The sequence below is a fragment of the Mesorhizobium sp. Cs1321R2N1 genome (assembly GCF_037179725.1).
Taxonomy (GTDB): Bacteria; Pseudomonadota; Alphaproteobacteria; order Rhizobiales; family Rhizobiaceae; genus Mesorhizobium; species Mesorhizobium salmacidum.
In genome coordinates, this window is the sequence record NZ_JAPYKP010000029.1 from 1 (window position 1) to 56,279 (window position 56,279).

General features: G+C 63.3%; 48 protein-coding genes, 1 tRNA gene and 3 pseudogenes. 25 read left to right on the forward strand and 27 right to left on the reverse strand.

Going from position 1 to position 56,279, the window contains the following annotated elements; genetic code table 11:
- Positions 1 to 193: 193 nt before the first annotated feature.
- The gene (locus O7A61_RS10605) at positions 194 to 661 is read right to left on the reverse strand and encodes an Hsp20 family protein (protein WP_027142918.1); all 468 of its coding nucleotides are present in this window, start codon (positions 659 to 661) and stop codon (positions 194 to 196) included.
- Positions 662 to 1,137: 476 nt separating this feature from the next.
- Here O7A61_RS10605 and O7A61_RS10610 point away from each other — a divergent pair, with 476 nt between their 5' ends.
- A complete protein-coding gene (locus tag O7A61_RS10610; RefSeq protein WP_337129745.1) occupies positions 1,138 to 2,115 on the forward strand; it encodes an alpha/beta hydrolase in 978 nt (325 codons plus the stop codon).
- A 94-nt stretch (positions 2,116 to 2,209) separates the two neighbouring features.
- On the opposite strand, the gene hisN is transcribed toward O7A61_RS10610, so the two are convergent.
- Together hisN and O7A61_RS10620 are read right to left on the reverse strand one after the other, a co-directional pair.
- Positions 2,210 to 2,983 carry a histidinol-phosphatase gene (gene hisN / locus O7A61_RS10615; RefSeq protein ID WP_337129746.1) on the reverse strand — a complete coding sequence of 258 codons (774 nt, stop codon included), beginning with the start codon at positions 2,981 to 2,983 and terminating at the stop codon, positions 2,210 to 2,212.
- Between the two features lie 405 nt (positions 2,984 to 3,388).
- Positions 3,389 to 4,330 (reverse strand): N-formylglutamate amidohydrolase, encoded by a 942-nt coding sequence (locus O7A61_RS10620; protein WP_127869910.1) that lies wholly within the window; start codon positions 4,328 to 4,330, stop codon positions 3,389 to 3,391.
- A gap of 162 nt (positions 4,331 to 4,492) precedes the next feature.
- On the opposite strand from O7A61_RS10620, the gene cpdR reads away from it, so the two are divergent.
- Complete coding sequence (cpdR, locus tag O7A61_RS10625) at positions 4,493 to 4,855, forward strand: cell cycle two-component system response regulator CpdR (protein WP_006199474.1); 363 nt, start codon at positions 4,493 to 4,495, stop codon at positions 4,853 to 4,855.
- A 116-nt stretch (positions 4,856 to 4,971) separates the two neighbouring features.
- Positions 4,972 to 5,046 (forward strand) — tRNA-Val (locus O7A61_RS10630).
- A 90-nt stretch (positions 5,047 to 5,136) separates the two neighbouring features.
- Here the strand turns inward: O7A61_RS10630 and O7A61_RS10635 are convergent.
- On the reverse strand, positions 5,137 to 6,291 hold the full coding sequence (locus tag O7A61_RS10635) for a dihydrodipicolinate synthase family protein (protein ID WP_337129747.1): 1,155 nt from the start codon (positions 6,289 to 6,291) through the stop codon (positions 5,137 to 5,139).
- Between the two features lie 241 nt (positions 6,292 to 6,532).
- Here O7A61_RS10635 and O7A61_RS10640 point away from each other — a divergent pair, with 241 nt between their 5' ends.
- From O7A61_RS10640 to O7A61_RS10705, 14 genes and pseudogenes are all read left to right on the forward strand, one after another.
- Positions 6,533 to 7,585, forward strand: coding sequence for a LacI family DNA-binding transcriptional regulator (locus tag O7A61_RS10640; protein ID WP_140711914.1), 1,053 nt, complete (start codon positions 6,533 to 6,535; stop codon positions 7,583 to 7,585).
- On the forward strand, positions 7,582 to 8,598 hold the full coding sequence (locus O7A61_RS10645) for a Gfo/Idh/MocA family protein (RefSeq protein ID WP_337129748.1): 1,017 nt from the start codon (positions 7,582 to 7,584) through the stop codon (positions 8,596 to 8,598). The genes O7A61_RS10640 and O7A61_RS10645 overlap by 4 nt, the downstream gene beginning before the upstream one ends.
- On the forward strand, positions 8,595 to 10,196 hold the full coding sequence (locus tag O7A61_RS10650) for an acyl CoA:acetate/3-ketoacid CoA transferase (protein ID WP_337129749.1): 1,602 nt from the start codon (positions 8,595 to 8,597) through the stop codon (positions 10,194 to 10,196). The genes O7A61_RS10645 and O7A61_RS10650 overlap by 4 nt, the downstream gene beginning before the upstream one ends.
- Complete coding sequence (locus tag O7A61_RS10655; RefSeq protein WP_337129750.1) at positions 10,189 to 10,965, forward strand: enoyl-CoA hydratase/isomerase family protein; 777 nt, start codon at positions 10,189 to 10,191, stop codon at positions 10,963 to 10,965. The genes O7A61_RS10650 and O7A61_RS10655 overlap by 8 nt, the downstream gene beginning before the upstream one ends.
- 17 nt (positions 10,966 to 10,982) lie before the next feature.
- On the forward strand, positions 10,983 to 12,494 hold the full coding sequence (locus O7A61_RS10660) for an aldehyde dehydrogenase family protein (protein ID WP_337129751.1): 1,512 nt from the start codon (positions 10,983 to 10,985) through the stop codon (positions 12,492 to 12,494).
- Between the two features lie 58 nt (positions 12,495 to 12,552).
- Positions 12,553 to 13,805 (forward strand): annotated as a pseudogene (locus tag O7A61_RS10665) (ABC transporter substrate-binding protein).
- Positions 13,806 to 13,888: 83 nt separating this feature from the next.
- A complete protein-coding gene (locus O7A61_RS10670; protein WP_337129752.1) occupies positions 13,889 to 14,845 on the forward strand; it encodes a carbohydrate ABC transporter permease in 957 nt (318 codons plus the stop codon).
- The gene (locus O7A61_RS10675) at positions 14,842 to 15,786 is read left to right on the forward strand and encodes a carbohydrate ABC transporter permease (RefSeq protein WP_140504271.1); all 945 of its coding nucleotides are present in this window, start codon (positions 14,842 to 14,844) and stop codon (positions 15,784 to 15,786) included. The genes O7A61_RS10670 and O7A61_RS10675 overlap by 4 nt, the downstream gene beginning before the upstream one ends.
- 4 nt (positions 15,787 to 15,790) lie before the next feature.
- Complete coding sequence (locus tag O7A61_RS10680) at positions 15,791 to 16,906, forward strand: ABC transporter ATP-binding protein (RefSeq protein ID WP_140711924.1); 1,116 nt, start codon at positions 15,791 to 15,793, stop codon at positions 16,904 to 16,906.
- Between the two features lie 107 nt (positions 16,907 to 17,013).
- Positions 17,014 to 18,531: a GMC family oxidoreductase gene (locus O7A61_RS10685; RefSeq protein WP_337129753.1), complete on the forward strand. Its 1,518-nt coding sequence runs from the start codon at positions 17,014 to 17,016 to the stop codon at positions 18,529 to 18,531.
- A pseudogene (locus O7A61_RS10690) lies at positions 18,528 to 19,289 on the forward strand (3-ketoacyl-ACP reductase). Before O7A61_RS10685 ends, O7A61_RS10690 begins: the two are co-directional and overlap by 4 nt.
- 12 nt (positions 19,290 to 19,301) lie before the next feature.
- Positions 19,302 to 20,930 carry a GMC family oxidoreductase gene (locus tag O7A61_RS10695; RefSeq protein ID WP_337129754.1) on the forward strand — a complete coding sequence of 543 codons (1,629 nt, stop codon included), beginning with the start codon at positions 19,302 to 19,304 and terminating at the stop codon, positions 20,928 to 20,930.
- An 11-nt stretch (positions 20,931 to 20,941) separates the two neighbouring features.
- Positions 20,942 to 21,226 (forward strand): Dabb family protein, encoded by a 285-nt coding sequence (locus O7A61_RS10700; RefSeq protein WP_442921062.1) that lies wholly within the window; start codon positions 20,942 to 20,944, stop codon positions 21,224 to 21,226.
- 122 nt (positions 21,227 to 21,348) lie between these two features.
- Positions 21,349 to 22,566 (forward strand): MFS transporter, encoded by a 1,218-nt coding sequence (locus O7A61_RS10705; RefSeq protein WP_337129755.1) that lies wholly within the window; start codon positions 21,349 to 21,351, stop codon positions 22,564 to 22,566.
- Between the two features lie 4 nt (positions 22,567 to 22,570).
- Here the strand turns inward: O7A61_RS10705 and O7A61_RS10710 are convergent, their stop codons facing one another.
- The 12 genes from O7A61_RS10710 to O7A61_RS10765 form a co-directional block, all read right to left on the reverse strand.
- The gene (locus tag O7A61_RS10710) at positions 22,571 to 23,416 is read right to left on the reverse strand and encodes an EamA family transporter (RefSeq protein WP_337129756.1); all 846 of its coding nucleotides are present in this window, start codon (positions 23,414 to 23,416) and stop codon (positions 22,571 to 22,573) included.
- A 7-nt stretch (positions 23,417 to 23,423) separates the two neighbouring features.
- Complete coding sequence (locus O7A61_RS10715) at positions 23,424 to 24,332, reverse strand: endonuclease/exonuclease/phosphatase family protein (protein WP_337129757.1); 909 nt, start codon at positions 24,330 to 24,332, stop codon at positions 23,424 to 23,426.
- Positions 24,333 to 24,448: 116 nt separating this feature from the next.
- Entirely contained in the window at positions 24,449 to 26,002 is a 1,554-nt protein-coding gene (locus tag O7A61_RS10720; protein ID WP_337129758.1) for a cation:proton antiporter, read from the reverse strand.
- A 158-nt stretch (positions 26,003 to 26,160) separates the two neighbouring features.
- Positions 26,161 to 27,225: an ABC transporter ATP-binding protein gene (locus tag O7A61_RS10725; protein WP_337105529.1), complete on the reverse strand. Its 1,065-nt coding sequence runs from the start codon at positions 27,223 to 27,225 to the stop codon at positions 26,161 to 26,163.
- A 15-nt stretch (positions 27,226 to 27,240) separates the two neighbouring features.
- Positions 27,241 to 28,032: an ABC transporter permease gene (locus O7A61_RS10730; RefSeq protein ID WP_337129759.1), complete on the reverse strand. Its 792-nt coding sequence runs from the start codon at positions 28,030 to 28,032 to the stop codon at positions 27,241 to 27,243.
- A complete protein-coding gene (locus tag O7A61_RS10735) occupies positions 28,029 to 28,943 on the reverse strand; it encodes an ABC transporter permease (protein WP_337105527.1) in 915 nt (304 codons plus the stop codon). Before O7A61_RS10735 ends, O7A61_RS10730 begins: the two co-directional genes overlap by 4 nt.
- A 62-nt stretch (positions 28,944 to 29,005) precedes the next feature.
- Complete coding sequence (locus O7A61_RS10740) at positions 29,006 to 30,112, reverse strand: ABC transporter substrate-binding protein (protein WP_027142957.1); 1,107 nt, start codon at positions 30,110 to 30,112, stop codon at positions 29,006 to 29,008.
- A 242-nt stretch (positions 30,113 to 30,354) separates the two neighbouring features.
- Complete coding sequence (locus O7A61_RS10745) at positions 30,355 to 31,527, reverse strand: iron-containing alcohol dehydrogenase (protein ID WP_337129760.1); 1,173 nt, start codon at positions 31,525 to 31,527, stop codon at positions 30,355 to 30,357.
- Positions 31,528 to 31,544: 17 nt separating this feature from the next.
- Complete coding sequence (locus O7A61_RS10750; protein WP_337129761.1) at positions 31,545 to 32,933, reverse strand: aldehyde dehydrogenase family protein; 1,389 nt, start codon at positions 32,931 to 32,933, stop codon at positions 31,545 to 31,547.
- 83 nt (positions 32,934 to 33,016) lie between these two features.
- Positions 33,017 to 34,387 (reverse strand): glutamine synthetase family protein, encoded by a 1,371-nt coding sequence (locus O7A61_RS10755; protein WP_140504303.1) that lies wholly within the window; start codon positions 34,385 to 34,387, stop codon positions 33,017 to 33,019.
- 87 nt (positions 34,388 to 34,474) lie between these two features.
- A complete protein-coding gene (locus O7A61_RS10760; protein WP_337129762.1) occupies positions 34,475 to 36,031 on the reverse strand; it encodes an amino acid permease in 1,557 nt (518 codons plus the stop codon).
- A 21-nt stretch (positions 36,032 to 36,052) separates the two neighbouring features.
- Positions 36,053 to 36,871: an N-formylglutamate amidohydrolase gene (locus O7A61_RS10765; RefSeq protein WP_337129763.1), complete on the reverse strand. Its 819-nt coding sequence runs from the start codon at positions 36,869 to 36,871 to the stop codon at positions 36,053 to 36,055.
- Between the two features lie 141 nt (positions 36,872 to 37,012).
- Between O7A61_RS10765 and O7A61_RS10770 the strand changes: the two genes are divergently transcribed.
- From O7A61_RS10770 to O7A61_RS10780, 3 genes are all read left to right on the forward strand, one after another.
- Positions 37,013 to 37,840 carry a MurR/RpiR family transcriptional regulator gene (locus O7A61_RS10770; protein WP_140770768.1) on the forward strand — a complete coding sequence of 276 codons (828 nt, stop codon included), beginning with the start codon at positions 37,013 to 37,015 and terminating at the stop codon, positions 37,838 to 37,840.
- 199 nt (positions 37,841 to 38,039) lie between these two features.
- The gene (locus tag O7A61_RS10775) at positions 38,040 to 39,194 is read left to right on the forward strand and encodes an efflux RND transporter periplasmic adaptor subunit (RefSeq protein ID WP_337129764.1); all 1,155 of its coding nucleotides are present in this window, start codon (positions 38,040 to 38,042) and stop codon (positions 39,192 to 39,194) included.
- Entirely contained in the window at positions 39,191 to 42,322 is a 3,132-nt protein-coding gene (locus O7A61_RS10780; RefSeq protein WP_337129765.1) for an efflux RND transporter permease subunit, read from the forward strand. The genes O7A61_RS10775 and O7A61_RS10780 overlap by 4 nt, the downstream gene beginning before the upstream one ends.
- A gap of 6 nt (positions 42,323 to 42,328) precedes the next feature.
- Here O7A61_RS10780 and O7A61_RS10785 read toward each other — a convergent pair whose 3' ends face one another.
- The 6 genes from O7A61_RS10785 to O7A61_RS10810 all read right to left on the reverse strand — a co-directional run bounded on the left by O7A61_RS10785 (position 42,329) and on the right by O7A61_RS10810 (position 48,214).
- On the reverse strand, positions 42,329 to 42,739 hold the full coding sequence (locus O7A61_RS10785; protein ID WP_337129766.1) for a GtrA family protein: 411 nt from the start codon (positions 42,737 to 42,739) through the stop codon (positions 42,329 to 42,331).
- Positions 42,736 to 43,554, reverse strand: a complete 819-nt coding sequence (locus tag O7A61_RS10790; RefSeq protein WP_337129767.1) for a ChbG/HpnK family deacetylase — start codon at positions 43,552 to 43,554, stop codon at positions 42,736 to 42,738. The genes O7A61_RS10785 and O7A61_RS10790 overlap by 4 nt, the downstream gene beginning before the upstream one ends.
- Positions 43,551 to 44,534 carry a glycosyltransferase family 2 protein gene (locus O7A61_RS10795; protein ID WP_337129768.1) on the reverse strand — a complete coding sequence of 328 codons (984 nt, stop codon included), beginning with the start codon at positions 44,532 to 44,534 and terminating at the stop codon, positions 43,551 to 43,553. Before O7A61_RS10795 ends, O7A61_RS10790 begins: the two co-directional genes overlap by 4 nt.
- Positions 44,527 to 45,693 (reverse strand): glycosyltransferase family 87 protein, encoded by a 1,167-nt coding sequence (locus O7A61_RS10800; RefSeq protein ID WP_337129769.1) that lies wholly within the window; start codon positions 45,691 to 45,693, stop codon positions 44,527 to 44,529. Before O7A61_RS10800 ends, O7A61_RS10795 begins: the two co-directional genes overlap by 8 nt.
- 184 nt (positions 45,694 to 45,877) lie before the next feature.
- Positions 45,878 to 46,915: a zinc-binding dehydrogenase gene (locus tag O7A61_RS10805; RefSeq protein WP_337129770.1), complete on the reverse strand. Its 1,038-nt coding sequence runs from the start codon at positions 46,913 to 46,915 to the stop codon at positions 45,878 to 45,880.
- Positions 46,916 to 46,972: 57 nt separating this feature from the next.
- Positions 46,973 to 48,214, reverse strand: coding sequence for an acyl-CoA dehydrogenase family protein (locus tag O7A61_RS10810; protein WP_337129771.1), 1,242 nt, complete (start codon positions 48,212 to 48,214; stop codon positions 46,973 to 46,975).
- A gap of 116 nt (positions 48,215 to 48,330) precedes the next feature.
- Here O7A61_RS10810 and O7A61_RS10815 point away from each other — a divergent pair.
- From O7A61_RS10815 to O7A61_RS10835, 5 genes and pseudogenes are all read left to right on the forward strand, one after another.
- Positions 48,331 to 49,145 (forward strand): annotated as a pseudogene (locus tag O7A61_RS10815) (SDR family oxidoreductase).
- A gap of 40 nt (positions 49,146 to 49,185) precedes the next feature.
- Complete coding sequence (locus O7A61_RS10820) at positions 49,186 to 49,671, forward strand: MaoC family dehydratase (protein ID WP_280940097.1); 486 nt, start codon at positions 49,186 to 49,188, stop codon at positions 49,669 to 49,671.
- Positions 49,668 to 50,702: a phosphotransferase gene (locus O7A61_RS10825; protein ID WP_337129772.1), complete on the forward strand. Its 1,035-nt coding sequence runs from the start codon at positions 49,668 to 49,670 to the stop codon at positions 50,700 to 50,702. Before O7A61_RS10820 ends, O7A61_RS10825 begins: the two co-directional genes overlap by 4 nt.
- A 117-nt stretch (positions 50,703 to 50,819) precedes the next feature.
- Positions 50,820 to 51,464 (forward strand): TetR/AcrR family transcriptional regulator, encoded by a 645-nt coding sequence (locus tag O7A61_RS10830; protein ID WP_027142975.1) that lies wholly within the window; start codon positions 50,820 to 50,822, stop codon positions 51,462 to 51,464.
- Positions 51,465 to 51,653: 189 nt separating this feature from the next.
- A complete protein-coding gene (locus tag O7A61_RS10835; protein WP_337129773.1) occupies positions 51,654 to 51,905 on the forward strand; it encodes a DUF680 domain-containing protein in 252 nt (83 codons plus the stop codon).
- Between the two features lie 44 nt (positions 51,906 to 51,949).
- Here O7A61_RS10835 and O7A61_RS10840 read toward each other — a convergent pair whose 3' ends face one another.
- The 5 genes from O7A61_RS10840 to O7A61_RS10860 form a co-directional block, all read right to left on the reverse strand.
- A complete protein-coding gene (locus tag O7A61_RS10840; protein ID WP_337129774.1) occupies positions 51,950 to 52,999 on the reverse strand; it encodes a Gfo/Idh/MocA family protein in 1,050 nt (349 codons plus the stop codon).
- A complete protein-coding gene (locus O7A61_RS10845; RefSeq protein WP_027142978.1) occupies positions 52,999 to 53,784 on the reverse strand; it encodes a ThuA domain-containing protein in 786 nt (261 codons plus the stop codon). The genes O7A61_RS10840 and O7A61_RS10845 overlap by 1 nt, the downstream gene beginning before the upstream one ends.
- Positions 53,785 to 53,860: 76 nt before the next feature.
- Positions 53,861 to 54,085 carry a hypothetical protein gene (locus O7A61_RS10850; RefSeq protein WP_337129775.1) on the reverse strand — a complete coding sequence of 75 codons (225 nt, stop codon included), beginning with the start codon at positions 54,083 to 54,085 and terminating at the stop codon, positions 53,861 to 53,863.
- A 59-nt stretch (positions 54,086 to 54,144) separates the two neighbouring features.
- Positions 54,145 to 54,726 carry a sarcosine oxidase subunit gamma gene (locus tag O7A61_RS10855; protein WP_337129776.1) on the reverse strand — a complete coding sequence of 194 codons (582 nt, stop codon included), beginning with the start codon at positions 54,724 to 54,726 and terminating at the stop codon, positions 54,145 to 54,147.
- The coding region (locus O7A61_RS10860; RefSeq protein ID WP_337129777.1) for a glycine cleavage T C-terminal barrel domain-containing protein at positions 54,719 to 56,279 on the reverse strand (1,561 nt) is incomplete at its 5' end. The genes O7A61_RS10855 and O7A61_RS10860, both read right to left, overlap by 8 nt.

Genomic DNA, 56,279 nt, shown 5'->3' on the forward strand with positions numbered 1-56,279 from the left:
CGATCTTGCGCAACAGATGATCAGCCGGAACAAGCTGATCCAACGTCACCATCTCGAGCGCGGTCTGTTCAGGGGCGGGTCGCTTCAACATGACCCAGTGAATCAAAAACCCCAGGCAAAAGCCAGGAGTTTGTCAGCAGTCTGAGCGGCGCCTTTCGGCGCCACTTTCCGTCTCGGGAGGGAGACTAGACCCTTAGGCTGCCGTCTTGGCCTCGATCTGCTTGGCCTTGGCCGGAGCCGAGGTGATCGCGATCTTGCGCGGCTTCAGCTCTTCGGGAATGTTGCGCTTGAGGTCGACGAAGAGCAGACCGTTCTTCAGCGCGGCGCCGACGACTTCAACATGATCGGCAAGCTGGAAGCGGCGCTCGAAAGCCCTGGAGGCAATGCCGCGATAGAGCAGCTCGGAGCCTTCGCCGGTGCCCTCGTCCTTGCGCTCCCCCTTCACGGTCAGCACGTTGCGGTGGGCCTCGATGGAGATCTCGTCATCCGAGAAGCCGGCAACCGCCATCGAGATGCGGTAGGAATCCTCGCCGGTGCGCTCGATGTTGTAGGGCGGATAGGTCTGCGCGCCATCGGGCTGCGCGAGCGAATCGAGCATGGTGAAGAGACGGTCGAAGCCGACGGTCGAACGATAAAGCGGGGAAAAATCAACGTGACGCATGAGGTGTTCTCCTGTTGAGCAACATGGTTTGCGTATGGCCGATGCGAAACCCGTAAGCGGCATTTCAGCTGACCAGCGGCCCCGACATTTGCGGCCGCAACCCACATCTGGGGAGCGTTCGAAAGCATTTCAAGTTTCGTTTGACGGCAAAAAGAGTGGCCGCCGGCCTTTGATGAACGGCAGATGAACCGGCGCTTCGGCGCCCGTTCAGACAGCCGCCGCTAAAGTGGCTTTCAAGATCAAGGATTGGCGGCGCCGGATTTGCAGAGGTGCCGCATCGAGGCCGAACCGGGTGTTAACGTCCCTTCCTCCCGGATCGACAGGGGCCGGAAGCGCGCTCAAAGCCGCTTCCGGCCTTCCCCGCTGCAGCCTCCGTAACCCGGATTTGCTTTGCTTTTGATGTGTGGGCGTCTATCACCTTGACGAGGCTGGCCGTGAAGGGCTGGCGCGCCAAGACGCCGAGCACAAAGCGCCGAATGACGGATCTTTTCCACGACACACCCCTTTTTCACGAAGTTGAAGGCAATCCGCGACCGGAAAACGTCACGGGCGGCTTTTTCACCACGCGCGACGGCAAGAAGATCCGCTATGGCCTGTTCGCGGCGGTGGCGCGTCCAATGCGGGGCACCGTGGTGCTGCTCGGCGGCCGCAACGAGTGCATCGAGAAATATTTCGAGACCATCCGCGACCTTGCCGCGCGGGGCTTCGGTGTTGCCACCCTCGACTGGCGCGGTCAGGGCGATTCCGACCGGCTGATCCGCGATCGCCAGCGCGGCTATGTCAGGTCGTTCCGCGACTATACGGCCGATCTGGAGCAGTTCTTCGAGGAGATCGTGCTGCCGGACTGCCGTGGACCCTATTACATCCTCGCCCATTCCGCCGGGGCGGTAATCACGCTGCTTGCCGCGCCGTCGATGGTGAACCGCGTGCGGCGCATGGTGCTGATCGCGCCATTCCTGACGTTGCCCGACCTGCCGGTCTCGATAGGGACGGTGCGCCGGGTCTGTTCGATTTTCTGCGCCCTGGGGCTCGGCAGGCTCTATGCCGCCTGGGGTCCACGCCCGAGACAGACGCTGCCTTTCGAGGTCAACAAGGTGACATCGGATCCGCAACGCTATCGCCGCAACACGCGCATCTATGAAGAATATCCGCAACTGGCACTTGGCGGCCCGACTGTCCGCTGGCTGCAGGCGGCGGCGAAGGCGTCGGAAGCCATATGCGACCCCGACTTCATGGCCCGCATTCAGGTGCCTCTGCTGATCATCGCCGCCGGCGCCGACCAGGTCGTCTCGACCAAGGCGGTGGAAGCATATGCGAGAAATCTGAGACTCGGTTCGCTGTTGATGATCGACGGCGCCAAACACGAAATCCTGCAGGAAGCCGACCTCTACCGCGAACAATTCCTCGCCGCCTTCGACGCCTTCGTCCCCGGCTCGGACGATCCGACGGCCTGACCTCTCCCGGACGCAGGCGGCATTCCAGCAGGTCTACGGGCGCACCCCTGCGGAATTCCAGCGCTCGATAAGGCCGCGCCGACCAGGGGCGATATCAGCCGCGCAGGGCGGCCATGGCGGCGGCATGAAGCTCCGGTGTCGCCGCCGCCAGAACATCGCCGCCATTCTCCGCCGGCCCGCCGTCGAAAGTGGTGACGACACCGCCGGCTTTCTCGATGATCGGGATCAGCGCCACGATGTCATAGGGCTTCAATCCAGGATCGGCGACGATGTCGACGCTTCCCGAGGCGATCATGGCGAAGGCATAGCAATCGGCGCCATAACGGGCGAGCTGGATTTGCCGCTCGAACGCGTCGTAGCGATTGCGCGCCTCGCCCTTGAACAGCGCCGGCGTTGTGGTGAACAACGTCGCCTCGGCCAGCTTCGTCGTCTTGCGGGTCGACAGTTTTCGCGGACCTCCCGGTCCCTCATAGTGCGAGCCGGAGCCATTGGCGTAGAACAGCTCGCCGGTGAAGGGCTGCGCCATCATGCCGGCGACCGCGTCACCATCGACCGTCAGCCCGACCAATGTCCCCCACACCGGCAGGCCGGAGATGAAGGCGCGCGTGCCGTCGATCGGGTCGATCACCCAGACATGCCGGCTGGAAATGTTCTCGCTGCCATGCTCTTCGCCCAGGATACCGTGGTCGGGATACTCGGCCGATATCAGCGCCCGGATGGCGCGCTCGGCCTCGCGGTCGGCCTCGGTGACCGGGTCGAAACTGCCCTTCTCCTTGTTGGCGACCGCACCTTGGGCGCGAAAGCGCGGCAAGGTCTCGGCGGCCGCCGCTTGCGCGATGCGGCGCATGAAATCGATGCTGACGTCCAACTGATTCTCCCGCATTACGGCATGCCCGGACTGTCGTTTGCCGCCACTTTCGTGCCAAAACAAGGGTGTTCGAGGATTATTCGCCAGCGACATCTGTTGCCCAAATGTCACGTTCCCGCCAACGAAACGCAATTTCCACATCACTCTGAATTAAAAAAGCCTAAACGTCGCTTGACATTTGTGCGCTGCACAATACCCTCAATCTCGGACAGGGTTTCCTGTCCATGCCCTCCTTGGGCGTTTCCTCCCTAGACTTCGACCGTATCGTGCAAACGATGCGGTCTTTTTTTCACCGCCGCTCCCGGAGCGTGCCGCCCAAAAACTGCAAGGGTCCAAATACTGCAAAGGGTCCAAATACTGCAAAGTGTATTGGGGCAGTGGCACGCATGAGACAAGGCGTGATCTTCACTCCGCGGCCAGCGGCAGGTCGATGAAATGATGGTCTGGCATCGCCATCAGGTCGGCTGAAAATCGCGTCAGATCGTCGGCCAGCGCGTCGAAGCCGGCGGCTTTCTCGAATGTCCGCTCATTCATGTAGAGCCCGCGATTGACCTCGATCTGCAGCGCATGCAGATGACGCGCCGGGCGGCCATAGTGTTCCGTGATGAAACCGCCGGCGTAAGGCTTGTTGTGAGCGACGGTATAGCCCATCGCGGTCAGCAGGCCGATCGCGGTTTCGGTCAGGGCCGCGGTGGCCGAAATGCCGAAACGGTCGCCGATGATGAAATCCGGCCGCAGCCCGTTGTCGCCGACGCGGATGCTCGCCGGCATCGAGTGGCAGTCGATCAGCACGGCAAAGCCGAAACGGGCGTGGGTCCTGGTCAAAAGGCGCTTCAGCGTTTCGTGATAGGGCTTGTAGACGGCCTCGATGCGGGCAACCGCCTCGGCGAGCGGCAAGCGGCCCGCATAGATGTCGAGCCCCTCGCCCACCAGCTTCGGCACCGTGCCGAGCCCGCCGGCCACGCGCGCGGAGCGGATGTTGCAGAAGGACGGCACCGGCTCGGCGAACATGCGCGGGTCGAGTTCCCAGGGTTCACGGTTGACGTCGAGATAGGCACGCGGGAAATTCGCCGCCAGCATCGGCGCGCCCAGCGCCACGGCGCCGCCGAACAGCTCGTCGACATAGCAATCCTCCGAGCGGCGGATGGCGTTGCGATCGAGCCTTGCCATGGCAAGGAAGCGTTCGGGATAGTAACGGCCGCTATGCGGTGAATTGAAGAGAAAGGGGACGCGCTGCTCGGCGCCCGAACGGATTTCGAAGGGTGGAAAGACCGAAAAATCCTCGGCTGCCGTCTTCAATTTGAACGAACCCGAAAACACCAGTGCATCATGGCATGAAACTGCCACCTTGCTGGCCGCATGTCCAGCATTTCGGCGGTCGTGCCGCTGGGCAAATGTGGGTCAAGCGCGTCCGCGTTCACTTGATGTTTACTCTCGCCTCCTCATATACAGGATGGTTAACGGGCCTGCCCCACGGCAGTCTCGGGCGGGTGATTCGGACGGGATATCATGGCACGCATTCTTCTGGCGGAAGACGACGACGATATGCGTCGGTTCCTCGTCAAGGCGCTGGAGCGCGCCGGCTATCAGGTCAGCGATTTCGACAACGGCGCCAGCGCCTATGAGCGGCTGCGCGAGGAACCGTTCTCGCTGCTTCTGACCGACATTGTCATGCCGGAGATGGACGGCATCGAGCTGGCGCGTCGCGCCACCGAGATCGATCCCGACCTCAAGGTCATGTTCATCACCGGTTTTGCCGCCGTCGCGCTGAACCCGGATTCCAAGGCCCCGAAAGACGCCAAGGTGCTGTCCAAGCCCTTCCACCTGCGCGATCTCGTCAACGAGGTCGAGAAGATGCTGCAGGCGGCCTGAACCGCCTCCCGCAAGCCGCCGGGCGTCAATCCACAGCCGCGGCGAGACGAGATGTATTTCCTCTTTTCCTGCTATTGACGCGCCGGACCAAAAATGGTGTATGCGCGGCTTCGGATGGGCGTGTAGCTCAGCGGGAGAGCACTGCATTGACATTGCAGGGGTCACAGGTTCAATCCCTGTCACGCCCACCATCCAACCCGGACAATCGGACCTTGCATCGCGGAGCGCCCGTCTTGGCGCCGACTGGGATGGACGACGGCTGATCCGATCGCGAAACTCGTTTAGACGCCCGCGACGGCGCAGAGGCTCTTCATCCTGGCAATCGCCATCTCCGGATCGGCCAGCAGGCCAGCCTGGTCGGCAAGGCGGAAGACATCGGCATAATGGCGGATGCCGCGCGCCGACTGCATGCCGCCGACCATCGCGAAATGATCCTGGTGGCCGTTCAGCCAGGCCATGAAGACGATGCCGGCTTTATAATATTCGGTCGGCGCCTCGAAGATTTTTCGTGACAGCGGCACGGTCGGCGCCATCAGCGCGTCGTAGCAGGCACGATCGCCGTCAGCCAGCTTCGCCAGCGCGGCATTGGCAACCGGCGCGATCGCGTCGAAAATGCCGAGCAATGCGTGCGAGTGCCGCTTGCCGTCTCCGGCGATCAGTTCGGGATAATTGAAGTCGTCGCCGGTGAACATCAACACGCCGTCCGGCAGCCGGTTCCTGAGCGCCACCTCCTTGCCGGCGTCGAGCAGCGATATCTTGATACCCTCGACCTTGCCGGCATGGCGCTCGATGATGGCGACCACCGTATCGAGCGCGGTTCCGAAATCGCCGCTGCCCCAATAGCCCCTCAAGGCCGGATCGAACATGTCGCCCAGCCAGTGCAGGATGACCTTGCCGGAGGCTTGGCCCAATATGCGGTCGTAAACCAGGGCGTAATCGTCGGGCCCCTTCGCCACGGCCGCCAGGGCGCGGCTGGCCATCATGATCGCCTTGCCGCCCTGGCCTTCGATGAAAGCGAACTGCTCCTCATAGGCGGCGATCACATCGTCCAGTGTCCTGGCCGACGCCGGCGCCAGATGGTCGGTTCCGGCACCCGACGCGAGATCGGCGCCAGCGACGGTTCGCGCCTCCGCGATTGAACGGCGGATCAATTCCTGCGCATTTATCCAATCGAAGCCCATGCCGCGCTGCGACGTGTCCATCGCCTCGGCGATGCGGAAGCCGAGGCGCCACAGATGATGGCGAAACGCCATCGTCCTGTCCCAGTCGACCACGGGCCGCGACCACGGATCGGTCATCTTGAGGGGATCGGCAACGACATGCGCGGCGGCATAGGCGATGCGCGGGAACCGCGCGCCGATCACCGGCTGGACCGGCTGTCCGACAAGCGCGTAACGTGTGCTGCGGCCACTCTCGCCCGGCAAGGCAATATCCATCGATCTCTCCCTTTTCGGCGCCTATTAAATGGAACGTTCCAATAAATCAAGAACCTCTAAGATTCGAAATGGCCGGCCGGCCAATGCTGCGTCGCAACAAAAAAGGGCCTTGGATGGCATATTGCTGACCACATTTGATCGCTTCCTTCTGATTGAGAAAAAATCCCGATTGACTTGCCCACGAAGCAGAGATTAGAACGTTCCAATAAAAGTCGATTTAGAAAACCGGGAGGATATCAGGATGGCCAGTCGGGCCAAGGCGACGATCTTCGACATTGCCCGCGAGGCGGGCGTGTCCAAATCGACCGTGTCGCTCGTGCTCCAGGGCAGCGGCCTGATCCGCCCCGAAACCGCGGTCAAGGTGCGCAAGGCGATCGAGGATGTCGGCTATGTCTACAACCGCGGCGCCGCCAATCTGCGCAAGGCCCACTCCAACGTCATCGGCATGGTCATCAACGATCTCACCAATCCGTTCTTCGCGGAACTGGCAGTGGGCATGGAGCGTGTTTTCCAATCGGCCGGCATCGTGCCCTTCATCGCCAACACGGCCGAAAATCCGGTGCGCCAGGAAGAAGTGCTGAAGTCTCTGATGGAACAAGGCGTCGCCGGGCTCATCGTTTCCCCGGCGCGCGGCACCACGCCAGGGGCGTTCCGGCGGCTGGAAATAGCCGGTCTCCCGATTGCCTTCGCCATGCGCCGGCTGCCTGAAAGCCGCATTCCGGTGATTGCTCCCGACAATCATCGGGGCGCCTATCTCGCCACCGCTCATCTCGTCGGCAAGGGACATCGACGCCTGGCCTTCTTCGGCGGCTCGTCTGATCTGGTGGTCTACCATGAGCGGCTGGGCGGCTTTCGCGAGGCCTGCGAGACGCTCGGCATCGACGCTCGCGACGCGCTCATCATCGAGGGCGAGACCAACCGCAAGGGCGGCATGGCCTGCCTGGAAACGTCACTCGCAATGGCGGAGCCGCCAACCGCGGCGCTCTGCTTCAACGATGCCGTTGCCTTCGGCGTCATGCTGGCGCTGCGCAAGCGCGGACTTGAGCCGGGCCCGGATTTCGCCGTCGTCGGCTTCGACGATGTGGTCGAGGCCGAACATTATATGCCGCCGCTGACCAGCGTCGCGGTGGACTCCGCCGGTCTCGGCGAACGCGCGGCCCACGTCATGATCAAGATGATCCAGTCGCGCACCACGCGCGCCGAGGACCATATCGGCGCCGTCAATCTCGTGGTCAGGGAAAGCTGCGGCCCAGATCGCCGCACGCAAAAAAGGCCTACGGGAGCCGCGACATGAGCGTCAAATGGGGGCTGATCGGCGCCAGCACGATCGCCCGGCAATTCATGATCGACGCCATTCGCGCGCAAGCCGATGGCGCGATAGCAGCGGTAATGAGTTCCAACCCCGAACGCGCTGCGGCCTACGCAAGGGAAAATGGTATTCCAGCCGCCGTATCAAATCTCGATGCCTTGCTCGGATCCGACATCGACGCAGTCTACATCTCGACCACCAACGAATTGCACCTCGAACAGGCGCTGGCCGCGATCAAGGCGGGAAAGCATGTGCTGTGTGAAAAGCCGCTGGCGCTGACCAGCGACGACGCGCGCACAATGGTCGTCGCGGCCAAGGCCGCGGGCATCGTGCTCGGAACCAATCATCATCTGCGCAACGCCGGCGCGCACCGTGCCATGCGCGAGGCGATTGCCGCCGGTCGCATAGGCCAGCCGATCGCCGCGCGGGTCTTCCACGCCGTCTACCTGCCCGAAAACCTGCAGGGTTGGCGCATCGCCAGGCCCGAGGCGGGCGGCGGCGTGGTGCTCGACATCACCGTGCACGATGCCGACACGCTGCGCTTCGTGCTTGGCGACGATCCGGTCGAGGTTTCCGCCTTCACGCAATCTGCCGGTATGGCCGCCGGCGGGCTGGAAGACGGCGCCATGTGCATCTGGCGCTTCGAGTCGGGCCTCATCGCGCAATCGCATGAAGGCTTCACCACCAGATTTGCCGACACCGGCTTCGAGGTGCACGGCTCCCAAGGCTCGCTGATCGCCCGCAACGTGATGACGCAGAAACCGGTCGGCTCTGTCCTTCTGCGCACCGCCAGCGGCGAAGAAGAATTGAGCTGCGACCGCGAGAATCTCTATGTCAGGTCGGTGCGCCGGTTCCATGCCGCGATCCGTGGCGAGGGCCAGCCTTCCGCCACCGGCGAGGACGGCATCTGGTCGCTCGCCGCGGCCGAGGCGGCATTGCAATCGGCCAATTCCGGCAGAGCCGTCAAGATCGACCCGAAACTCGGGAGCATGAATTGAGCAAGGTCGTTTCGTCGGCGCAGGCAGCCAGCCTGATCAAGGATGGTATGGTCGTCTCGGTGTCCTCGTCGAGCGGCCTCGGCTGCCCGGACGCCGTGCTCGCCGCCATCGGTGAACGCTTTGACAGCGAGGGCCATCCGAAGGACATCACCACGCTGCACCCGATCGCCGCCGGCGACATGTATGGCATCAAGGGCATCGATCATCTGGCCAAGCCGGGCCTGTTGAAGCGTACGCTGTGCGGCTCCTATCCGTCGGGTCCCTCCTCCGCCGAGCCGCCGCGGATCTGGAAGATGATCGGCGACAATTCAGTCGCCGCCTATAACGTGCCGTCCGGCATCCTGTTCGACATGCACCGCGAGGCCGCGGCCAAGCGGCCGGGCGTGCTGACCAAGGTCGGCCTCGACACTTTCGCTGACCCGCGCCACCAGGGCTGCGCGATGAACGCCGCCGCCGGCGAGCCGATCGTGTCGGTGCAGCAATTCGACGGCGAGGAATGGCTCTATTTCCGCGCCATCGTGCCCCAGGTCTCGATCATCCGCGCCACCACCGCGGACGAGCGCGGCAACTTGACCTATGAGCATGAGGGCGCCTATCTCGGCGGCCTGGAACAGGCGCTCGCCGCCCGCAACAATGGCGGCATCGTCATCGCGCAGGTCAAGCGTGTCGTCGAGAACGGCACGCTGAAACCGCATGATGTGCGCGTGCCGGGCGTGCTGGTCGATCATATCGTCGTCGCGCCCGACCAGTTGCAGACGACGCTGACGCCTTACGATCCGGCAATTTCGGGTGAAATCTTCCGGCCGCTGTCGAGCTTCCGCACGCCGGAAATGAACGTTCAGAAGGTGATCGCGCGCCGCGTCGCCATGGAGCTTCGCGACGGTATGGCCGTCAATATCGGCTTCGGCATCTCGGCCAACGTGCCGCGCATCCTTCTGGAAGAAGGCCGGCACGGCAAGGTCACCTGGCTGATCGAACAGGGCGCTGTCGGCGGCGTGCCGCTGCTCGACTTCAAGTTCGGCTGCGCCTCCAATGCCGAGGCGATCATGCCCTCGCCGCACCAGTTCATCTATTTCCAGGCCGGCGGCTTCGACGCTTCGCTGCTCTCCTTCCTGCAGATCGACCGCCACGGCTCGGTCAACGTATCGAAGCTTTCGGCACGGCCGCATGTCACGGCCGGCGCCGGCGGTTTTGTCGACATCACGTCGCGGGCGAAGAAGATCGTCTTTTCCGGCTTCTTCAATGCCGGAGCCAAGCTGTCGCTCGCCGATGGCGGCATCCGCATCGACGCGGAAGGCAAGGTCAAGAAAGTCGTCGAGGCGGTCGAGCACATCTCCTTCTCCGGCAAGCGCGCCGTCGCGCAGGGACAGGATATCACCTATGTGACCGAGCGTTGCGTGATGAAGCTGACGACAGACGGGCTGATGGTGACGGAACTGGCGCCGGGCATCGACCTCGAGCGCGATGTGCTTGGTCAAGCCGAGATCCCGCTCAATGTAGCCAACGACCTCAAGGTGACGCCGGCCGCGCTCTACCAGGATCGGCCGATCGGCCTTTCGCTCAATGGCAGCACCTCGCTCGGAGGCGCGCATGGCTGAGCGCCTCGTCACCTTCGAGCAGGATGGTGCGATCGGCACCGTCACCTTGCGCCGGCCCGAAAAATTTAACGCGCTCGACATCCCGATGCTGCGCGCGCTGGAAGCGGCGCTCGACGAGGCGGAAAGCGCCGAAGGTGTGCGCGTGGTGCTCATATGCGGCGAAGGCAAGGGTTTTTGCGCCGGCGGCGATGTCGAGGCCTGGGGCGGCATGAGCGCCGCCGATTTCCAGGTGCAATGGGTGCGCTACGGCCACCGTGTCTTCGACCGGCTGGCGAGGCTGCGGCAGCCGACCATCGCAGTTCTGTCCGGCCATGCGCTCGGCGGTGGGCTCGAATTGGCTGTCGCTTGCGATTTTCGCGTCGCGGAAACGCAGGTGAAACTCGGCTTTCCCGAAACCTCGATCGGCGTCGTCCCCGGCTGGTCCGGCACGCAGCGCGCGGTGCGCCGCCTTGGCGCCCAGACGGTTCGTCGCATGGCTGTCGGTGGCGAGGTTTTTCTGGCGGCGGAAGCGCTTGCGTTGGGTATCGTCGACCGCGTCGTCGAAACCGGCAAAGCGTCGGGTGAAGCCAAGACATGGGCTGAAAAAATCGCCGAACGCGGGCCGCTGGCAACCGAAGCCGCCAAGCTGATGATCGCGGTGGCGGAAGGCGAAGAAAGCGCTGCCGCGACCGAAGCCTTGGCCAGCGGCTTCATAGCGCTCACCGGCGATCTCAAGGCCGGCGTCGGCTCCTTCAAGACCAAGCAAAAGCCCGTGTTTTCGCGTTCCTAGGACAGAGTGGAAATCACATGAATGCACCTCTCAAGATTTCCATGCCTGCCGAGGCCTCCGCGGCTCCCAAGACATACAGGCTTCTGATCGACGGCAAGCATGTCGATGCCCGCGACGGCCGCATGCTGGAACGCAAGAGCCCCGGTCACGGCTTCACCGTTTCACGCTATGCCGAGGCAGGTGCCGCCGAAGTGGAAGCCGCGATGCAGGCCGCGCACAGGGCGTTCGAGACCGGTCCCTGGCCGCGCATGAAAGCGGCCGAGCGCGCCGCGATCCTGCTCAAGGCCGCCGACCTGATCGAGGCGCGGCTGGAAGACATCGCCCGGCTCGATGCGCTGGAATCCGGCAAGCCGATCGCCCAGGCGCGCGGCGAGATCGGCGGCGCCGTCGACATCTGGCGCTATGCCGCCTCGCTGGCCCGCACGTTGCACGGTGAAAGCTACGCCAATCTCGGCGACGCCATGCTGGGCATCGTGCTGCGCGAGCCGATCGGTGTCGTCTCGATCATCACGCCGTGGAATTTTCCGTTCCTCATCGTCAGCCAGAAACTGCCTTTCGCGCTCGCCGCCGGCTGCACGGCGGTGGTCAAGCCGAGCGAGATGACCTCGGCCTCGACCTTCGTGCTTGGCGACATCCTGCTCGAAGCCGGCGTGCCCGCCGGCGTCGTCAATGTCCTCGCCGGTCTCGGCGCCGATGTTGGCGCGCCGATGGTCAGCCATCCCCTGGTCGAGATGGTTTCGTTCACCGGTTCCACCCGCGTCGGCAAGATGACCATGGCGGCGGCCTCGAACTCCCTGAAGAAGGTGTCGATGGAGCTCGGCGGCAAGAACGGCCAGATCGTCTTTCCCGATGCCGATCTCGTGGCGGCCGCCGACGCAGCGGTGTTCGGCGGCTTCTTCAATGCCGGCGAATGCTGCAATGCCGGCAGCCGGCTGATCGTGCACGAGGCGATCGCCGATGATTTCCTGGCCGCGGTGAAGGCGTTGACCGCCAGGGTGACGGTGGGCGATCCGCTCGATGACAGGACCAAGGTCGGAGCGATGATTTCGTCCGACCATCTGGCCAAGGTGACGGATTACGTGGCGGCGGCCGCGAGTGACGGCGGCAGCATCTACAGCGGCGGCGGGCAACTCCCCTCCAATGCCGGCCAATATCTCGACCCGACGATCTTACGCGACGTCACCGAAAACATGGCCGTCGCCCGCGAGGAAGTGTTCGGGCCGGTGCTATCGGTGCTGACTTTTGAATCGATTGAAAGGGCGTTGCACATCGCCAACAACACGCCCTATGGTCTGTCGGCGGGTGTGTGGAGCGCCAGCATCGACACCTGCATGTCGGTGGCGCGGGGCGTGCGTTCGGGGACGGTCTGGGTGAACACGTTCATGGAAGGTTATCCAGAACTGCCGTTCGGCGGCTACAAGCAGTCGGGCCTGGGCCGCGAACTCGGGAAGCGCGCAGTCGAGGACTATACCGAGGAAAAGACAATCCAGTTTCATCGCGGCCAGCGCACCGGTTGGTGGGTCGGCTGAGTTGGGAAGAACCCGGTGGGCTGCCACCGGTCGTGTAATGCAACAAGGGAGGAAGTACATGTTGCGCAAACTGCTTATCGGAACGGCGCTCGCTTCGGGCCTGGCTTTCGCGGCCCATGCCGAGGATGTCAAGGAAGTGCAGATGCTGCATTGGTGGACGTCGGGCGGCGAAGCGGCTGCTCTCAACGTGCTCAAGGGCGATCTGGCCAAGGAAGGCTATGCCTGGAAGGACGTTCCCGTGGCTGGCGGCGGCGGCGATGCCGCCATGACCGCGCTGAAAGCGATGGTCGCGGCCGGCAACTATCCGACCGCCTCGCAGATGCTCGGCTACACCGTGCTCGATTATGCCGCTGCCGGCGTCATGGGCGACCTCACCGAGACGGCGAAGAAGGAAGGCTGGGACAAGTCGGTTCCGGCCGCCCTGCAGAAATTCGCCGTCTATGACGGCAAGTGGGTCGCGGCTCCGGTCAACGTCCACTCGGTCAACTGGCTGTGGATCAACAAGGCGGTGATGGACAAGATCGGCGGCACCGAGCCGAAGACCTTCGACGACTTCGTGGCATTGCTCGACAAGGCCAAGGCGGCCGGCGTCACCCCGCTCGCGCTTGGTGGTCAGAACTGGCAGGAAGCCACCATGTTCGATTCCGTCGTGCTGTCGACCGGCGGGCCGGAGTTCTACAAGAAGGCGATGAACGACCTCGACGACGCTTCGCTCAAGTCCGACACGATGAAGAAGTCGTTCGACAATCTCGCCAAGCTCGTCACCTATGTCGACCCGAACTTCTCAGGCCGCGACTGGAACCTCGCCACCGCCATGGTCATCAAGGGCGATGCGCTGGTGCAGGTCATGGGCGACTGGGCCAAGGGCGAATTCCACGCCGCCAACAAGACCCCGGGCACCGACTTCCTCTGCTATCGCTTCCCGGGCACCGACGGCTCGGTGATCTACAACTCCGACATGTTCGGCATGTTCAACGTCCCGGACGACCGCAAGGCCGCCCAGGTTGCACTCGCCACCGCCACTTTGTCGAAGAGCTTCCAGTCGGCCTTCAACGTCGTCAAGGGTTCGGTTCCGGCCCGCACCGACGTGCCTGACACCGACTTCGACGCTTGCGGCAAGAAGGTATTGCCGACCTGAAGAAGGCCAATGAAGGCGGCACGCTGTTCGGCTCGCTCGCCCAGGGCTATGGCGCGCCCCCGGCTGTCGCCAATGCCTACAAGGACGTCATCTCCAAATTCGTCCATGGTCAGATCAAGACCTCGGACGAGGCCGTGACCGAACTGGTCAAGGCAATCGACGACGCCAAGTAAGCGTTACGCACGAAAACGCCTTCCCCGCTCCGGCGGGGAAGGTCCCGTGAGGCCGGTCGGCCGGACGCCGATGGGAGGAACCCATGAGCACAGTTGCGACAAGCCAGATCAAGCTGACGCCGGAGCATGCCCGCCCGCGCACCTCTGTGCGGTCGCGCCTGCAGGACGCCTTGCCGAAAATCGTGCTGGCGCCGAGCTTCGCCATTACTATCGTTTTCGTCTACGGCTTCATCCTGTGGACGATCTACCTATCCTTCACCAACTCCAAGACCTTCCCGTCCTACTCCATAACGGGCGGGCGCGCCTATCAGCGACTCTGGGGCTGGACCTTCGACACCGATCCGCCATCGAGCTGGTACACGTCGATCACCAATATGGGCATTTTCGGCTTTCTCTACATCTTGATCTGCCTGGCGCTCGGCCTGTTCCTGGCCATCCTGCTCGACCAGAAGATCCGCGGTGAAGGCGTGCTGCGTCCGATCTATCTCTACCCGATGGCGCTCTCCTTCATCGTCACCGGCGTTGCCTGGAAATGGTTCCTCGACCCTGGCCTCGGTCTCGAGCAGACGCTGCATCAATGGGGCTGGACGAGCTTCCATTTCGACTGGATCAAGAACAAGGATTTCGTTATCTACACCGTGGTCATCGCCGGCGTCTGGCAGGCCTCCGGCTTCATCATGGCGATGTTCCTGGCCGGTCTGCGCGGCATTGACGGCGAGATCATGAAAGCGGCGCAGATCGACGGCGCCACCACCTTCCAGCTCTATCGCCGCATCGTCATTCCGCTCTTGCGGCCGATCTTCCTGTCAGCCTTCATCGTGCTCGCGCACCTTGCCATCAAATCTTACGATCTGGTTGTGGCGCTGACCAGCGGTGGCCCCGGCGGCTCGGCCTGGCTGCCGTCCAACTTCATGTATGAATACACCTTCAAGCGCAACGAAATGGCCGTCGGTTCGGCAAGTGCCGTGATCATGCTGATGACCATCGTCGCCATCATCGTGCCCTATCTCTATTCGGAACTCAGGGAGAAGTCGCGATGAGCGCGGTGACCACTCCCACCCGCCAGGCCAGCGGCGGCATGAACGTCAAGATCGTCAACCGCATCGTCATCTACGGGCTTCTGGCGCTGTTCGCGCTGTTCTACCTGATGCCGCTGTTCGTCATGCTGGTGACCTCGTTCAAGACCATGGACGAGATCCAGAATGGCAACATGCTGGCGCTGCCCAAGGCGCCGACCTTCGAGCCCTGGCTGAAGGCCTGGGGCGAGACCTGCGTTGGCCTCACCTGCGCCGGCATCAAGGGCTATTTCTGGAACTCCATCAAGATGGTGGTTCCCGCCGTGCTGATCTCGACCATGCTCGGCGCGCTCAATGGCTACGTGCTGACCAAATGGCGTTTCCGCGGCGCGACACTGGTGTTCGGGCTGATGCTGTTTGCCTGCTTCATCCCGTTCCAGTCGGTGCTCTTGCCGATGGCGACGATCCTGGGCAGCCTCGGACGGTTCGGCGTGACGCTGCAGAACACTGTCGGAACCAGCTTCGGCCTCGGCAACCCGACGGTCAACCTGGTGTTCGTCCACGTCGTCTACGGCATCGGCTTCACCACGCTGTTCTTCCGTAACTACTATGAGGCGTTCCCGACCGAACTGGTGAAGGCCGCGCAGGTGGACGGCGCTTCCTTCTTCCAGATCTTCCGGCGCATCATGCTGCCGAACTCGATGCCGATCTTCGTCGTCACCGTCATCTACCAGTTCACCAACATCTGGAACGACTTCCTGTTCGCCTCCGCCTATGCCGGCACAGGTGACGCGATGCCGATGACGGTGGCGCTCAACAATGTCGTCAACACCTCGACCGGCGTCGTCGAATACAACGTCAACATGGCCGCTGCGATGATCGCCGCGCTGCCCACCCTTCTCGTCTATGTGCTCGCCGGCCGCTATTTCGTGCGTGGCCTGATGGCCGGCGCGGTCAAAGGATAACGCAATGGCTTTTCTGGAAATTGATGGTCTGAGGAAGCGTTTCGGCCAGGTCGAGATCCTGAAAGGGATTAACCTCGAGCTTGAAAAGGGCGGCTTCCTGGTGCTGGTCGGTCCGTCCGGCTGCGGCAAGTCCACGCTGCTCAACACCATTGCCGGACTGGAGACGATCACCTCTGGCGATATCCGCGTCGACGGCCGCACCATCACCGATCTTCACCCGTCCAAGCGCGACATCGCCATGGTGTTCCAGAGCTATGCGCTCTACCCGAACATGACGGTGGCCGGGAACATCTCCTTCGGCATGGAGATGCGCGGCGTACCAGCCGAGGAACGCCAGAAAGCGATCGACAAGGTGGCCAAGGTCCTGCAGATCGGCCATCTGCTGCAGCGCAAGCCGAGCCAGCTCTCCGGCGGCCAGCGCCAGCGCGTCGCCATGGGCCGGGCATTGGTGCGCGACCCCAAGCTGTTCCTGTTCGACGAGCCGCTGTCCAACCTCGACGCCAAGCTGCGTGTCGACATGCGCATCGAGATCAAGCGCCTGCATGCCACCACGGGCACAACCATCGTCTACGTCACCCACGACCAGATCGAGGCGATGACGCTGGCGACCAAGATCGCGGTCATGCGTGACGGCGAGGTGCAGCAATTCGGCACGCCGGCGGAAATCTACAATAACCCGAGCAATGTCTTCGTCGCCGACTTCATGGGGTCGCCGGCAATGAACTTGATCCCGGCGACCATCGGCGGCAATGGCGGCGATCTGGCCGTCGTGCTTGATCGCGAGGCACGCCAGCCGATCACCTTGCCGATGGCCAACGCGCCGGCCGGACTGTCGGCGTTCAAGGGCAAGCCGATCATCTTCGGCGTCCGCCCGGAGGCGCTCACCGATCCGGAAGGCGCGGAACGCAACGCCTCGCAAATCGCCACCGCCGATTGTCATATCGAGGTTGTGGAACCGGCCGGTTCCGACACTTTCGCCGTCACCAATCTCGGCGGCAAGGGCGTGGTGGCGCGGCTGCGCGCCGATGCCAACATCCAGCCGGGCACCAACACGCCGCTGGCCTTCAACCTGACCAAGGCGGTGTTCTTCGACCCGGCGACCGAGAGCCGTATTCGCTGATGCGTGTCGCCCAAAAGTGGATCCGGTTTTGGGGCAACGACATGCATCAAAACAAAAGACCTGAAGCGGGTCGCATGTGTCAATTCAAACGCGGCGCGCTTTAGGCGATGGCAAACCCCGATATCGTCATCATCGGTTCCGGCATCGGCGGCGCCACGATCGCCTCCGGTCTGGCCGGCAGCGGCGCCTCTATCCTGATGCTGGAGCGTGGCGAACCGCTGCCGGCAACGCCGCACGCGCGCGACACACGCGCCATCTTCGTTGACGGCCATTACCGGCCGAAGGAGATGTGGCGCGAGGCCGGCGGCGCCGCCTTCAACCCCGGCAACTATTATTATGTCGGCGGCAATTCGAAATTCTTCGGCGCGGTGCTGATCCGCTACCGCAAGGAAGACTTTTCCCCCATGGAACACTTTGGCGGCGTCTCGCCGGCATGGCCGTTCTCCTATGAAGAGTTCGAGCCTTGGTATTCCAGGGCAGAGCAGCTTTTCCGCGTGCGCGGCGCGCTGGGCGAGGACCCAACCGAGCCATTTCATTCGGTTCCCTATGCCTTCAAGCCGGTGCCCGACGAGGCGCCGATCGCGCGCGCCCGTGCCGAACTCAAGGGGCTGGGGCTGCATCCGGCCTCCCTGCCGCTCGGCGTCGACATCGACACCTGGCTGAAGGAGGGCAGGACCGGCTGGGACGCTTTTCCCAATACCGGCCAGGGCAAGGTCGACGCGCAGACCGGACCGCTGACGGCGGCCCTGACCGACCAGAACATCAAGCTCGAGACCCGCGCCTATGTCGAATATCTCGAAACAGCCCCGGACGGCAAAACCATCTCGGCCGTTCACTACCGCCAGAACGGCGAGCCGAGGAAAGTCGCGCCGAAGCTGGTGATCCTGTCGGCCGGCGCGGTCAATTCAGCGGTCATCCTGCTGCGCTCGCCCTCACCCGGTAATGGCAAGGGGGGCGGCAACGGCCTGGCCAACCGCTCCGACCAGGTCGGCCGCAACTTCATGAATCACAATTCGAGCGCCATGCTGGCGATCGATCCGCGCCGCAGGAACGATGCCGTCTACCAGAAGACGCTGATGCTGAACGACTATTATCTCACGGGCGGCAAGGGCGGAAAACCGCTCGGCAATGTCCAGCTTCTCGGCAAGATCGACGGCAACATGCTCAAGGCCAATGTGAAACGGGTGCCGAAATTCGCGCTCGACTTCATGGCCGGCCATGCCATCGACTGGTATCTGATGTGCGAGGACCTGCCCGATCCGGAAAGCCGCATCATGGTCGACGGCAAGGACATCGTCATGCAATGGCGACGCTCAAACATGCAGTCGCTCGACGGCCTGACCAAGGTGATGCGCGCGAATTTCCGCGCCTGCGGTTATCCCATCGTGCTGTCGCGCCCGTTCGACAAGCGCACGCCCTCTCATCAGTGCGGCACGGTCAAAATGGGCGATGATCCCGCCACGTCGCCGCTCGATCCGTTCTGTCGCGCCTTCGATCACCGGAACCTCTTCGTCGTCGACGCCAGTTTCCTGCCGAACTCGGCCGCCGTGAACCCGGCGCTGTCGATCGCCGCCCAGGCGCTGCGGGTAGCCGAACACATCCGCAAAACAGAGCTTGCCGCATGACCCGCCCGGCAGCCATCGTCACCGGCGGCGCGCGCGGCATCGGCCTTGCCTGCGCCGAAGCGCTGGCCGACGCCGGATTCGACATTCTCGTCGCTGACCTTGCCAAAACAGCCGCAGGCGAGCTCGCCGCTGACATCACAGCGCGCGGCGCGAAGTTTGCCTATGTCGGCTGCGACATCGCCGACCTTTCCACCCATGCTTTCCTCGTCGACGCCGCCATGCGCGCCTTCGGCCGCATCGATTGCCTGGTCAACAATGCCGGCGTCGGCGCCGTGGTGCGGGGCGACCTCCTCGACCTCAAACCCGATAATTTCGACCGCGCGCTCGGCGTCAACCTGCGTGGCACCGTCTTCCTCAGCCAGGCCGTCGCCAAGGCGATGCTGGCCAAGCCGGGCGATCATGCCAAGTCAATCATCACCATCACCTCGGTCAGCGCCGAGATGGCCTCTCCGGAACGCTCCGAATATTGCATGTCGAAGGCAGCGCTTTCCATGTAGGTGAAGAACCTGGCGCTCAGGCTCGCCCCGGAAAACATCGGCGTGTTCGAGCTGCGGCCGGGCATCATCCGCACCGACATGACGGCAGGCGTGAGTGCCAAATACGACGCGCTGATCGACGGCGGCCTGGTGCCGGCGAAACGCTGGGGCGAAGCCTCCGATATTGGTGCCATGGTGGCGGCGCTCGCTGCCGGCAGACTGGGTTTTTCGACAGGCTCGATCATCAATGTCGACGGCGCGCTCTCCGTGCCCCGGCTGTGAACGGATGAGACAATGACCGACTACATCATCGTGGGCGCCGGTCCGGCCGGCTGCGTGCTGGCCAACCGGCTAAGCGAGGATCCCTCCAATTCCGTGCTGCTGCTCGAAGCCGGCGGCAAGGACTGGCACCCCTATATCCACATGCCGGCGGGTTTCGCCAAGATGACCAAGGGCATCGCCTCCTGGGGCTGGTCGACCGTGCCGCAGAAACACATGAAGGACCGCGTCTTCTGGTACACGCAGGCCAAGGTGGTCGGCGGCGGTTCTTCCATCAACGCCCAGATTTACACGCGCGGCAATGCCCGCGACTACGACGCGTGGGAGAAGGAAGAAGGGCTGGTCGGCTGGGGCTACCGCGACGTACTGCCCTATTTTAAGCGCGCCGAGAACAATCAGCGTTACGCCAACGATTTTCACGGCGACCAGGGCCCGCTCGGCGTCTCCAACCCGATCTCGCCGCTGCCGATCTGCGAGGCCTATTTCCGCGCCGGCCAGGAGATGGGCATTCCTTTCAACCCGGATTTCAACGGCGCCAGCCAGGAAGGCGTCGGCTACTACCAGCTCACCCAGAAGGACGCCCGCCGGTCCTCCGCTTCGGTGGCCTATCTCAAGCCGATCCGCGACCGAAAGAATCTCATTGTCCGGACCGATGTGCTGGTCACCCGCATCGTCGTCGAGAACGGCCGTGCCATCGGCGTCGAGGTGGTCGACAAGCCGGGCGGCGAGACAACAATCCTGCATGCCAACCGCGAGGTGATCGTCTCGTCCGGCGCCGTCGGTTCGCCGAAGCTTCTGATGCAGTCGGGCATCGGCCCGGCCGACCACCTGAAATCGGTCGGCATCACGCCGGTACACGATCTGCCAGGCGTAGGCTCCAACATGCAGGATCATCTCGACCTGTTCGTCATCGCCGAATGCACAGGCGATCACACCTACGACAATTATGCCAAGCTGCACCGCACGGCCTGGGCCGGCCTGCAATATCTGCTGCTGAAGAAGGGACCGGTGGCTTCCAGCCTGTTCGAGACCGGCGGCTTCTGGTACGCGGATCCGACCGCCGCCTCGCCCGACATCCAGTTCCATCTGGGTCTCGGCTCCGGCATCGAGGCCGGCGTCGAGAAGCTGAAAAACCCGGGCGTCACCTTGAACTCGGCTTTCCTGCGGCCGCGCTCGCGCGGAACGGTGCGGCTGAAAAGCGCCGATCCAGCCGACCATCCGCTGATCGATCCGAACTATTGGTCCGATCCCTATGACCGCGCCATGTCGCTGAAGGGGCTGCGGCTGGCGCGAGAGATCATGCGGCAGAAGGCACTTGCCCCCTACGTGCTGCGCGAGGTGCTGCCCGGTCCGTCGCTCGCCAGCGATGACGAGTTGATCGACTATACCTGCCGCACGTCCAAGACCGACCACCATCCCGTCGGCACCTGCCGCATGGGCCATGACGAGATGGCGGTGGTGACGCCGGATCTCAAGCTGCGCGGTATAGAAGGCTTGCGCGTCTGCGACGCATCGGTGATGCCGCGTGTGCCTTCTTCCAACACCAACGCGCCGACCATCATGGTTGGCGAAAAGGGCGCTGATCTGATCCTTGGCCGCGAGCCGCTGGCGCCAGCGGTGTTTTCCGGCAATCGTGCTGCTTAGGGAGTGGTAAAATGATCAGGCACCGTGTTTTCGCAAGATTTCGTAGTGATGTGTCCCCGGCCGAGCGCACGGCTATCCACGCCGATCTCGAAGCGTTGCGGCAGGTGATCGAAGGCATGGAGACGGTTCAATTCAGCGCCAATGTCAGTCCGGAGCCCTTCGCGCGCGGTTTCAGCCATGGCTTCACCATCGATTTCCGCGATGCAGCGGCGCGCGACGCCTATCTCGTCCATGAGCGCATCAGCGTGCCGGCGCCCGGCTGGTCGCGGCCCTCGAAGGCGGCACCGACGGATTGATGGTCTTCGACCTCGATCTTACGAAAAAGTGAACCGCCGGCCTTTCGAAAGCCGCCCGATCGCTGTTCTCTTTTGCCGACAAGGCGACATATCGTTCCTTTGGGGGCACAAAGGAGGACGCCTTGAACCTCACCGCCGAGCAGAAGAAAACCGTTCTGGCGTCATTTCTGGGCTGGACGCTCGATGCTTTTGATTTCTTCCTTCTGACCTTTCTGCTCACCGATATTGCGGCTGAGTTCCAGACCGATGTCCCCGCGGTGTCAAAGGCTCTGTTCCTGACCTTGGCGACCCGCTTCATCGGCGCGTTCTTCTTTGGCATGCTTGCCGACAAATACGGTCGCAAGCCGATCTTGATGCTCAACATCGTCAGCTACTCGGTGATCGGGGCGCTGGCTGCTTTCTCTCCCAATCTCGGCATCTTCCTGGCGCTACGCGCCCTGTTCGGCATCGCCATGGGCGGCGAATGGGGCCTCGGCTCCTCGCTTGCCATGGAATCCATACCGCCGCGGGCACGCGGCATGGTCTCGGGTATCCTGCAATGCGGTTATCCCGCCGGTTACCTCCTGGCGGCGGTGGTCTATGGGCTGCTCTACGGACAGAAGGTCGGCGACTTCGTCCTCGGCTGGCGCTTCATGTTCCTGCTGAGCTTCATACCGGCGCTGATGGTGCTGTTCATCCGCTCGCACGTGCCGGAATCGCCCCCCTTCATCGAGGCACAAAAGCAGGTCAGACCGGGGTTGCTGGAAACGCTGCGGAACCACTGGCGCGTCGCGCTCTATGCCGTGGTGCTGATGATGTTCTTCAACTTCTTCAGCCATGGCACGCAGGACCTCTACCCGACCTTCCTGAAGAAACAGCATGGCTTTGATCCGCATACGGTGAGCTGGATCACCATCGTCGCCAATATCGGCGCCATTGTCGGCGGCCTGGCGTTTGGCTCGCTGTCGGAGAAGATCGGCCGCATCAACGCCATTACCATCGCATGCATCATCGCCCTGCCGGCGATCCCGCTATGGGCCTACAGCTCCACGCCCTTCATGCTGGCCATTGGCGCCTTCATCATGCAGGTCGCGGTCCAGGGTGCCTGGGGTGTCATCCCGGTTCACCTCAATGAGCTTTCGCCCGGCGCGGTGCGCGCCACCTTGCCCGGCTTCATATACCAGGCCGGCAATCTCGCTGCCTCCTACGGCGGTCCGTATCAAGCGGGGATCGCAGAGGCACCCGGCGGCAGTTATGGCTATGCGCTGGCGCTGTTTGCCGGCGTGGTCGCCGTCTGCATCATCGTGGTCATCCGCTTCAGTCCGGAGCGGCGCGGTCAGGTTATGACGGTGCTGGGTTGAAACGTCAGCCCATCCTCAGCGCGATGACGCCTGCGACGATGCTGAGCGCGGCGGCACCGCGCCAGCCCGTCATCTTCTCGCCGAGCGCGTAGACCGAAATCATCATGGCGAACAGGATCGAGGTTTCGCGCAGTGACGCCACCGAGGCGATCGGCGCCTTGGTCATCGCCCACATCACGATCCAGTAGGCGGCACCGGAAAGTACGCCGGTGAACAGCCCGGTCTTCCAGTCGCGCGCCAACACCGGAAGCGCCTTGGGTCCTCGGAAAACCAGGCAGAGCACCAGCGCCCCAAGCGCATCGCAGATGAACAACCAGGCGGCATAGCTTTGCGCGGTTGCGGCCAGCCGCGCGCCGCTGCCGTCTGACAGCGTGTAGCTGGCAATGAAGATCGACGTGCCCAGCGCAAATGCGACCGCGCGCAGGTTCAGCTTCTCCAGATGCGCCCCGCCACGAAACGACATCACCAGCGTTCCGGCCGACAACAGCAGGATGCCCACGATGGCAAGCGGTGCCGGCACCTCGGCGACAACGAACATCCCGCCAATCGCGGCCAGCAGAGGTGCCGTGCCACGCGCCAGCGGATAGGTCTGGGCAAAATCGCCGGCCTGGTAGGCGCCGATCAGGAAGGTGCGGTAGCCCATGTGGAAGATCACCGAAGCGGCGATATAGGACCAGACTTCCACCTTGGGCACCTCGACGAAAGGTAGCACCACGAGGCCAGCGACCCCCATGCCGAACGTCATCAAAGTAATCGACAGGAAGCGGTCGAGATGCACCTTGACCAGCGCGTTCCAGATCGCGTGCATGGCGGCCGCGGCAAGCACCGCGAAGAAGACGAAAAGCGTCATATGGAGCTCATCGACCTCCAGCGCCGAAGGGCGTTTCGAGATCGATGTCGACCTGGACAGGGAAGTGATCGGAAGCAACCTCGCCTATATCGGCGCTGACCGAGCGCACACGCCCGGCCAACATGCCGCCGACAAAGCAATGGTCAAGACGGCGCTTTGCCAGTCTGCCGTCGATGATCTTCTCATGCGTATGGAAATCACCAGCCGGTTCAACCGCCACGGCGGCGGCATCGACGAAGCCGTCGAGATAGGCTGCTCCACGATGATATGGCGTGCTGCCGACGATGCGACGGTATTCGACGCTGTCCGGCTCCATGTTGAAATCGCCCAGCCAGATCGCCGCCGGCGGATTTTCCGGCTCGACTTCCCCATGTGTCCAGTTGCGCGAAGGTTCGTCGTCCACGCCGCTCCACGGTCCGCCTTCCCGCGGCGCCCGGCGATGCTGCGCCCCGAGATAGTCGATCTGGTCCAGCCGCTCTTCCGCGGCGATGTGCGCGAGGTGCAGCGAAAGCACCCTGACCGACCCGGCCGGCGTGCGGATCATGCATTCTAGCGCGGCGTTGCGGGTGTTGAGCGGACGCAGCGTACGGCGCATCGGCAGCGCGTGCAGCCGCGACCAGACGATCGGCAGTTTTGACAGGACCATGGTGCCGAATTGCCGGCGGCGGTTGACCAGACGGCCGTCCCGCCATTCGCTGGCATCCATGTCGAAGGCCGGGCCATACACCCAGTGATAATCAGGCAGAAGCCGTGAAAGCAGCTCCGGCTGGTCGTCGAAATTGCTGCGCTGCCAGTGCCGCTCGACCTCCTGCAAGGCGATGATGTCGGCGCCGGCAATCATGCGCGCGGCGCGCGAAAGATCGTAGCGCCCGTCGCTGCCGAACCCGTACTGGATGTTGTAGCTGACCAGCTTCATTGCTTATCCGGCTCACTTCCCGGTGTTGGCAGTAACGGTTCGGTCGATCGCTTGCAATGTGCAGGAGGACGGACGGGGCTTGGGCCAGCAGGGCGGCGGTCGAGATGCGGCATCTGCTAGTCCGTGGTCAGCGGCTGGAACCGGCCTGCCGGCGACGCCGCCAGTTCCGCCCAGTCGATCTCTTCCTCCAGCCGGTGATAGGCTTCATCGCCGATCGTGCCGTTGCTGCGCAGTTCCTCCAGCGTGTCGCGCTGGCGGTTGATGGCGTAGAGCCGCAGCCGGTCGTATTCAGTCGCCGCCTGCGCATCCTCCGGATTTTCCGCGATCTGCCGCTGAGCCTCGTACTGCTCGCGCACGACGGCCGCCGCTGCCGACGTCTTGCGGCTCAACACGTCAAGCGCTGCCTGCATGACGGCAACACGCGCCTGAGCCACTTCGCGATCGACACTCGTATCCCGTTCGAAGTTGAGTATCCGCAGCAAGGGCTTCAAGGTCATGCCTTGCAACACCAGCGTGCCCAGAACCACCGCGAAGGCGGCTAGTACGATCGGATCGCGGCCGGGGAAGCCGGCCGGCAGGGCAATGGCCACCACCAGCGTCACCAACCCCCGCATGCCGCACCAGCCGACCAGCACGGCGCCGCGAAATGTCGGCGCTTCTCGCCTTCTGTCTTCGCCGCCGAAGCGGGCGAACCATCTGATGATCGCAACGTAACTCGCCACCCAGACGAGGCGTGCCAGAATGACCACAACCAGCACCGTCGCGGCAAAGACAAAGGCTCCGCCCTGCCCATCGCCGGAGAGCCGGCCGACGATAGAGCGTGCCTGCAGCCCCATCAGCACGAAAGCCAGCACGTTCAGCACGAACACCGCCGATTCCCAGACCGAATAGGTGCTGACGCGGCGTCTCGCCGACATGCGGCGCGGCGCGCTGCGCGCGATGGTGATGGCATAGACGACGATGGTGATGATGGCGGAAAGACCGAGCCTGTCGGCCAGGATCCACACTCCGAATGTCCCGGCGAACTGCACCACGGTGCTGCTTGCGGCGTCGTCGATCCGGCTAAGTGTCAGCAGCGAGACACGGCCAAGCACATAACCCGCAGCCAAACTGCCAATCGTCGACAGCAAGATCACCGGAATGGCGTTGCTCAGCAGGATCGAACCGAGCGCGGCCGAAACCGCCAACCGGTAGATCAGCAGCGCGGTGGCATCGTTGAGCAGGCTCTCGCCCTGCAGGATGGCGGTGAGGCGGTACGGCACCTTGAACTGGCCGAGCACCGCGCTCGCCGCCACCGCATCCGGCGGCGCGACGATGGCGCCAAGCGCGACCGCCGCCGCGATCGGCAGCCCGGCCATTTTCCAGCCGACGAAGGCAACGACTAGGGTGGTGAAGACCACGGCGCCGAGCGCCAGCAGCACCAGAGACAGCCTGTAGCGCTTCAGGTCGCGCAGCGACGTGTCATAGGCGGCATCGAGCAGCACCGGCGCGATGAACAGGGCAAGCGCCAGTTCCGGATCGATCTCGATCACAGGCGCGCCAGGTACGAAGGCAATCGCGACGCCGGCCAGGGCAAGAAGGGACGGATAGGGAATCTCCAGCCGTCGCGACAGCGCCGTCAGCGCGACGGCGGTCAAAAGCAGGATAAGCGTCAGTTCGAAAAGGGCCATGCGCTATCGTAGCGGCCGAATGAAACGATTGGCAGTGCCAAAGTCGTGGCCGTGAAACAACGGGTGATACTTCTGGCACGGGTTGTGTCGCCGCGGACAGCACGGGAATTCGGATTGCTGGAGCACCCGTTCGGGAGCGCCAATCGACCGTGGATTACCTAATGCAACACCAGCATATCACTCGACGAGAACGAAATCTCCGCCTTTTCACCTACCGCGGGCGGCGGCGTCGCCGGGCTGTTGAATGTGTCGAGCGACACCGTGTTGCCCCCGATGCCGACGCGAACACGGATCACCGAGCCGAGGAAGTGTACTTCGGAAATCTCGCCCGAAAGACTGGAATCACGGCCGGGCTGGCGACCAAGCGAAATTGCCTCGGGCCGCAGCGCCAGCGACAGCATGTCGCCGGACTTCGAGCCGTTGAGCTTGCCCTTGAGCGAGACTTCCTGCGTGTTGACCTGCACCGTACCCGATGCGGCGTCGGTGACCTTGCCTTCGAGCACGTTCAGCGTACCAACGAAATTGGCGACGAATTTGGTCGCCGGCCGGTTGTAGATCTCGAACGGTGTGCCGACCTGCTCGGCCTTGCCGCCATACATGACGGCGATGCGGTCGGAGATGGACAGCGCCTCTTCCTGGTCATGCGTGACGAAGATAGTGGTGATGCCGAGCTTCTTCTGGATCGAGCGGATTTCCTCGCGCAGCGACACACGTACCTTGGCGTCGAGCGCCGACAGCGGCTCGTCGAGGAGCAACAGCTTCGGTTTCGGCGCGATCGCACGCGCCAGCGCAATGCGCTGCTGCTGGCCGCCGGAGAGCTGGTAAGGATAGCGGTCGGCCATCTGCGGCAGCTTGATCATGTCGAGCATCTCGGCGACGCGGGCATCGATATCCGCCCTGGGCATGCCGGCGACCCTCAGGCCGAAGCCGATGTTCTGCGCCACGGTCAGGTTCGGGAACAGCGCATAGGCCTGGAACACCATGCCGACATTGCGCTGGTTGGGCTTCAACCGGGTGATGTCCTTGCCGGCTACGACGATCTTGCCGGCTGATGGCTCCTCGAAGCCGGCGACCATGCGCAGCACAGTGGTTTTGCCACAGCCGGACGGCCCAAGAAACGAGACGAATTCACCCGGCTCGACGTCGAGATTGAAGTCCTCCACCACCGTGGTGGCGCCGAAAGATTTTCGGACGTGCTGGATGGAGAGGAATGGCTCGGCCATGGTTCTTTCTTTCAATCAATTCGGGCGGTTGGCGGACTTCGGCGCAAACCGCGACAGGACCTGGATCAGCGACATGCAACCCCAGGTGATTACGAAAGCAATAATGGACAGCGCTGCCGGTTCATAGGCTCGGTTGGCAACCAGGTTCTGCAAATAAGGACCGAAAGCGGGCCGATTGAGCAGACTTGCCATGGTGAACTCGCCGATGACGATCGCGAACGTCAGGAAGGCCCCGGAGAGCACGGCGATCAACACGTTGGGAAGGATCACGCGGGTGACGATCGTACCCCAGCCGGCGCCGAGGATCTGGGCAGCTTCCGTCAGCGTCCGAACGTCGATGGTACGAAGGCCGGTGTCGACTGCTCTGTACATATAGGGCAGCGCCAGCGCCGCGTAGCCGATGACCAGCAGAGCATTTGTGGCTGTATTGTTAGACAGGAACGGCAGGGGCGAATTCGAGCCGTACATCCTGATATAGCCGAAAACGATGACGATGGCCGGGATGACCAGCGGCAACAAGGTGATGAACTCGACCACCGGGCGAAGCTGGGGCAGACGCAGCCGGATCCAATAGGCGGTGGGCACAACGATCAGCACACCAAGAAGGATGGTGAAGACCGCCACGATCACCGAATACATGAAAGTTGTCTGGAACTGGTTATCGCCGAGCACGACCTTGTAGGCGTCGAAGGAATAGACGCCGCGACGCATGCGCAGCGAAAACTCGATCGTCGCGATGAGCGGTATGAAGAAATAGGCCGCGCCGAGGATGAAGACGACCCAGGCCCAGAATTTGCCAGCCTTCATTTGAGCCACCTCTCGGAACGGGACCGGAACCAGATGTAGAAGATGTTGGCCAGCCCGGTGATGAAGATCATGCCGAACGCAATCGCATAGCCGAGGTGGGCATTGTGCAGCACATCGCCGCGTATCTGCGCGTAGAGCAGGATGGGCACGATGTTGAGCGAAGAGCCCGTTAGCGCATAGGCGGTGGCGATGGCGCCGAAGGCGTTGGCGAAAAGCAAGATCACGGTGCCCAGGAAACTCGGCCATAGCACGGGTATCACAACCATCCGCCAGTACTGCGACTGTGTCGCGCCGAGCGTCGCTGCGGCCTCACCCCATTCCTTCTTCAGCCCGTCGATCGCCGGCACGATGATGACCACCATGAGCGGGATCTGGAAGTAGACATAGGTGAGCGTCAGCCCCCAGAACGACAGCAGGTTGAAACCATGCGCATAGAGGTTCAGCCCAACCAGTGTATTGAGCAGAACGGTAACGAGCCCAAGGCGGCCAAGCGTGGCGATGAAAGCAAACGCAAGCGGCACGCCGGCGAAATTGGAAGCCACCCCGGAAAAGGTCAGCGTTGCCGACCGTATCCAGTTCGGCAGACCGCCTCGTACGATGGCAATCGCAATGGCCAAGCCTGCAAAGGCGCCGATCAGCGACGAGGCCAGGCTTACCTTGATCGATATCCAATAGGCGGCAACGATGTTCGCCTGCGACAACGCGAAGATGTTATCCAGCGTGAATTCGCCTGCATCGTTCTGGAATGCGCCGAGCATCAGGTAGAGCGTCGGCAAAATCAGAAACATGATGGCGAAAATGAAGAACGGCGTCACCCCGAGCCACTGCGTAGGAAACCGCAAGGCGCGCGCTTCTCCTGGGGGCGCGGTCTTTCCCGCAATGGCCTGACTGGAAAGCGTAAGATCGGTCATGCGCCGGCTACCGTCTTCGAGGAAAGACCGGGCGGCCACGTGGCCGCCCGGTGGATTTCAAGTTACTTGACGTTGGCGCCGACGACAGCGTCCCAGTTCTTGGTGATGGCTTCCTTGGCCTTGCCCTGTTCGTCGAGCGTCGGGAACGCGGCGGCGGCATAGGATTCCGCCGGCGGCAGCTTGGCCAGCACGTCAGCCGGGACCTTGCCGTTCTTGGCAAGATCGTTGAAGCGGATCGGGTGGCAATAGCCCTTCAGCCAGCCGATCTGCCCCTCGTCCGAATAGAGGTATTCCATCCACAGCTTGGCTGCATTCGGATGCGGCGCGAAAGCGCTGATCGCCTGCACGTAGACACCGGCGACAACGCCGGTCTTCGGCACGATGACGTCGACGGGCGGGTTGCCCTTCAGCGTGTCGCGGCCCGAAAGCGCGTTGTAGTCCCAGGTGACGAGGATCGGCGTCTGGCCCTGGGCGAGCGTCGCCGTCTTGCCGATGACCGGCACGAAATTGCCGGCGGCGTTGAGCTTCTTGAAGAAGTCGAGGCCAGCGGTGCCGGCGGCTTCGCCAGCTGCCGCACCACCGGAAAGGCCGGCGGCGTAGACGGCCTGGATGGCCTGGTTCGAAGCGCGCGGATCACCGGCAAGCGCGACCGAGTTGGCGAATTCCGGCTTCAGCAGGTCGGCCCAGTCGGTTGGAGCTTCCTTGACCAGATCCTTGTTCACTTCGAAGGCGAGCACACCGTAATAATCGCCATACCAGGCGCCATCGGCATCCTTGGCGCTGTCCGGGATCGAGTCCCAGGTCGACACCTTGTAGGGCATCAACAGGCCGTCGGCCTTGGCGGTCGGGCCGAAGGACAGGCCGACGTCGATGACATCAGGAGCCTGCGGGCCCTTGTTGTCCTTGTTGGCCTTGATCGCCTCGACTTCATCGCCGGAACCGGCGTCGGGGTTGAGTTCGTTGACGGTGATTTCCGGATATTTCGCCTTGAAGCCGGCAATGACGTCGCCGTAGCCGCACCAGTCATGCGGCAAGGCGATCGTGGTGAGCTGGCCTTCGGCTTTGGCCGCCTTGATGAGATCGTCCATCGAAGCGGCGGACGAAATCACCGACGACACCATGAGGGTCGCGGCCGAAAGGGAAAGTACTTTCCCCGTGAATTTGAACATGTGTTCTCTCCATTGAACTGACGCCGTTGGACGTCTGCGATGCGGTATAGTTTCCGTGTGACAGCCAGATGAAAGCTTTGTGAAACCAGCGCCTCGCAGCGTGAAAAGTTAACTCTTTTTAACGGACTGTAGCAATTAGCCATCACTTAATTTTCCGGCTAATCATTAATCCGCCCTATATCGCCCCTTCCCCTTTCCTTTCCCCTCGTTTCCCGATCAACTTCCGCACCCCGGAACCGGCCTCAGACCGTCCCGGCGATCGCGTTTTCGAGCAGTGTCAGCGCCGCCTTCTTGGTCAGCTTGACCGGGTTGCCGCCGGCCGTTGGATCGACCACCGCCATGTCGGCGATCAGCGCCTTGCGCTTCTTGTCCATGTCGAGCCCCTTGATCAGACCCGGCAGCGCGTGCGGCACCTTCAATTCCTTGCGCAGCTTGATGATTGCCTTGGCGAAGCCGTCGAAGCCGCCCTTGATGCCGCAATAGGCGGCAAGCCGGGCAATGCGCTCCTCGATGGAGTCCCGGTTGAAGGCCAGCACGTAAGGCATGAACACGGCATTGGTCATGCCGTGATGGGTGTCGTAGAGCGCGCCGATCGGATGCGACAGCGAGTGGATGGCGCCCAGCCCCTTCTGGAAGGCGGCGGCACCCATGGCGGCCGCGCTCATCATATGGGCGCGGGCGACGAGGTCCCCACCGTGGGCATAAGCCTTCGGCAGGTTCTCGAACACCAGGCGCACGCCTTCCACGGCAATGCCATCGGCCATGGGATGATAGCCCGGCGCGCAATAGGCTTCGAGGCAATGGGCGAGCGCGTCCATGCCGGTGCCGGCGGTGATGAAGCCCGGCATGCCGACCGACAGTTCCGGATCGGCAATGACGATCGCCGGCAAAAGTTTCGGGTGGAAGATGACCTTCTTGGTATGGGTCGCCTCATTGGTGATGACACCGGCGCGACCGACCTCCGAGCCGGTGCCTGCAGTGGTCGGCACGGCGATGATCGGGGCGATCGCATCGGAGTCGGCGCGCGTCCACCAGTCGCCGACATCCTCGAAATCCCAGACCGGCCGCGTCTGGCCGGCCTGGAAAGCGATCAGCTTGCCGAGGTCGAGCGCCGAGCCGCCGCCGAAAGCGATGACACCGTCATGCTTGCCCTTCTTGAATACCGCGATGCCGGCGGTGAGGTTGGAGTCCACCGGGTTCGGCTTCACCTCGGAGAACACGCCATAGGGCACCTTGGCCTCATCGAGTATCCTGAGCGTCGAGGCGACGACCGGCAGTTTCGCCAATCCCGGATCGGTCACGAAAAGCGGCCGCTTGATGCCGGTGGCCGCGAGCACCTCCGGCAATTCCTTGATGCGCCCGGCGCCGAAGCGGACGGTGGTGGGGTAGTTCCATTTGGAGATGAGCTTGGACATTGCTTGTCTTTCAGAAATCAGATGGCTTCGCGCAGGTGGAATGACTTCGGCCTCGTCAGATTGTCGTAGCCGATGGCCGACAGCCCGGCGCCCTTGCCGGTGTCCTTGACACCGGTCCAGACCAGCGCCGGATCGAGATAGTCGCAGCGGTTCATGAACACCGTGCCGGTCTCGACCCGGTCGCCGATCGCCACCGCATGCTCGGTGTCGCGCGTCCAGATCGAGGCGGTCAGCCCATAGGCGCTGTCGTTCATCAAGGCGATCGCCTCTTCGTCGTTGCGCACCTTCATGATGCCCACGATCGGGCCAAAACTTTCCTCGCGCATGACGCTCATCTGGTGGTCGACTCCGGTCAACACCTCCGGTGCCAGATAGGGCGAGCCGGCCTTGTCGTTAGCCACCTTCATGTTGATGTGCGCCACCGCACCCTTACGCAGCGCTTCGGCTTTCTGCTCGCGGATCATGTCGGCGAAACGCGCTTGCGCCATCGGCCCCATCGTCGTCGCCTGCTCCAGAGGATTGCCGACGACATAATTCTTCGTCTCGGCGATGAAGCCTTCGACGAACTCGTCATAGACCTTCTCGTGCACATAGACGCGCTCGATGCCGCAGCAGCACTGGCCGGAATTGAAGAAAGCGCCGTCGACCAGATTGGCGACCGCATGGTCCATCTTGGCATCGGGCAGCACATAGGCCGGATCCTTGCCGCCGAGCTCGAGCCCAAGCGTCATGAAGGTGCCTGCCGCCGCCTTTTCGATGGCGCGGCCGCCGCCGACCGAGCCGGTGAAATTAACATGGTCGATCTTGCCCGAACCCAGCAGTTTTTCGGTCTGGGCGTGGTTGAGAACCACGTTCTGGAAAACGCCCTTGGGCAGGCCAGCCTTGTCGAAGGCCTGCTGGAAGCGCTCACCGACCAGCAATGTCTGCGCCGCATGTTTCAGGATAACGGCGTTGCCGGCCATCAGCGCCGGTACGATGGTGTTGACGGCGGTGAGATAAGGATAGTTCCACGGCGCGATCACCATGACCACGCCGAGCGGATCCTTCTTCACATAGCGGCGGAAGCCGTCCTTCGGGTTGGAGGCCGGCACCGACTTGAGCGCCTGCTCGGCGATCTCGACCATATAGTTGGTGCGTTCCTTGACGCCGCCGAACTCGCCGCCATAGCGAACCGGTCGCCCCATCTGCCAGGCAATCTCCGGCACGATCTCATCGGTCATCGCGACCAGCGCTTCCAGCATCGCCAGCATGCACTTGCCGCGCTCGACGATCGGCGTCTCAGCCCACTTCTCCTGCGCCGCTTTGGCGCGCTCGACCGCGGCATTGATCGCCTGATCCGTTGCGATCGGACGCTCGGCGTAGATCGAGCCGTCGATGGGAGATTTTACCTTGACCGTTTCGGTCATTCGTTCAGTCCTCGCACTTCATGAATCTTGATTGGCGCCGCCGCCATTCCAGCGATGGCCGGAGAGGGCAGCGGCGGCTTGGTTTAATATCGTTCGAACCCTCTGTGCAGTTCCCAATCCGTGATCCGGCGGTCGTATTCGAACTGTTCCCACTTCGCCGTGTGGACATAGTGCTCGAGCACATCCTCGCCGAGCGCCTGCTTCAGCATCTTCGACTTGGCCAGCGTCTCCGTGGCATCGCGCAGTGTCTTCGGAATCTCCGGCAAACGAGAAGCCTGATAGGCGTCGCCGACGAAAGGCTTCTGCAATTCCAGCTTCTCGTCGATGCCGGCAAGGCCGGCCGCGATCAGCGCCGCGAAGGCCAGATAAGGATTGAGGTCGGCGCCGCCGATGCGGCATTCCATGCGGATGCCCTTGGTGCCCTCGCCGCACAGGCGGAAGCCGGCGGTGCGGTTGTCCTCGCTCCACATGATCTTGGTCGGCGCGAAGGTGCCGGCCTGGAAGCGCTTGTAGGAATTGATGTAAGGCGCCAGGAACCAGGTGAATTCCTTGGCGTATTTCAATTGTCCGGCCGCCCATTGCTGGCCGAGCGTCGACAAGGTCCAGTTGGCCTTCTTGTCGAAGAACAGCGGCGTCTTGCCGTCGGCGCTCCACAGCGAGTTGTGAATGTGGCTGGAATTGCCGGCGAGCCCGTAATTGTACTTCGACATGAAGGAGATCGCCTTGCCTTCGGACTCGGCGATTTCCTTGGCGCCGTTCTTCAGGATGACGTGGCGGTCGGCCATGTCGAGCGCTTCGGCATAGCGCACATTGATCTCTTCCTGGCCCGGGCCCCACTCGCCCTTGGAATTCTCGATCGGAATGCCGGCCGCTTCCATCTCGTTGCGAAGCCGGCGCATGACGCCTTCTTCCTTGGTGGTGATGCCGATCTGGTAATCGCCGATATAGGGCGAAGCGGTGTCGAGACCTTGCCAGTGCTTCTTGCGGGCGGAATCATAGGTCTCGTTGAACAGGTAGAATTCGAGCTCGGAAGCGAAATAGCCGATGTAGCCGCGCTCGCTCAGCCGCTTGACCTGTTTCTTCAGGATGGCGCGCGGCGAATGCGGCAGGTCGTCATGGGTGTGGTGGTCGAGCACGTCGCAGATCACCAGCGCCGTCTTCTCCAGCCATGGAATGCGCCGCAGCGTCGCCAGGTCCGGCTTCATGACGAAATCGCCATAGCCCTTCGACCAGCTTGCCGCCTTGTAACCCGGCACCGGTTCCATATCGATGTCGGCCGCCAGCAGATAGTTGCAGCCATGCGTCTCGTCATGCGCGGAATCGACGAAATATTGCGCCAGGAACCGTTTTCCCGCCAGTCGGCCCTGCATGTCGACGATGCAGGCCAGCACCGTGTCGATCTCGCCATTGGAGACCGCTTTCTTCAACTGATCGAACGAGAAATTTCCGGCCATTCCTTTGACACTCCAGTGCTTGGTCGTTGAAAGGGAGAAACAAAACCATGGCCGGCGCGATGCCGGCCATGGCCATGATGGTAGATGTCAGTGGCCGGTTTCGCCGACCGCCTGCTCGGCTGCCTTGATCGCCGCCTGGCGCGCCGCGATGATGTCGCCGAGCGGCGGCCCCTGGAAGCGGTTGCGCTCGAAAGCGAACCAGACGATCGCAGTCAGGATGAAGAAGCCGACAGTGATGTAGAGCGCCCAGTCGTTCGGCGGCTGGATGCCGATGATGAAGATCAGGATCATCGACACGATCGACAGGAAGCCGAACAGCATGAACACGCCGCGCCCCATGTTCCACGGCCCCATCTTGTCCCACTTCGGTGTGCCCCAGGCCAACATGCCGAGCACGATCGGCACGATGAAGGACAGGAACAGGAAGATGACGGTGCAGGACACGACGATGGTGTAGGCCGAGGTGCCGGCGACCGAAACCAGCGTCGAGCCCCAGACGAACAGCACCGACAGGATCGACGCCGTCCAGATCGCCGCCACCGGCGTGCGGTAGGTCGGGCTGACCTTGGCAAGGGCCGATGAACCGGGCAGGCCGCCGTCGCGCGAGAAGGCGAAGATCATGCGCGAGGCCGACGTGACGGTGGCAAGGCCGCACAGCAGCTGAGCGACGAAAACGACGAGATAGACGAATTCCTTGATGCCGGGGCTGACGCGCTGGTCGAAGGCCCAGAAGAACACGTTCCAGCCCTGCTTGGCGGCGTCGTCCATGTTGGGGATCATCAGCACGAAGGCGACGAGGAACAGATAGCCGAACAGTGCCGACCAGATCACCGACATGACCATGGCGCGCGGCACCGAGGAAGCCGCCTTGATGGTTTCCTCGGAAGTGTGCGCCGAAGCGTCGTAGCCGGTGATCGTGTAGATCGGCAGCAAGAGCCCGAGCGCGAACACCCAAGCGTTCGAAACCTGCGGCCAGACGCCGCCGCCGGCATCGCCGGAGTAATTGTGGAACGTAAACAGCCGGCTGAAATCCCAATGTTCCGCCGAGATCAGGCAGACCACCGCGATCAGGATGGCGCCGAAGAAGATCAGATAGCCCGAGAAGTCAGTCAGCTTCGCCGTCAGCTTGATGCCGAGATGGTTGATCAAGGCCTGGGCGCCGGTGATGATGATCAGGAAGATCATCTGGTTGGTCAGCGTGCCCTCGATGCCAAGCGCTGGCCCGAAGGCGCCGACGAAGAACGTCCAGGTGCCGACATTGATGGCACCGAGCACGGTGATCAGGCCGAGCAGATTCAACCAGGCTGTCACCCAGCCGGTGCCACGGTTGCCGAGGATGGATCCCCAGTGATAGAGGCCGCCGGCGGTCGGATAGGCCGAGCTGATCTGCGACATGGCGACGGCGAAGGTCAGCGAGACAAAACAGCCGACCAGCCAACCGATGCCGATGCCGATGCCGCCTGCGCCTGAGGTACCTTGCGCCAGCGAATTGATGCCGCCCGACAGGATGCAGATAATGGAGAAGGAAACCGCGAAATTCGAAAAGCGGCTGAGGCGCCGCTCCAGTTCCTGGGCGTAGCCCATGCTGTGGAGGGCCTTTACGTCCTCCGCCTTGTCAACGTCTGTATAACCCGGTGCTGTCATTGGAAGTCCCCTGTTTGTTTCTCAGCTGGCCGATTGGACTGACTTTCTGACTGAATGCGATCTGGGCCGCGTGGCCTCCTCTGGCTCCAGATTGGAAAAAATGCCGGTGAGCAGATCCGCCCATTTCCGCTGCCCGGTCTCGCCGGAGATTTCGTCGTTGCGGATCTCGATCATCGCACAGGGCAAGCCGCGCGAACGTGCGTGCCGTTCCAGCGTGAAATACACGCGGTCGGCCGGCGAATAGGGCTCGTTGACGCCGACGGTTACGCCGGCAAGCCGCTTGAGTGCCGCGATCAGCGGCGCCGCCAGGCGGCGATCCTCGTCATGGATAATGCCGATGTGCCAGGGCCGGTTTTTGGACTTGTAGACCGGCGTGAAGGAATGGACGGAGACCAGCCGCGTCTCCTGGCCGCGCGCCAGCCGCTCCTCGACGATGCGCTCGATCGTGCTGTGAAATGGCTGCCATGACAGGGCCACCCGCGCCGCGAGCTGCTTCTCGGACAGGCCGGTATTGCCCGGTATGGCTGTCGTTTCGCTGACCTGCGGCACCAGGTCCGGCGCGTCGAGCGGCCGATTGCAGTCGACGACCAATCGCGAAATCCGGGTTTCGACCAGCGTGGCATCGAGTGCCTGCGCCATCCGCGACGCAACCGGCAGCGCACCGGGATCCCAGGCGATGTGGCGCGTCAGGTCCTCGGCGGCGAGGCCGAGCGTGCCGAATTCGGCCGGCAGGAAATTGGAAGCGTGGTCGCAGGTCAGTACGAAAGGGCTCGATCCGCCGGGGTTCGTCACCCGCACGGTATCAGACGATGCAAGGCTGGCGGGCCGTGCTTTCTCCATAGTCTGCCGTCCCCGGGGAGCGCTGTATCGTATGTTACGTATTTTGCCTCATTGCGTCCCTGCGGATGATTTCATACAGTTTGTTTGGCTTTGTCAAATGCGATCTGGGGAAAAGACCGTCGACGGCCAGGGTGGGAGAAGATGATTTCCAACATTGCCGAATTGATCGCCGACCGTATCGGCGCGATGCCCGCCGGCGAACGGCGAGCGGCGCAGACGCTGATCGCGAACTATCCGATGATCGGCCTGAAGACGGTCGCCGAATTCTCATCCGCGGCCGGCGTCTCCTCGCCGACGATCCTGCGTTTTGTCGCCCGGCTCGGCTTCCAGAACTATCCCGAGTTCCAGTCGAGCCTGCAGGACGAACTGGCGGCGCAATTGCAGTCGCCGGCGATACGAACGCTCAATCCGCCCTCGCCCAATGGCGGCACGGTGTCGCCCATGCTGGAAGCGACGCTCGACAACATGCGCGAGACCTTCAGGCATCTGTCCGACAGGCAGCTTGCCGACATTGCCACCAGGCTGGCGGAGCGGCGCGGCAAGACCTTCCTCATCGGCGGCCGCTTCACCGATCCGCTGGCGCGCTACATGGCAGCCCATCTGGCCGTCATCCAGCCCGATGTCTTTCACCTCGCCGGCCAGGAGAGCATGTGGCGCGACAGGCTGATCGACATGGGCAAGCGCGACGTGCTGGTGATCTTCGACATCAGGCGCTACCAGGGCAGCCTCCTCCGCTTCGCCGAAAAAGCGCATCAGCGCGGCGTGCAGATCGTGCTGTTCACCGACCAGTGGCTGTCGCCGATCGCCCGCTTTGCCCGCCACGTCATCGCCGGACGAACCGCAGTGCCTTCCGCATGGGACTCCTCGGCGGCGCTTTTTGTCGTCGCCGAAACGCTGATCGGCGCCGTCACAAGACAACTCGAGGCCGACGGCGCCCGGCGCATCCGCGAGATGGAAGGCCTGCGATAAGCAGATCCCCCGGGGCATCGCATCGGCTCCGCTACAGCGTCCCGAATTCACGTTACCGAGATTTAATGTGCACGATTGCGTGATAATTGCCATAAACCGATGATATCGGGGCGTGGCCGGTTGTTGCCGCCAGCCCGCATCGTCGCTGCATCCGCTTCCACCTGGAACCCAGCGGACGATTGTTGCCGCTGGAGTATCGATGTCGAGCTGGAAACAGATTGTCCTTGCATTTGTGATCGTGGTCGCCGCCGTGGCTGCGTGGGCGCGTTTCTACCCCGGCGCTCCCGAAGTGCTGTCACGCTGGGGGATTGACTGGGCGTATGGCGCGACGCCTCCAGCAAAGGACACCGCAGCGCCTGGCGCCCGGCAGACGGGGCGCCCCCGGATTGCCACGATCGTCGCGTCGCCAGCCAGCATGGCCACGATCAACGACCGCCTGCAGGCGATCGGCACCGGCCGTGCCAACGCCTCGGTGACCGTCAATCCCTATAGTTCCGGCCGCCTTGCCGAACTGCTGGTCGAATCCGGCAGCCATGTCGATAAGGGGCAGATCATCGCCTCGCTCGATTCCGACACGGAGATCATCGCCCAGAACCGGGCCAAGCTCGCTTTGCAGGATGCCCAGTCCAAGCTCGACCGCGTCAAGTCGTTGCGTGCCTCAAACGCCGCGACGCCGGTCGCGGTCGCCGATGCCGAAGTGGTGCTGGCCGGCGCCAAGCTGGCGCTTCAGGATGCCGAGCTTGCGCTGCAGCGCCGCTCGATCCTGGCGCCTATCGCCGGTACCGTTGGCATCCTGCCGATCTCGGCCGGCAACTACGTGACCAACCAGTCGGCGATCGCCACGCTTGACGACCGCTCCTCGATCCTGGTCGATTTCCAGGTGCCCGAGCGCTTCGCCGCCGCTGTCAAGGTCGGCGCGCAACTGACGGCGACGCCGATCGCCAATCCGAGCAACGCCTATACCGGGACGGTGTCGGCGATCGACAACCACATCGACGAAAAGAGCCGCACCCTGCTGGTCAAGGCGAAGATCGCCAACCCGGCCGATTCGCTGCGCGCCGGCATGTCGTTCTCCATCACCATGAAATTCCCCGGCGAGACTTATCCCGCCGTCAGCCCGCTGGCGATCCTGTGGGGATCGGAGGGCGCCTATGTCTGGCAGATCGAGGACGGCAAGGCCAGGCGGTTGCCGGTTCGCATCATCCAGCGCAACACCGAAACCGTATTGATCGACGCGAAGATCGACAGCGGCGACATGGTGGTCACCGAAGGCACCCAAAGTGTCAGCGAAGGCGGCGAGGTTCGCATCGCCGGCCAGGGCCAGCGCGCCGCCAACGCCGCGGAAGGCTCATGACCGGCCCCGCCAACGCCTCCAGCGACACCGGCTTCACCGCGCTGTTCATCCGCAGGCCGGTCATGGCCTTCGTGCTGAACACCCTTATTGCCGTTGCCGGCCTCGCTGCCTTCTACGGTGTCGAGATCCGCGAATTGCCCGACGTCGACCGTGCCGTCGTCACGGTCTCCACCACCTTCGAAGGGGCCGCCGCCGAAACTGTCGACCGCGAATTGACCGACACGATCGAGGGCGCAGTCGCCCGCGTCTCCGGCGTCAAGTCGATCTCGTCTTCCTCCTCCTTCGGCTCGAGCCGTGTCACCATCGAGTTCAACGACGGGGTCGATCTCAACGTCGCCGCCTCGGACGTGCGTGACGCGGTCGGCCGCGTCGCCAACCAGATGCCAGACACGGCCGATCCGCCGCGCATCGTCAAGGCCGACGCCAATTCCGACGCGGTGATGCGGCTGGCGGTGACCTCCGACACCATGTCGATCCAGGACATGACGGTGGTGGTCCAGGACCAGATCGAGGACGAACTGGCCGCCGTGCCCGGTGTCGCCGACGTCCAGGTCTATGGCGACCGCGACAAGATCTTCCGCATCGATGTCGACCAGAACAAGCTGGCCAGCCTTGGCTTCACGGTCGCCGACCTCAGGGCGGCGCTTGCCTCCGTCGCCTTCGATTCCCCGGCCGGGTCGATCACCACGACCAACCAGGACCTGATCGTCCGCACAACGGCCGATGTAACGACGCCTGAGGAATTCGAGAACATCATCATCGGCGGCACGACGCGCATCCGCGATGTCGCGACCGTCACGCTCGGCCCCGATGTCGGCCAGACGACGCTGCGCGCGGACGGCAAGACCGGCATCGGCATCGGCATCATCCGGCAGGCGGAATCGAACACGCTGGACATTTCGACCGGCGTCCAGGCCGCCGTCGCCAAGCTGCAGGAGAACCTGCCCAAGGGCATGTCGATCAAGATCACCAGCGACGACGCTATCTTCGTCGAGGGTGCGGTGCACGAGGTCGAGATCGCGCTTGGCCTGTCGGTCACCATGGTGCTGATCGTGATTTATGTCTTCCTGCTCGACTGGCGCGCCACGCTCATCCCGGGCTTATCGATGCCGGTCGCCATGATCGGCACCATAGCCGCCATCTATTTGGCCGGCTTCTCCGTCAACATTCTGACGCTGCTTGCTTTGGTGCTGGCCACCGGCCTTGTCGTCGATGACGCCATCGTGGTGCTGGAAAACATCGTGCGACGGCGCAACGAAGGCATGGGCCCGCGCGCGGCCGCCGTGCTCGGTGCACAGGAAGTGTTCTTCGCCGTCGTCGCCACGACGCTGACTCTGGTCGCCGTCTTCGTGCCGATCTCGTTCCTGCCGGGCCAGACCGGCGGCCTGTTCCGCGAATTCGGCTTCGTGCTTGCGATGTCGGTGCTTCTGTCCTGCGTGGTGGCGCTGACGCTTTGTCCAATGCTTGCCTCACGCATGCTGACCAGCGCGTCGCTCCATCACGAAGGCGGTCACGGCATTGGCGCACGCATCGGCGGCGTCCTGAATGCCGGCTACAAGCGCGCCCTCCATGCATGTCTCGACGCACCGTGGATCGTGGTTCTGGTCGCGGTGCTGTTTGCCGGCATCGCGTTTGCGCTGTTCGGCTCCATCCGCCAGGAGCTGACGCCAACCGAGGACCGCGCCGCCGTGCTGTTGCGCATCAACGCCCCGCAAGGCGTCAGCCTCGACTATACGACGCAGCAGATGCAGAGAATCGAGCGCCTGATCCAGCCCATGCGCGATTCCGGCGAGATCCGCTCGACCTTCGAAAACGCCGGCCAGAACGGCTCCTACAACTCCGGCTTCATGGTGATGACGCTGGCGCCGTGGGACGAGCGCAGCCGCAGCCAGCAGGAGATCATGGCCGAGATCAGCCAGTTGACCAGGCAGGTGCCCAGCGTGCGCATCTTCCCGGTCCAGCCCAACAGCCTCGGCATCCGCGGCGCCGGCAATGGCCTGCAATTCGCGCTGGTCGGCAACGACCGCAAGGCGCTTGGCGACGCGGCGGTCAAGATCATCGCGGAGATGCAGAAGGATCCGCGGTTCCAGACGCCCCGCCTGTCGATCGACCCAACGCAGCCGCAGCTCGCCGTGGCCATCGACCGCGAGCGCGCTTCCGATCTCGGCATCGATATCACCGGGCTTGCCAACACCATGCAAGCCATGCTCGACGGCAACGACGTCGTCGATGTTTACATCGCCGACCGTAGCTATGGCGTGAAGCTGGTCTCGACCACCAACCCGATCAACGACCCGACCGATCTGGAAAATGTCTTCCTCAAGACGGCGGATGGCCGCTTCGTGCCGATGTCGACCATCGCCACGCTGACCGAGCGCGCCGTGCCGCCGTCGCTCTCGCGCGAACAGCAGCAGCCTTCGGTGGCGATTACCTCGAATCTCTCAGGCAATTTCGCGCTTGGCGATGCGCTGACACGCGCGCAGGAGATCGCCGCGCCGCTTCTGCCGCCCGGCAGCCGCATCCTGCCGCTGGCTGAGGCCGCGACTTTGGGCGAAACCAACAGCGCAATGGTCACCATCTTCGGCTTCGCGCTGGTCATCATCCTCTTGGTGCTGGCCGCCCAGTTCGAGAGTTTCGTCAGCGCCGTCATCATCATGGCGACGGTGCCGCTCGGCCTTGCCTGCGCCATTTTCGCCTTGCTGCTCTCGGGCACCAGCCTCAACGCCTACAGCCAGATCGGCCTGGTGCTTCTGGTCGGCGTCATGGCCAAGAACGGCATCCTGATCGTCGAATTCGCCAACCAGCTGCGTGATCGGGGCCTCGGCGTGCGCGAAGCGATCGAGCAGGCTTCCACCATTCGCCTGCGGCCGGTGATGATGACGATGATCTGCACAATTCTCGGCGGTGTGCCGCTTGTGCTGGCCGCCGGCGCGGGCGCCGAGGCGCGCGTGGCGCTCGGCTGGGTCATCGTCGGCGGGCTTGGCCTGGCGACCGTCTCGACGCTGTTCCTGACACCGGTCGCCTATCTCCTGCTTGGCCGCTTCGTCACCCCGAAGACCCACGAGGAAGCACGGCTGAAGCGCGAACTCGAGGAAGCCGTCTACACCAATGTGGAACCGGCGCAATAGAGATAGCTATTTCAGCAGCCGGCCTTCGATCGACCAGCGGGCGGCAAGGAAGTTCAACACAGCCGCTACGATGACGCCGCCGATCTTTGCCGGCCACACACCGGTGACACCGGCGAAGAGTGCGATCGACAGGCTGGAAACGCCGAGCGAAATCAACGCCCCAGCCGTGACGAACCGCAGGAAGGCGTCATGCAGCCGGATGGCGTGATTGCGCTCGAACGACCAGAAGCCATTCGCCACGAAAGAGAAGATCACGGCGATCGACCACGAGACGACATTGGCGGACAACGGCGGGACATGCAGCTTGAGCAGCAGGGAAAAGCCGGCAAGATCGATGGCCGTGTTCGCCAGTCCGACAAGCGCAAAACGGACGATCTTGCTGCCGGTCGAACGCTGGGGCTGTTTGCCGCCGCTCATCCCATGCCGTCCATGATCTCGACACCGGCGCGGGCCAGGCGCGCGCCGAACGCATCCGAGGCCAGAACCCCAAGTTCCACTTCGCGCACGCTTTGCATCGGGTCGCGCGCGCACAGTGTTTCGTCGACATGGCCAGGGTGGCACATGAACAGTCCATGGTCCGGCAGCGCTTCGACCGCAGCCTCCAGCAATGGGGCAAATTTTTCGGGTTGCCGCCAGTCATAAATGCCGGCGAGCGGCTTCCAAACGGCAAAGCCGGCGCGCCGCATCGATCGGTTGAAGCCGGCGGCCACGGCAGCGATTGCCGCGATCTTCGGTGCGACGGCGGCATCACCCAGCGCGGGAGCGCCGCGCAACACCGGCCTGTCGGCAGCTTCGCGAAAATGCGCCCGCAGCCATCCGCGCACGACGGGCAGGAAATGCACGTGCTGATGTCCGTCGATGAAGTCGGGCTTGCGGCCCAGCGCCTCGACGAAACGACTGTACTGCGCGCCGAGTTCGGCATGGACGTCACGCTCATCGATCCGGCCGCGCAAGACCGGCAGGGCCAGCGAACGAAGCGGCGGCAGCCGGCCCTCAGGCGCCAGGCTCGATTTGCCCGTGACGGCTGGCTGGTCCGTAAGGGTCAGGTGCAGTCCGATCGCCGCGTGGTCGCACAGTGGCCTTATACGCGCCGCCGCCGCAGCCCATTCCGGAAAACCGGTCATGCAGCTGGTGCCGGTCAGGCGTCGCCGGTCGAGCAGGTCGAGAATCCCGGCGCAAACCCCTGGTGCCAGGCCGTAGTCATCGGCGATCAGGCGAATGCGCCGTGTCATCCGCGGGACGCGCCCGGGGCGCCGTCCGAAACGTCGCTGCGTACGACATCGCGCACGATATACACCGGACGGTCCTTGCTCTCCGACAGCGTGACCCAGACATATTCGCCGATCAGGCCAAGGAGGGTGAGGTTGAGGCCACCGAGCAGGACGACGGCGACCATCAGGCTGGGATAGCCAGGCACTGCAATGCCGTAGAACATCACTTCGAAGAACACCTTGGCGCCGTAAACGACGCCCGCCAGCGCCGCCAGCATGCCGCTCAAGCTGATGATGCGCAGTGGGATGACGGAAAACGACGTAAAGCCTTCCAGCGAAAAGGCGATCAGGTTGAGCCGGCTGCATTTCGATGTGCCGATGGCACGGTTTTCCGGCGAATAGGGTATGGCTTTCTGGCGGAAGCCGGCCCAGGCGAACAGGCCCTTGTTGAAGCGCCGCTTGTCGCGCAGGCTTGTCAGCGCGCGCGCCACGGTACCGCGCATGACACGAAAGTCTCCCGCGTTCTCGGGGATATCGAAACGCTGGCTGCTGTTGATCAGGCTATAGAACAGCTTCGCCAGCTGGCTGCGTCGCCAACTGGCCTCGCGCCGGTCGTTCTGGGCGTAGACGACGTCGATATCGGGGTGTTCCACCAACTCGGCAATCATCTGCAGGCTGACATCCATGGAATGCTGAAGGTCGGAGTCCATGATCAGCACCATGTCGCCGCGCGAATGGTCGAGACCGGCGAGCACCGCGACCTCCTTGCCGAAATTGCGGCTGAGTCGCACGACCTCCCAGGAACCCGACAGCGCCAGCGAAAACCGCTCGGCGCCATCGTCGCGACTGCCATCGTCGATCAGGATCTTATGGACGGCCATGCCGAAACGGCTTGATACCGCTTCCTCGAGCCTCTCGAGCAGCCCGGCAAAGGCCGACGCCGACTGCGCCTCGTTGAAGAAGGGCGCTACGATATCGAGTTTCTGCCGCGACTCAGCCATGTGCAACGGGTCCGACATTCACCGCCTTGTCGCGCGCCTTGGCCCAGAACCACCAGATCAGCGAACAGGCGATGAAGGTGACCGCGAGCGGCCTGAACCAAGGGTAGAAGAAATTATGCATGTGGCGCTCGACGCTGGTCAAACCTGTGAGGAACAATACCGTCGACAGCACCGAAGCCAAGACGCCACCACGCTCCTCCCGCCACAGTGTGGCGATAGCGAGACCGGCAGGCACGGCGATCATGGCATAGGTATTTGGCTCGACGCGCGGATTGAAGACGCACATGTAGAAGGCGGCCGTCAGGAAGATCGCCAGTCCGGCCATCCCGGGCTGGAGCTTGCGGTCGAACCAGAGGACGATCGATAGCGTAAGCAGTGCCACGACGACGCGCACGATCGTGGCGGCGAATTCAGGCATGGGCACTCCTGCCGAGGTGAAAGGCGCCGTGAAGTCGGTGGGGACAAAGTGGCCGGACTGGTCGACGGCCATCGAGGTCAGCATGCGGGCGAAATCACCGTACTGCGCGTTGAGATAGCCGGCAGGTGCGAAGGCATACGGTATGGCGAGCACGAACAGCACCGCCAGCACGAGCATGGGTATCAGCCGCAGGCGCAGGGCTCCCACCAGCAAAAGCATGATGATCGCGGTCGGTTTGGCAATGATGGCGACCGAAGCCCAGAAGAAGGTCTCGGCGCGCCGCCCTTCGAGCGCCGACAGGGTCAGGAGCCAGCAGGCGCCGGTCAAGAGAATCGTCGCCTGGCCGTTGCGGATCGCACCCAGCGCCATCGGCAGGGCAAGGAAGAGCCCGAAGGAAAGCAGCCACGGCAATTCCCCGCCGCCGATTTTGCGCACTTGCCGCATCGCCGCGAAGGTGAGCGCCGCGAAGCCCACCGCATGCCACACCACGCCGCCCAGATACGGTCCAAGCTTCAGCACCGGAATGTAGAGTGCGGCAAAGGCCGGCGCGTAGAGATAGCCCATCTCCGACTGGAGATTGTACAGCGGCTGGCCGCTGAGGAATGCCTCGCTGCCATATCCGTAGGCCTGCATCACCGTGCGCGTGTGGGGCGACCATAGCACCAGGCCGAGAACGACCAGGAACGCCCCGACCCACATGCCCAGCCCCAAACGGTCGAAAACCGGCTTGGAAATCGTCATCAACACACCCCGCACGCCATCGCGGAAGACGCCCCAGCCTGGCGTCGTCCCGGCATTCGATGGCGGCGGCATATCACGGACAAAGCGACCAGGCATAGGGGCACAATGGCGCAAGCTACGATCCGGCCGGTCCGATAGCGCCGGACACGTGATTGTGTCGAGCGTCGAGAGCAAGGTCACCGCTTCAAGGCCGGATGAAGACCTTGCCGTTGGGCTTGGCCAGTTCCGCCGGCACGCGTGCCATTGCCTCGGCCAGCGGAATGACCGCCGTCACGTCGGTCGACCAGCGTCCATCGGAAAAACGCTTCTGCGCCTCGAGGATCGCCGGACCACGCCGATCCCTGGATTGCCGCATCCATTCGCTCAGCCAGAAGCCCTCTATGTGCTTGTGCTGGAAGATCAGTTGGCCGGGTTCGCGGATGACCGTGGCCTCGGGATCGAGCCGGCCATAGATGATCCAGCGCGCCCGTTTCGGCATCGCATTGAAGATGGCTGAAGCCAGCGGGCCCGTGACAGCATCGAGGAAGATGCGCGGCTGTTCGGCCTTCATCACCTCGCGCAGCGTGGCCTCGAAATCCGGCGCCTTATCGTTGAGGACATGCGCCGCGCCAAGCTCTTTAAGCATGGCGATCTGCTCGTCGCGGCGCACGGTGACAACAGGCCGGAACCCTTCCTCGCTGGCAAGGCCGATGATCAGCTTGCAGAGCTGGCTGGCGCCGGCGGTCATGACGAAGGCCTTCTCGCCTTCCTGTTTGACGATGTCGAACATGGCGATCGCGGTCAGCGGGTTGACGATAATCGCGGCGCCGTCCTCGTCGCGCACCATATCGAGCAGCGGAATGCAGGCCGCCGCCTCGGCGACGGCATATTCGGCCCACGAGCCCCAATTGCTGAGACCGGTGGCGAAAGCGACACGCTTGCCGACGAGGCTTTTGGGATAGGCCTCCTCGCCGCCCGCGACGACCGTGCCGACGCCCTCGAAGCCGGCCGGCTGACCCTTGGCGCGCGGCTGGCCATACTGGCCCTTGATGAAGGCGACATCCGATGGATTGATCGAAGCCAGGCTGACCTTGATCAGCGCCTGGCTCGGTCCGGGCGCAGGCACGGCGATGCTGCCCGGCTCGAGATAGGGCTCCATCGCCTCGAGCGCACTGCCGCTCGGCGTCCTGGTATAGCCGTTACCGACCAAGAGCAGCGCCTTCATTTCGGAGGGGATGGTCATCACTGACACTCCTTGGTTGCCGCGGGAAAACCCGTATGTGGCCAGCCGAACTGCCGCTCAGAGCTTCTCCTGCGTGTATTTCTTCAACTCCGTACGCGCCACCTGGCGGCGATGGACTGCGTCTGGCCCGTCGGCGAGGCGCAGCGTCCTCAGATGCGTCCACGAGCGCGCCAGTGGCGTATCCTGGCTGATGCCCTGGGCGCCGAACATCTGCACCGCCTCGTCGGTGACCTTGAGCGCCACGCGTGGCGCGACGACCTTGATCTGGCTGATCCAGGGAGCGGCGGCCCGCGCGTCACCCTGGTCGATCATCCATGCCGCCTTGAGGCAGAGCAGGCGGGCCATCTCGATCTCCATGCGGCATTCGGCGATGATGTCGAAATTGGCGCCAAGCTTCGCCAGCTTCTGGCCGAAGGCCTCGCGGCGCACGGAACGCTGGCACAGCATCGCCAGCGCCATCTCGGCCTGGCCGATGGCGCGCATGCAGTGATGGATGCGGCCGGGGCCGAGCCGGCCTTGCGCGATCTCGAAGCCCCTGCCCTCGCCCAGGATCAGGTTCGAGGCCGGTACCCGGACATTGTCGAAGCAAAGATGCATATGGCCATGCGGCGCGTCATCGTCGCCATAGACCTGCATGGCGCGAACCTTGGTCACGCCCTTTGTGGCCGAGGGTACCAGGATCATCGAATGGCGGCGATGCTGCGGCTCGTCATCGCCGCCGGTCCGCACCATGACGATGTAGATGGCGCAGCGCGGATCGCCAGCGCCCGACGCCCACCATTTCTCGCCGTTGAGCACATAGTCGCCGCCCTGCCGCCCGCAGCGCATGGAAATGTTGGTGGCGTCGGAGGAAGCGACATCCGGCTCCGTCATCAGATAGGCCGAGCGGATTTTTCCGTCCAGCAACGGCTCGAGCCATTCCCGTTTGTGCTCGGCCGAGCCGTAGCGTTCCAGAACCTCCATATTGCCGGTGTCCGGTGCCGAGCAGTTGAATGTTTCGGCGCCGAGATGTGCCTTGCCCATCTCCTCGGCCAGATAGGCGTATTCGACAGTGGACAGGCCGTATCCACGTTCCGAGCCGGTCAACCAGAAGTTCCACAGGCCGCGCTCCCGTGCGGTCTTCTTCAGCCCTTCGAGGATCTCGCTCTGGCGTTTGCTGTAGACCCAGCGGTCGCCGGCCTTGCCGACTTCGCCCAGGAACTCCTTGTCGAGCGGCATGATCTCGTCGCGCACCATGGCCGCGACGCGTGCGTGGATCGGCTTCAGCCGCTCGGTCATGCCGAGATTCATCTGCGTCATCGGTCGCTAACCCTTCATGCAGGCCGGGCATTTTATCCGTGGCAAGGATGACCGTACTTCGGATAGCCTTGTCAACGCGAACTGTTTTGCCCGCGGGCGAAGGCGCGGAGATTTGGATGAGCTATCTGGATGAGCTGTTTTCGGTTGCCGGCAAGACCGCGCTGGTGACGGGAGCGGCGACCGGCATCGGCCGCATGGCGGCAACCGCGCTGGTCAAGGCCGGCGCTAGCGTCATGATCGCCTCGCGTAAGGGCGAGGACTGCATCAAGGTCGCCAGCGAGTTGAACGGACTTGGCGCCCCGGGCCGGGCGGAAGGCTTTGGCGCCGACGTTTCGAGCGAGGCTGGCATTGCCGCCCTGGTCGGTGAGGTCAAGGCACGGACCGAAAGACTGCATATTCTGGTCAACAATGCCGGCGTGTCCTGGGGCGCGCCGCTGGAGAGCTTTCCCTATCACGCCTGGGCCAAGGTGTTCGGCGTCAATGTCACCGCGGTCTTCCATCTGACACGCGAATTGCTGCCGCTGCTTGATGCTGCCGCAAGCGAAGCCGATCCGGCCCGGGTGATCAATCTGGGATCGGTGATGGGCACGCAGCCGCTGGCCGACGATGCCTATCCTACACCGCCTCCAAGGCCGCCGTGCATCATCTGACACGCACGCTGGCGTTCGAATTCGCTGGCCGCCGCATCACCGTCAACGCCTTCGCACCAGGCCCATTCCAGAGCCGCATGACCGCATTCGCCACCGGCACGGACGAACAGGCCAGGCATGTCGGCGTCCATGTCCCGATCGGCCGCATCGGCACGCCGGATGACATTGCCGGCGCAACGCTCTATTTGTGCAGCCGTGCAGGCAGCTATGTCACCGGCGCCATCCTGCCGATCGACGGCGGGCAGTCGGTGCAGCATGGGTTGACCTTATTCAAGGAATGACATTTTCCGGCCGCAGAAGCCGGGAGTGAAACAGGAGGACATGAGCGTGGAACCGATCAGTCTCGATGTGCTTCTGGCCAGTGTCGGCAAGGAGGTCGGCGTTTCGCCCTGGCGCGTGGTCACGCAACGCATGATCGACCAGTTCGCCGACGCCACCGACGATCACCAGTTCATCCACTGCGATCCGGAGCGGGCCAAGCGCGAAACGCCGTTCGGTGGCACCATCGCGCACGGCTTCCTGTCGCTGTCGCTGTTGTCGGCGATGACGTTCGAGACCATGCCGCCGCTGGAAAACGGCAAGATGGGTGTCAACCATGGCTTCGATTCGCTGCGCTTCCTGGCGCCGGTGAAGACCGGCGCGCGCATCCGCACCCGTTTCGTGCTGGCCGACGTCAAGGTCAGGCCATCGGGCTGGGTGCAGACGGCGCATGACGTGACCATCGAGATTGAAGGTTCCAAAAAGCCGGCGCTGACCGCCCGCTGGCTGACGCTGACCTTACTTGAACGTCAGCCCGAGACGGTATGAGCGACCCGAACGCGCTCGACCAGGCGGCGCTTGCGCCTTACCTCGAGGCGCACATCCCGGGCTTTTCCGGGCTCGCGGCAATCGAAAAATTCAAATCCGGCCAATCCAATCCGACCTATCTCCTGACAGCGGCAAGCGGCCGTTACGTGCTGCGCGCCAAGCCGCCAGGCCAACTCTTGAAATCGGCGCACCAGGTCGACCGCGAATTCCGGGTGATGGAGGCGCTTTCGGGCACCGCCGTGCCGGTGCCCAAAATGCTGCATCTGTCGGCAGAGGGCTCGCCGATCGGCCGTATGTTCTACGTCATGGATTTCCTCGATGGCCGCATCTTCTGGGATCCGGCGCTGCCTGTGGTGCGCGGCAACGATGAGCGCGCCGCGGTCTACGATGCCATGAACGCCACACTTGCTGCCCTGCACGATGTCGATGTCGAGGCCGTGGGTCTCAGCGATTTCGGCCGCCCCGGCAATTACTTCGAGCGGCAGCTGGCACGCTGGACCAGCCAGTACCGTGCCTCCGAAACCGGCACCATTGCCGACATGGATCAGCTGATTGCCTGGCTGGAGATGGATATGCCGGCCGATGATATCAGGGCCTCGCTGGTGCATGGCGACTATCGGCTGGACAATCTGATCTTCGCGCCGGACCAGCCGAGGGTACTGGCGGTGCTCGACTGGGAATTGTCGACATCAGGCCACCCCTTCGCCGACATCGCCTATCAATGCATGCAATGGCGCCTGCCGCATGCATCCGGCTTTCGCGGCCTGGGCGGCATCGATCGCTCGGCACTCGGCCTGCCTTCCGAGGAAGACTATGTCGCCGCCTATTGCCGACGACGTGGGCTGACCGGCATCGGCAATTGGACATTCTTCCTCGCCTTCTCCTTCTTCCGCCTGGCTGCAATCTGCCAAGGTGTCTACAAGCGGGCGCTCGACGGCAACGCTTCCAACCCGGAGAAGGCCAGAACCTATGGCGAGGCGGTGAAATTGCTCTCGCACCTCGCCGCTCAACTGATCAACAAGCAGACCTAAGGGGGACGTCAAAGGTCGCTTCCGACGCCTGCCGCTTGGGAACCCACGGCGCCCTTGTTCGTTTCCGTACAGCGTATATAATTTAGCCAAGGCACCAACCAGACAAGGGCAACGGACTTGCCGCTGAGCGTCCAGAAACGCCGCGAGAAACAAAAGGCCGAACTGCGCTCGGAGCTTGTCGCGGCCGCACACAAGCTCGTCCAGGAAGAAGGCTATGAAGGCCTGACCATCCGCAAGCTGGCCAAGCGGGTCGGCTATGCGCCGATGTCGGTCTATTCCTACTTCGCCGACAAGCAGGACATCCTCTTCGCGCTGGCCGAGGACGCATTTGAAACGCTCGCCCGGCGCATCGAGGAGCACCCGTCCGACGATCCGATCGAGGCCTTGCAGGCGGTGATGACCGAATATGCGGCCTTCGGGCTCGGCAATCCCAATGAATACCGCACTGTCTTCATGACCGAAAAGACCAAGCTGCCGGAAGGCAGGAGCTACGAGGACATGGAGGAAGGCAACCCGGCGATGAAGGTGCTGATCAGCAGGGTCGAGGCCTGCGTCGCCGCCGGCAAATTGCGTGGCGATCCGCGCGCCATCGCCACCATGCTGTGGGCGGTCGGCCATGGCACGATCTCGCTGCTGATCACATTCCCCTTCTATCCCTTCGGCGACGCGCAGGCTTTCGTGAAGCGGATGTGCGATTTCACCCTTGCCACGCTCAGCACGCAAGATGTGCCGCCGTTGACCGAAACACCGGTCAACTGCTGAGCGCGACCTCTTCGTTTTTCCAGATTTCCTCACCGCCTCTCCCAGCCAGAATGGGGCGAATTTCTTGGTTAACAAAAAGTCTACCGTACGTGTACAATTTCTCTTGAACTTCGCGATCGACGGACGTATTTGTACAGAGTAACGTACATGTACGGAACAAATTCACCCCGTCGAACACGAAGACTGACCATGAAAAAGACACTCCTCACCCTCGCCGCCGTCCTGGCGCTTTCGGGTTCGGCCTTTGCCGCCAACAACATCACCCACGCGGTCAAGCATTCGACTGCAGCGACCTGCGTCGACACCAAGACCAATGTGAAGCTCGATTGCGCTTCGACCGGATCGGTCGACAAGAAGGCTTCCACGGAAGCCACAACCGACGGCAAGGGTCCCAGGCTCGGGATCACGGTGAACCCTTGGATCATGCCGAGCGCCTACTGAGATTTTCCGAAAGTCTGGCCGGCTCAGCCGGCCAGATGGTGATTTCAGGCAATCGAGACCGGCAGCTTGGTCGCTGAACTTTCGAAGGCCGCGTCGATCAGCTTCTGCATGTCGGCGGCGCGCCGGAACGACGGATCGCCGTTCCGTCCCGTGTCCAGCGCATCGGCGAAGCGCCGGGCATTGTGCTTGACGTCAGGCGGCGTCAGCATCCGCCAACGGTGCTGATCGACGTCGTCAGCCAGGCAGGCCGACAGCCGCGAAACCTTGCCGTCGGTCTCGACCTTGATCGCGCCCTTGGTGCCGTGCAGGGCCAGCGACAAATCATTGCCATGGCCCGTCGTGTAGCGGCTGGCCATGATCGTGGCCAGCGCGCCTGAGCTGAGCCGCGCCGTTATCGCCAAGCTGTCATTGACGTCGAGCACATAGTCACCGATGCGGTCGCCCTCCGCCTTCGGAAACGTCACCAGATCGGCATGCAGCGAGACGATATCCTGGGCCGCGCCATAGGTCGCGAAGTCGAGGATATGGATGCCGACATCGCCCAGAACACCCGTCGAACCGTGCCGGCTCGACAGGCGCCACAGCCATTTGTCGTCGACCCGCCAGTCACCCCAGAACTTGCTGACCAGCCAGCTTTGCCGGTAGTCCGCCTCGACATGGCGCAGCTCGCCGATCTCGCCGGCCTCCACCATGCGCCGCGCCTCGTGGATCACCGGCGTGTTACGATAGGTCAGGTTGACCATGTTGACGAGCCCGGCCGCCTCGGCGGCTTCGCTCATCGCAAGCGCATCGGCATGGTTCGGCGCCAGTGGCTTCTCGCAGAACACATGTTTCCCGGCGGCCAGCAGGGCGAGCGTCGTCGCCTTGTGGACCTGGTCCGGCGTCGCGTTGATGGCGGCATCGAACTCGCCCCAAGCGATCGCAGCTTCGAGGCTTTCGAAGAAATTGCCTATTTTGTTGGCGGCGGCGAACGCCGCCGCGCGGCCCGGCAGATGATCGACGCAAGCGACGATGGTACAGCTCGGAACCTGACCGAACTCCTCGATATGATGTGCCGCGATCCAGCCGGTGCCGAGCAAAAGCAGGCGATGCATCAGCTCAGCCCCCTCTCACCGTCGGCATGCAGACGCAGGCCTTTCTGGACGATCTTCTCCTTGGCCTTGTCCGTCGGCACATTCGGCGCGTTGGTGATGCCGGACCATGCCGGGGCGGGGTTGTGCGCCCAGTGCACGGCGTTGCGCAGCACCTGCTGCACGCCTTCATTGTGATAGATCGGATAGGTCTCGTGGCCCGGTGAGAAATAGAAGATTTTTCCCGCTCCCCGCTGATAGGTCAGGCCGGAGCGGAATACCTCGCCGCCCTCGTACCAGGAGATAAACACCGTCTCCAGCGGCTCCGGCACCGCGAACGGCTCGCCATACATTTCCGTCTCGCCGATCTCGAGGCATTCGCCGATGCCTTGCGCGATCGGGTGGCCGCGATTGATCGCCCAGACACGCTCGCGCTCGCCCGCCTCGCGCCATTTCAGCGAACAGGGCGTGCCCATCAGCCGCTTGAAAATCTTCGAGTAGTGGCCAGAATGAAGCACGATCAGCCCCATGCCTTCCCAGACCCGCTTCTGGACGCGCTCGACGATCTCGTCCTTGACCTCGCCATGGGCGGCATGGCCCCACCATAGAAGCACGTCGGTGGCCGCCAGGCGCGTGTCGCTCAGGCCGTGCTCGGGTTCCTGCAAGGTGGCGGTGGTCGCTTCGATGCGCTTGTCCTGGTTGAGCGCGGCGGCGATGGTACCGTGCATGCCCAAGGGATAGAGGTCGCGCACGGCGGCATTGGTCTGTTCATGGACGTTCTCGCCCCAGACAACGGCTTTAACAGGCATTTTTCCTCTCCAAAGCGCTTTGAGTACCGCATCCGATGAGGTCTTGGAAAGATGTCGTCGATCAAAATTTGTGAAATCAGGGCTTGCGGGCCTTGCGGCCAGGGACTGTCTTGGCCTTGCCAGGCTTGGCCGGTGCGCCGGGAATGGACGACCCCGTAATCGACACGGGATCGCTGGCTGGAAATGTGTCCTCGAGGCCTTCCTCGAGTTCGTCTTCGGCGTCGGCCTCGTGATGCCGCTCATGTTCGAGCGAACGGACCGCCGCGGTTTTCGGCGATTTCGGCGCGGACTTCGACGGCATCGGCAGTTCTCCCTCGATTTGTCGCCGCACAATGGACGCGGGCGGCAAACGTTCCGGGGTCAGCCGGCGGCGTCGCGGGCTCCCTCGGACAGGAAAGTAAAGACATAGTCCGAGAAAGAACGCCAGCACTCGACCCTGAAGGCCTCGTGGGCCGTGCGCAACAACACGATCTCGGCCTTGCCCAAAATGGTGCGCGAAGCGGCGCCCACCGGGAAGGCTTCGAGCGACAGATCCTGCGGGCAGCCCGAATTGATCGCGGCTTCCGCCGCCGGGCCGGTGACGGAAATCGCGATGTTGCGATGCGAGATGCCGACCGACGAGTGCAAGGTTGAAACCTTCGCGCAATCGGCGAGCGGGTCCTTGCCGGCATCGTCGATGACAAGCCACTCGTCCGGCCCAAGCCACAGCGCCGTACGGCCGCTCTTCGACGCTGAGGTTTTCGGCTGCTTCGGCAGGATCACACCGAGCGCCTTCGACAGAGCGGCGACCGTAGCTTCCGGCGCGCGCAGCGAAATGCGCAGGGCCGGCGGCAGCACTTCGAGCTTGACACCCGTTGCGGAGACGGTGCGCCCGGCCAATGCCGGACGCCGCTCCGCCGAGGGCGAAGCCGTCGCGGCCGTCTTTGCAGCAGCTTTAGCCATTGAGGCGCCCTCCCGTCTCGTCGAAGAACACCATGCCGGCAACCTCCACTTCAATCACCCCGTCCGGCATCGGCACGTAGAGCGTATCGCCCATCCGGTCACGCCCGCCGGCGACCAGCGCCAGGGCGATGGAACGGCCGCAATTCTGCGACCAGTAGCTCGAGGTGACGTGGCCGATCATCTTCATCGGGATTGCCTGCTTCGGGTCCTCGACGATCTGCGCGCCTTCTTCCAGCACCACCTTGGGGTCCTTGGTCTTCAAGCCGACCAGTTGCTTGCGGCCCTTGGCGACCAGGTCCGGCCGCGCCATGCCCCTGATACCGACGAAGTCGGCCTTCTTCTTGCCGACCGCCCAGTCGAGGCCGGCATCGTTTGGCGTCACCGTGCCGTCCGTATCCTGGCCGACGATGATGTAGCCCTTCTCGGCGCGCAGCACGTGCATCGCCTCGGTGCCGTAAGCGGTGGCGCCATGCTTCTGGCCCTCGGCCCACAATGCTTCCCAGACGGCCTGGCCATAGTCGGCCGGGACATTGACTTCGAAACCGCGCTCGCCGGTGAACGACATGCGGAACAGCCGTGTCGGCACGCCACAGATCTTGCCTTCGCGCACCGACATATGCGGCAGCGCTTCATCGGACATGTCGATGCCTTCGACCAGCGGGGCGATGATGTCGCGGGATTTCGGACCCTGCACGGCAATGACCGCCCACTGCTCGGTGATCGAGGTCAGCCAGACATTGAGATGCGGGAACTCGGTCTGGAGGTAATCCTCCATGTGGTTCATGACGCGCGGCGCGCCGCCCGTCGTCGTCGTGACATGGAAGCGGTCCGGCGCCAGCCTGCCCACGACACCGTCATCATAGATGAAGCCATCCTCGCGCAGCATGATGCCATAGCGGCAGCGGCCTGGCTCCAGCTTCTCCCAGGGGTTGGTGTAGAGCAGCTCCATGAACTTGGCCGCATCCGGCCCGACGACTTCGATCTTGCCCAGCGTCGAGGCGTCGAAAAGGCCGGCCTGATTGCGGACCCCAACGCACTCGCGGTCGACCGCCGCATGCATGTCCTCGCCGGCTTGCGGGAAATACCAGGCGCGCTTCCACTGGCCGACATCCTCGAACACCGCGCCTTGCGCCTCGGCCCACGGATGGATCGCGGTTCTGCGTGTCGGGTCGAACAGCGGCCCACGCGCATGGCTGACGATCGCGCCGAAGGTGACAGGCGTGTAGGGCGCGCGGAACGTGGTCAGGCCGACCTCCGGGATCGGCTTGCCCAGCGTTTCGGCGGCAATCGCCAGGCCGTGCATGTTGGAGGTCTTGCCCTGGTCGGTCGCCATGCCGTTGGTGGTGAAGCGCTTGACATGCTCGATCGAGCGCATGCCTTCATGCACCGCCTGGCGGATGTCCTTGGCGGTCACGTCGTTCTGGAAATCGACGAAGGCTTTAACCGTCGTGTCCGGTCCGGCGCCGGGCGCCGCACCCAGCATGCCGCGCGACCAGCTCTCCGAGGCGTCCACCTTCGGTTTGGTCCCCTTGGCGGCTTTCGCGCCGGCATCC

Excerpts from the sequence above, each read along its gene's own strand:
- O7A61_RS10605 (WP_027142918.1), bottom strand. The coding sequence starts at position 661 with ATGCGTCACGTTGATTTTTCCCCGCTTTATCGTTCGACCGTCGGCTTC.
- O7A61_RS10610 (WP_337129745.1), top strand. The coding sequence starts at position 1,138 with ATGACGGATCTTTTCCACGACACACCCCTTTTTCACGAAGTTGAAGGC.
- cpdR (WP_006199474.1), top strand. The coding sequence starts at position 4,493 with ATGGCACGCATTCTTCTGGCGGAAGACGACGACGATATGCGTCGGTTC.
- O7A61_RS10635 (WP_337129747.1), bottom strand. The coding sequence starts at position 6,291 with ATGGATATTGCCTTGCCGGGCGAGAGTGGCCGCAGCACACGTTACGCG.
- O7A61_RS10640 (WP_140711914.1), top strand. The coding sequence starts at position 6,533 with ATGGCCAGTCGGGCCAAGGCGACGATCTTCGACATTGCCCGCGAGGCG.
- O7A61_RS10645 (WP_337129748.1), top strand. The coding sequence starts at position 7,582 with ATGAGCGTCAAATGGGGGCTGATCGGCGCCAGCACGATCGCCCGGCAA.
- O7A61_RS10655 (WP_337129750.1), top strand. The coding sequence starts at position 10,189 with ATGGCTGAGCGCCTCGTCACCTTCGAGCAGGATGGTGCGATCGGCACC.
- O7A61_RS10660 (WP_337129751.1), top strand. The coding sequence starts at position 10,983 with ATGAATGCACCTCTCAAGATTTCCATGCCTGCCGAGGCCTCCGCGGCT.
- O7A61_RS10670 (WP_337129752.1), top strand. The coding sequence starts at position 13,889 with ATGAGCACAGTTGCGACAAGCCAGATCAAGCTGACGCCGGAGCATGCC.
- O7A61_RS10675 (WP_140504271.1), top strand. The coding sequence starts at position 14,842 with ATGAGCGCGGTGACCACTCCCACCCGCCAGGCCAGCGGCGGCATGAAC.
- O7A61_RS10680 (WP_140711924.1), top strand. The coding sequence starts at position 15,791 with ATGGCTTTTCTGGAAATTGATGGTCTGAGGAAGCGTTTCGGCCAGGTC.
- O7A61_RS10685 (WP_337129753.1), top strand. The coding sequence starts at position 17,014 with ATGGCAAACCCCGATATCGTCATCATCGGTTCCGGCATCGGCGGCGCC.
- O7A61_RS10695 (WP_337129754.1), top strand. The coding sequence starts at position 19,302 with ATGACCGACTACATCATCGTGGGCGCCGGTCCGGCCGGCTGCGTGCTG.
- O7A61_RS10700 (WP_442921062.1), top strand. The coding sequence starts at position 20,942 with ATGATCAGGCACCGTGTTTTCGCAAGATTTCGTAGTGATGTGTCCCCG.
- O7A61_RS10710 (WP_337129756.1), bottom strand. The coding sequence starts at position 23,416 with ATGACGCTTTTCGTCTTCTTCGCGGTGCTTGCCGCGGCCGCCATGCAC.
- O7A61_RS10715 (WP_337129757.1), bottom strand. The coding sequence starts at position 24,332 with ATGAAGCTGGTCAGCTACAACATCCAGTACGGGTTCGGCAGCGACGGG.
- O7A61_RS10720 (WP_337129758.1), bottom strand. The coding sequence starts at position 26,002 with ATGGCCCTTTTCGAACTGACGCTTATCCTGCTTTTGACCGCCGTCGCG.
- O7A61_RS10725 (WP_337105529.1), bottom strand. The coding sequence starts at position 27,225 with ATGGCCGAGCCATTCCTCTCCATCCAGCACGTCCGAAAATCTTTCGGC.
- O7A61_RS10730 (WP_337129759.1), bottom strand. The coding sequence starts at position 28,032 with ATGAAGGCTGGCAAATTCTGGGCCTGGGTCGTCTTCATCCTCGGCGCG.
- O7A61_RS10735 (WP_337105527.1), bottom strand. The coding sequence starts at position 28,943 with ATGACCGATCTTACGCTTTCCAGTCAGGCCATTGCGGGAAAGACCGCG.
- O7A61_RS10740 (WP_027142957.1), bottom strand. The coding sequence starts at position 30,112 with ATGTTCAAATTCACGGGGAAAGTACTTTCCCTTTCGGCCGCGACCCTC.
- O7A61_RS10745 (WP_337129760.1), bottom strand. The coding sequence starts at position 31,527 with ATGTCCAAGCTCATCTCCAAATGGAACTACCCCACCACCGTCCGCTTC.
- O7A61_RS10750 (WP_337129761.1), bottom strand. The coding sequence starts at position 32,933 with ATGACCGAAACGGTCAAGGTAAAATCTCCCATCGACGGCTCGATCTAC.
- O7A61_RS10755 (WP_140504303.1), bottom strand. The coding sequence starts at position 34,387 with ATGGCCGGAAATTTCTCGTTCGATCAGTTGAAGAAAGCGGTCTCCAAT.
- O7A61_RS10760 (WP_337129762.1), bottom strand. The coding sequence starts at position 36,031 with ATGACAGCACCGGGTTATACAGACGTTGACAAGGCGGAGGACGTAAAG.
- O7A61_RS10765 (WP_337129763.1), bottom strand. The coding sequence starts at position 36,871 with ATGGAGAAAGCACGGCCCGCCAGCCTTGCATCGTCTGATACCGTGCGG.
- O7A61_RS10770 (WP_140770768.1), top strand. The coding sequence starts at position 37,013 with ATGATTTCCAACATTGCCGAATTGATCGCCGACCGTATCGGCGCGATG.
- O7A61_RS10775 (WP_337129764.1), top strand. The coding sequence starts at position 38,040 with ATGTCGAGCTGGAAACAGATTGTCCTTGCATTTGTGATCGTGGTCGCC.
- O7A61_RS10780 (WP_337129765.1), top strand. The coding sequence starts at position 39,191 with ATGACCGGCCCCGCCAACGCCTCCAGCGACACCGGCTTCACCGCGCTG.
- O7A61_RS10785 (WP_337129766.1), bottom strand. The coding sequence starts at position 42,739 with ATGAGCGGCGGCAAACAGCCCCAGCGTTCGACCGGCAGCAAGATCGTC.
- O7A61_RS10790 (WP_337129767.1), bottom strand. The coding sequence starts at position 43,554 with ATGACACGGCGCATTCGCCTGATCGCCGATGACTACGGCCTGGCACCA.
- O7A61_RS10795 (WP_337129768.1), bottom strand. The coding sequence starts at position 44,534 with ATGGCTGAGTCGCGGCAGAAACTCGATATCGTAGCGCCCTTCTTCAAC.
- O7A61_RS10800 (WP_337129769.1), bottom strand. The coding sequence starts at position 45,693 with ATGACGATTTCCAAGCCGGTTTTCGACCGTTTGGGGCTGGGCATGTGG.
- O7A61_RS10805 (WP_337129770.1), bottom strand. The coding sequence starts at position 46,915 with ATGACCATCCCCTCCGAAATGAAGGCGCTGCTCTTGGTCGGTAACGGC.
- O7A61_RS10810 (WP_337129771.1), bottom strand. The coding sequence starts at position 48,214 with ATGACGCAGATGAATCTCGGCATGACCGAGCGGCTGAAGCCGATCCAC.
- O7A61_RS10820 (WP_280940097.1), top strand. The coding sequence starts at position 49,186 with ATGAGCGTGGAACCGATCAGTCTCGATGTGCTTCTGGCCAGTGTCGGC.
- O7A61_RS10825 (WP_337129772.1), top strand. The coding sequence starts at position 49,668 with ATGAGCGACCCGAACGCGCTCGACCAGGCGGCGCTTGCGCCTTACCTC.
- O7A61_RS10835 (WP_337129773.1), top strand. The coding sequence starts at position 51,654 with ATGAAAAAGACACTCCTCACCCTCGCCGCCGTCCTGGCGCTTTCGGGT.
- O7A61_RS10840 (WP_337129774.1), bottom strand. The coding sequence starts at position 52,999 with ATGCATCGCCTGCTTTTGCTCGGCACCGGCTGGATCGCGGCACATCAT.
- O7A61_RS10845 (WP_027142978.1), bottom strand. The coding sequence starts at position 53,784 with ATGCCTGTTAAAGCCGTTGTCTGGGGCGAGAACGTCCATGAACAGACC.
- O7A61_RS10850 (WP_337129775.1), bottom strand. The coding sequence starts at position 54,085 with ATGCCGTCGAAGTCCGCGCCGAAATCGCCGAAAACCGCGGCGGTCCGT.
- O7A61_RS10855 (WP_337129776.1), bottom strand. The coding sequence starts at position 54,726 with ATGGCTAAAGCTGCTGCAAAGACGGCCGCGACGGCTTCGCCCTCGGCG.